We start from the raw sequence: 56683 nt of genomic DNA on the forward strand, positions 1-56683 counted from the left end.
GCATCAGGCGGCGTTGTGCGCCCGTACCGCTTCGAGCTGGGATGCGGCCGCGGGCAGGGCGGCTGGCGCGGCCGTTGCGGTGGCATGCGGGCGCGATTCCACGGGATGCCCATAGCGGCGATGCAGGAAGTCCACCACGGCCGCGCGGCAGGCCAGGTAGCGGGGGTCTTCCGCCAGGGCGACCCGGTCGCGCGGACGCGGCAGCGCCACGTCCTGGATCTGGCCGATGGTGGCCGCCGGTCCGTTGGTCAGCATCACGACCCGATCGGATAGCAGCACGGCTTCGTCGACATCGTGAGTCACCATGATGGTGGTGGTGCGCGTCTTGGCGACGATCTTCAGCAGTTCGTCCTGGAGATGGGCGCGGGTCAATGCGTCCAGCGCGCCGAAGGGCTCGTCCATCAGCAGCACCTTGGGTTCGATGGCCAGGGCGCGGGCAATGCCCACGCGCTGCTTCATGCCGCCGGAAATCTCACGCGGCAGCTTGCCCTGGGCGTGGGCCAGCCCGACCAGTTCGAGCGCCGCATGCGTGCGTTCGGCCAGCCGCGCCTTGCTTTCCTGGCGGCCGTAAACCCTTTCCACCGCCAGGTGGACGTTCTGGAAACAGCTCAGCCATGGCAGCAGGGAATGGTTCTGGAACACGACGGCGCGGTCCGGACCGGGCCCGGCGATTTCTTTTTCCGCGCACAACAGCACGCCGGTGGTGGGGCGGGTCAGGCCGGCCACCAGGTTCAGCAGCGTCGACTTGCCGCAGCCGGAATGGCCGATCAGCGTGATGAACTCGCCCTGCGCGACCGTCAGGTCGATGTCGCGCAGGGCGACGAACGGGCCCTTGCGCGTATCGAAGACCTGCCCCACGTTTTCGACCCGTACGAACTTTTCCATGGCCTTATTCCTCGTAGGTGTAGCGCCGGGCCAGTTGCATCAGCAACACGTCCAGCGTCAGGCCGACGATGCCGATCACGAAGATCGCGATGACGATGTGTTCGACCTTGAGGTTGTTCCATTCATCCCACAGCCAGAAACCGATGCCGGTGCCACCGGTCAGCATCTCGGCCGCGACGATGACCAGCCAGGCCGTGCCGATGGACAGGCGTACGCCCGTTAGTACGTGCGGCAGGGCGGCCGGCAACAGCACGCGCGTCAGGATTTTCCATTCCGACAGGTCCAGCACCCGCGCGACGTTCAGGTAATCCCGCGGCACGCGCTGCACGCCGGCCGCGGTATTGAGGATCATCGGCCAGATGGAACAGATGAAGATGGTCCAGATGGCCGCCGGATTGGCCGCCTTGAACAGGAGCAGTCCCAGCGGCAGCCAGGCGAGCGGGGACACCGGCCTCAGCAGGCTGATGATGGGCGAAGCCAGGGCGTTCAAGGCCTTGAAGCGGCCGATGGCGAAGCCCAGCGGGATGCCCACCAGCGCCGCCAGCCCGAAGCCGCCGGCCACGCGCAGCAGCGACGCCAGCACGTTCCAGCCGATGCCGCGATCGTTGGGACCGTTGTCGTAGAAAGGATGGGCGAACAGCGCGACGGCCGCCTCCCAGGTCTTGGCCGGCGTCGGAATGGCCGGCACCAGCAGGGAGATGGTCTGCCACACCAGCACGAAGAGGGCGAAGCCGGCGACCGGTCCGACGACGGCTCGCAGGACACTCTCGACATGGTCGCGCCACGGCCACGCCGGGCGGGTGTCGGTCAGGGGTAGCGATCGATCCATGGCGCTCGTCCTCAGGTCTTGATCTTGAAGGCGTCCGCATACGCGGCCGGGTTGCTGCCATCCCACACGATCCCGTCGATCAGCGTGGAAGACCGCATCTCCTGCGCGGGCAGCGGAGCGCCCGCGGCCGTGGCGGCCTGTTTGTAGATGTCGATGCGGTTGATCTGCCGGGCGACGGCCAGGTAATCGGGATGGTCCTTCAGCAGGCCCCAGCGCTTGTGCTGGGTCAGGAACCACATGCCATCGCTCAAATACGGGAAGTTGACGGCGCCGTCGCCATAGAAACGCATCGCGTGCTTGTCGTCCCAGGTCTTGCCCAGGCCGTTGTCATAGCGGCCCAGCATGCGGTCGACGATCACGGCCGCGTCGGTGTTCACATAGGATTTGGCGGCGATCGTTTCCGCCGTCTTGCGGCGGTTTTCGGGGGAGGCGTCTATCCACTTGCTGGCCTCCAGGACGGCGGCGGTCACCGCGCGCGCGGTGTTGGGATAGCGGGAGACGAATTCGGCGGAGCCTCCGAGCACTTTTTCAGGATGGTCCTGCCAGATCTCCTGCGTCGTGACGGCGGTGAAGCCGACCTTGTCCAGGATGGCGCGCGCGTTCCAGGGCTCGCCCACGCAAAAGCCGTCCATGTTGCCGATGCGCATATTGGCCACCATCTGGGGCGGCGGCACGGTAATGACCTTGGCGTCGCGCATGGGGTGGATGCCGTTGGCGGCCAGCCAGTAATACAGCCACATGGCGTGCGTGCCGGTGGGGAAGGTCTGCGCGAAGGTGTATTCGCGCTTCTTTTCCGCCATGACGCGCGCCAGCGATGCGCCGTCGGTGACACCGGCGTCCTTCAACTGCTGCGACAAAGAGATGGCCTGGCCGTTCTGGTTGAGGCCCATCAATACCGCCATCTCTTTCTTCGGCCCGCCTATGCCCAGGTGTACGCCGTACACCAGTCCGTACAGGACATGCGCCACGTCCAGTTCGCCATTGATCAGCTTGTCGCGCACGCCGGCCCAGGATGCTTCCTTGGACAGCACGAACTTCACGCCGTGCTTCTGATCCAGGCCCAGCACCGACGCCATGACGACCGACGAACAATCGGTCAGCGGAATGAACCCTATCCTGACTTCGGTCTTCTCCGGCGCATCCGTGCCCGCGGCCCAGGCGCCGGCCCGCACACGGGGGTCGACCACGCCGAGGATGCTTGCACCCGCCAAGGTGCGGGTGGCCCAACCCATCAGGCGCCGGCGCTGGAAACTGGCTGGCGGAGCCGCGAAGGTCGGAGGCTGCGGCGTGGTCTTTAGCTTCATGCGATGTGTCCTTCGAAGGCAAAAAAAAACGTTCCGCGCGCCCAGGGCTATCCCTGGGTGCGCGGAACGTCGTTGTTCCGGTCGCCGCGTTGCGGCATATGACGGCCGCCGTTGGCCGTCGCTTCGTTCAAAGCAATCGCTATGCCAATTTCGCCATGACCGGCGCCGCAGTGGCTTTTTCCTGCGCGATCAATGGCTTGGCGACTTTCGAATGTGCGGGCGGGTTGCGGTGCGGTGTGCGGCGACGTGGCGCATGCCGCGCCATGGTGCGTTGCGATCGATGTCCTGCGCCAATGCGGTGCGGGAATAGTCGTCGATGGTGCGCGCGGCCCATGACCATGGGCGGCGCCAGCGCATCCCCGCCGGCGAAAAACGCGTCGTGATTGCGGGCGACGTCCGGCGGACACGCGCCATCGCCCGGCAAAATGGCATGCAATTTGCATCGCACAAACGCGGAGGAGAGGACAGACACATGCTCAGGGTTATGTTGATCAGGGATGGCGAAGGACGCGTGGCCGAGTTGCGGAACACCCTGGAACAGGGCGGCGTCCGGATCGTGGCCGAAGTCCTGCCGGACGCCGACTTGCCCGCCGCCGTCGCGCGCCATGCGCCGGATGTCGTGCTGATCGACGCCGACGCGCCTTCACGCGATACGCTCGAGGGCGTTTGCGTCGCCAGTGCGCACAGCGACCGCCCGGTCGTCATGTTCACGGAGAGCAATGATCGACAGACCATGCGGGCGGCGCTGCAGGCCGGGGTGGCCGCCTACGTCGTGGGCGAGGTGCCCGCGTCACGCATCCGCAGCCTGCTGGACGTCGCCATCGAGCGCTATGCCGTGGATCGCGCGCGCCGCGAGGAACTGACCGAAGCCAAGCTGCGGCTGGCCGAGCGGCAGGCCGTGGAAAAGGCCAAGGGGCTGCTGATGTCCCTGCGCGGGGTGTCGGAAGAAGAGGCCTATCGCATGCTGCGCGAACACGCCATGAAGAGCCAGAAGCGTATCGGCGAAGTCGCGCAAGCCATGGTGGACGCGGCGGGCTGGCTCAAAAGCTGATCGCCGATCAGAGATACGGCGTCGCCAGCCAGATCACCTTGTTGCGCAGCCGGACCAGGAAGGGCGCCGACGACAGCAGTTCCAGCGTCTGCGGCCTGGCCGTGGCGATGGTCGCATCGATCCGCTTGCCGAGCGCCAGGGCGACCTGGCGGTCGTAGATTTCCGTGTCCAGCTCGAAATTCAGCCGCAGGCTGCGCGGGTCCAGGTTGGACGATCCCGCGTACGACCAGGCGTCGTCGACCGTCATGAGCTTGGAGTGATCGAACATCCCGGTCGTGCGCCATACCCGGCAGCCGCAGCGGATGACCTGGTCCAGCTGTGCCGTCATGGCGTAGTCCACCAGGCGCAGGTTGTTCCTGCCGGGAATGACGATATCCACGCGCACCCCGCGCCGCGCAGCCGTGGCCAGCGCGCCGATCAGCGTCTGGTCCGGCAGGAAGTAGGGCGACTGGATGCGTACGTGGCGCTGGGCCACCGCCAGTGCGCCCAGCAGCATGTTGTGGGTGCTGCCCAGCGAACGGTCGGGACCGGACGGCACGCAGCGCACCGCGGCGCTGCCCGGCGTCGGGTCCGCGGCGTTGGCCGCGTAGTTGAACCACAGGCTGCCCGCCAGGGATTCGCCCGTCGTGAAATCCCAGTCGTGGGCGAATACCGACAGCAGCTGGATCACCAGCGGTCCTTCGACGCGGAAATGCGTATCGCGGTTGGTCTCCTGGCGCGCCAGGGCGCTGACGAAGGCGGCGCGGATGTTCATGCCGCCGGAAAACCCGATACGGCTGTCCACGACCAGGATCTTGCGGTGGCTGCGCAGATTGGCGTACGGCATGCGCAGGAAGCCCAGCGGATTGGTCATGAAACGCGCCGTCGGCACGCCGCCTTTCTTCAGCATCCGGATGATGGGCGGACGCGAATAATGCGCGCCCACGGCGTCGATCAGGACGCGGACCTGTACGCCGCGCGCCTGCGCTTCGATCAAGGCCTGCGCGAATTCGCGGCCGATGGGATCGTTGTCGAAGATATAGCTTTGCAGCGCCACGGTATAGCGGGCCTGGCGGATGGCCTGGATCATGGCCGGATACGCTTCATCGCCGCCGTCCAGCATCCGCACGGAATTGCCACCCACCAGCTGGAAGTGGCTGACCTTGTCCGCCAGGATTTTCAAGGAGGCGAACTGCGGCGCGGACAGCGGGACGACGTCCAGTTCCACCGCCGAGGGCTCGCGCGCATAGGCCACCATGGCGTCGTCGCGCTGCTGCGAAACGCGTGTGATGCGTATGCGGTTGACGCCGGCGACGAAATAGGCGGCCGCGCCGAACAGCGGCGAAAACAGCGTGATGCCGACCCAGCCGATGGCGGCGCGCACGTCGTTCTTGGTCATGGCGGCATGTACCGCGGCGCCGGCGCCGGCGACCAGGCTGACCGTGAAAACGATATGCGGCCAATAGGTTAGAAGGATCTGATGCAGTTCGCGCATATGGTTATTGGGTTTGTTGCCGGGCGAGTTGCAAGCGTGCTGGCCGGCCCCGCGGAGCCGCCTTGGTCGGGAGGATACCAAGCCCGGGCGTGAAACTGGGCCGATGGCGCCATCAACGCCGCGCTTCAGGTGGCGGGGAACAACACTTGAAATGAGGTCGGCAACTCGTGCTAGAATCTCGCTTCTTTGCTGCGGTGGCTGTAGCTCAGTTGGTAGAGTCCCGGATTGTGATTCCGGTTGTCGTGGGTTCGAGTCCCATCAGCCACCCCAATAGCACTTCCGCAGTAGTTCATTGAATCAGGCGCCTACCGTTCTCGGGGCGCCTTTTTCATTTGCGCATTCGGCGGGACGCGGCCTGTCCGAGGCCCATGCGCCTAGGGAATCCACCGATGGCCGCGCGGCACGCGTCTGCCTAGACTTAATATGTATAAACATAAATATAAGTCTGGTCTATTGACCCACGGAGGAGACGATGCCCAAGCTTGCCCGTTCGATCGCGGTGATGGCCGCCATGTTCGCGTACGTCGCGATCGCGATGCAGGTCTCGCGTGCGCAGAGCGTCGATATCAAACAACCGCTGACCATCGCCAGCCAGGGCAGCTTCTTCGTCGGCGGCCGGGAGGTGAAGTCCGAGACCTTGTCCACGCTGCCGCAGGTCGACCCAAAGGGCACGGTGACGGTGGAGCAGATGTATGTGCAATACCAGGTGCCGGTCGACGCCAAGCCGGTCCAGGTGGTGTTCATTCACGGCTGCTGCCTGACGGGCGCCTCCTGGGAGACGACGCCGGACGGCCGCATGGGGTGGTCGGAGTATTTCGTGCGCAAGGGTTATCCGACCTACGTCATCGACCAGGCGGCGCGAGGCCGCTCGGCGATGAACGCGGCGGCGGTCTACGGCGTCAAGACAGGCAAGTTGCAGCCGGATGCGCTGCCCGTCGGTTTCCAGGCAGGGCGCGAGGTCGCCTGGCCGCTGTTCCGCTTCGGCCCGCGCTATCCCGAAGCCTATGCGGGCTCGCAGTACCCGGTCGAGGCCCAGGAGCAACTCTGGAAGCAGATGGTCCCGGACTGGGCCTATTCGATGTCCATGCCGAACCCGACCGTGCCCGCGTTGAACCTGCTGGCCCAGCGGCTCGGACGCACGGTCCTGGTCAGCCACTCGCAATCCGGGATCTATCCGTTCCAGGCCGCCGCGCGCAGCCGCACGGGGATCGCGGCCATCATTTCCATCGAGCCCGCCGCATGTCCGGCGGCCGACGGCGACCTGGCGCCCTATACGGGCATCCCCGTCATGGTCCTGTTCGGCGACTATGTCGCGCAGTCCGCCGTGTGGGCGCCGCGGCTGGCGTCATGCGAGGCATTCGCCCAGGCCGTCAACAAGGCCGGCGGGAAGGCCAGGGTCCTGCAATTGCCGCAGGCAGGCATGCATGGCAACACGCACATGCTGATGCAGGACCGCAATAACCTGCAGGTCGCCGATCTGCTGTCGAAATGGATCGATGACAGCGTGGATCGATGACAGCGCGCCTGGCCCGCGCTAGGCCACGTTCAGCGACATCGAGTACTTCATCTTGTCGTGCGGAAAGGTGGTGATGGTGGCCAGCAATAGCAAGCCGCCGCTGCCGTAATAGCGCCGCGTGATCACGAAGCCCGCCGTCTCCGGTTCCACCTGCAGTTGCCGGGCGATGGGCGCGGCGATGGGCGTGGCCGAGAACTCCTGGTTCACCTCGTGGATGCGGTTGCCGAAGTGATCCTCGATCAGGCGCAGCAGCGAAATGCGCGGCTGGATGTCGGCGCGCAGGTCGGCATGCGCCGGATTGGCGTAGATCACCGTGCACGCCACCGGCGTGTCCTGGTCGTCCAGCGTCTTGACCGAATTGATGTGTAGCCACGGTTGGCCGGGCTCGGCGCCCAGGGCCTCGGCCTGCCGCTTGCCGAGCTTGATCGTGCGCACGTCCCGCACCAGCAGGGCGGCGTTGCGCGCATATTGCAGCAGGTCGGGAAACTGCGAGATGCGCTGCGTGAAACGGGTGCTGGCGTGGGCGGTCTCGACCCGCGTGCCCACGCCCGGGCGGCGCGACACCATCCCGGCCACCGTCAACATGCGGATGGCCTCGCGGATGGTGTGACGGCTGGCGCCGAATTTCTCGCACAGTTCGTGTTCGGTGGGCAGCAGCGTCATGACCGGATAGCGGCCGCTGCCGATGTCGCGCGCAAGCTGCTGGTAAATACTTTTGTAGCGTGGACTGCCAGCCTCGTCGTCCAGCCCCGTGGCCTGGCCGCGTGCCTCGCGCGCGTCGGCGGGAGCGAGCACGCCTTCGGAGGATCGGGTCATGGGTGGTTCCTTTGCTCTTTCCATCGGGGTTTGTCCGGACAATAACCGATTGACAAGGCCATGACGCTGGATCCATTATTTGTCCGGACATTCATGTACGGACAAATTGTACGGCGGACATGGGGTCGCGGGGCAAGCGGGTCCGCTTTTTTTTCGCGGCGAGTTCATCCCCGGATGCAAATGGCACAGGCGGTTCCCGCAGTTCTCTTCCAATAAACGGGGGTTTTCATGGGCAAGGTACTCGCAGTCCTGACGGCGGCCACGGTGGCCATTGGTATGTGCGCCACCGCGCAGGCGCAGCAGAAACTGGTGGTCGCCGGCTACGGCGGTTCGTTCGAAGACATCATGCGCAAGGACATCTTCCCGCCCTTCGCCAAGCAGCATGGCGTCGAGCTGGATTACGTGGCCGGCAACTCCACCAACACGGTGGCGCGCTTGCAGGCACAGAAGAGCAACCAGCAGATCGATGTTGCCATCATCGACGACGGTCCGATGTACCAGGCCATCGCGCTGGGCTTTTGCGAGCCCATCAAGGGCCTGCCGGTCGACGACATCTACGGCACCGCGCGCTACAAGGACGACAAGGCCGTGGCCATCGGTATCGTCGCCACCGGCATCATGTACAACAAGAAGGTCTTCGATGAGCGCAAATGGGCCGCGCCCACCTCATGGAAGGACCTGAAGGATCCCAAGTACAAGAAACAGCTGGTGGTGCCGCCGCTGAACAACACCTACGGCCTGCACGCCCTGGTGGAATACGCCCGCGAAGGCGGCGGGGGCGAGAAGAAGATCGATCCCGGCTTCAAGACCTTCAAGGACGAGATCGGTCCCAACGTACTGGTGTACGAACCTTCGCCCGGCAAGATGACCGAGCTGTTCGCCAGTGGCCAGGCCACCATCGCGGTGTGGGGCAGCGGCCGCGTCAAGGCCTTCGCCGATACCGGCTTCCCGGTGGGCTTCGTCTACCCCCAGGAAGGCGCCTATGCCTTGCTGTCGTCGGTGTGCCCGGTGGCCAAGGCCAACGCCAATCCGCTGGCGCAGGCTTTCGTCAACTACCTGGTCAGCCCCAAGGTGCAGGAGCAACTGGCCACCGCCTATGGCTACGGCCCGGTCAACAAGCAGGCCAAGGTGGTCGACGATCCGCGCGTGCCGCTGCCGATCGGCAAGCGCGCCGCCGAGCTGATCGTGATCGACTGGGACACCGTCAACCAGAACCGGGACGACTGGAACAAGCGCTGGACGCGTGAAATCGAGCGTTGAGGCAACGGCGGCGCGGGCGCGCCGCCAGCGGGAGCATCCATGAGCTATCTCGTATTGAACGGCCTGTCCAAGCGCTACGGCGACCTGACGGCGGTCGAGCACCTGAGCCTGTCGGTCGAACGCGGCGAGTTCATCTCGCTGCTGGGACCGTCGGGCTGCGGCAAGACCACGACCCTGCAGATGATCGCCGGGTTCGTCGAGCCCAGCGGCGGCAGCATCGTGCTGGACGGCAAGGACGTCAGCCGCATCCCGGCCAACAAGCGTGGCCTGGGCATGGTGTTCCAGAACTACGCCCTGTTTCCGCACATGACCGCGGCCGAGAACGTGTCGTTCGGCCTGGAGATGCAGCGCATCGGCAAGGACGAGCGGCAGGCGAGGGTGGCCGAGGCGCTCGAACTGGTGGGCCTGTCGCACCTGGCCGACCGCCATCCGGCGCGCATGTCGGGCGGCCAGCAGCAGCGCGTGGCGCTGGCGCGCGCGCTGGTCATCCGCCCCAGGGTGCTGTTGCTGGACGAACCGCTGTCGAACCTGGACGCCAAGCTGCGTGAGGAAATGCAGCTGGAGCTGCGCAGCATCCAGCGCACTGTCGGCACCACCACCATCCTGGTGACGCACGACCAGTCCGAAGCCCTGGCGCTGTCCGACCGCATCGTGGTGATGAACCATGGCCGGGTCGAGCAGGTGGCCGAGCCCTTCGCGGCCTACGAGGCGCCATCGAACCGCTTCGTCGGCGGGTTCCTCGGCAAGGCCAACGTTTTCACGCCCACGGCGCAGCCCTATGAGGGCGAGACGCGGGCCCGCATCGGCGAGGCCCATATCGCCATGGAGGGCCAGCCGGTGCCGCATGGCGCGGTGATCGTGCGGCCCGAAAAGATCCTGTTCTCCGAGGCCGGGGCATGTTCGCTGCCTGGCCGCATGAAGACGCGCGTGTTCCAGGGCAACCACTGGCTGTGCCAGGTCGACACCTCCGTCGGCGAGGTGCTGGTCATCCGCCAGAACGACGGCGTGCCGGTGCCCGCCGAAGGCGAGACCGTGCATCTGCGCTGGCGCGCGCAGGACATGTGCGCGGTGGCCGGACAGGAGACCGCGCAATGAGCGCGCGCGCCAACCCCTGGCTGCTGAGCGCACCGGCGCTGGTCGTCTATGCCACCTTCCTGGTGGTGCCGATGGCGCTGGTATTCCTGATCAGCTTCTTCGACTTCCAGTTCTACGGTGGCATCCAGGCCACCTTCACCTGGAAGAACTACGTCGACATCCTGAGCGACGGCTACTACTACGAAATCTACGCCCGCACCTTCGGCGTGGCGGCGCTGGTGACGGTGGCCTGCCTGGTGCTTGGCACGGCCGAAGCCTACGTGCTGTCGCGCATGGCCAATCCCTGGAAGAGCCTGTTCTTGATGGTGGTGCTGGGACCGCTGCTGATTTCGGTGGTGGTGCGCACGCTGGGCTGGGCGCTGCTGTTCGGCTCGACCGGCCTGATCAACAAGGCGCTGATGGGCACCGGCCTGGTCTCCACGCCGATCGACCTGATGTACAGCAACCTGGGCGTGGGCATCGCGCTCACGCATGTGCTGGTGCCGTTCATGGTGATCTCCGTCTGGGCGTCGTTGCAGCGGATCAATCCGTCGACGGAGGCCGCCGCGCTGTCGCTGGGCGCGAGCCAGTTCACCGTGATACGGCGCGTGATCGTGCCGCAGGTCATGCCGGGCATCCTGTCCGGTTCGATCATGGTGTTCGCGATGGCCTCCAGTTCGTTCGCCACGCCCGCCATCATCGGCGGCCGGCGCCTGAAGAACGTGGCCACCGCCGCCTATGACGAATTCCTGAATACGCTCAACTGGCCGCTCGGCGCGGCGCTGGCGGTGCTGCTGCTGATGGCGACCGTGGTGGTGCTGCTGTCGGCCAACCGGCTGATCGAACGCCGTTACGGCGCTGTCTTCAATCCGTCGGGAGCCTGACATGAACTTCCGCAACGGTCCCATCGGCCTGCTGTTCCATACGCTGTTCATCCTGTTCATCCTGGCGCCCATCGTGATGGTGTGCGCGGTCGCGTTCACGTCCGAAGGCTTCATCTCGCTGCCCAGCGGCGGGCTGTCGCTGCGCTGGTTCCGCGCCATCCTCGACAACCCGCGCTTCATCGACGCGTTCTGGTTCAGCCTGGGCCTGGGTACGCTGTCGGCGACCCTGGCGATCGGGCTGGCGGTGCCGGGCGCGTTGGCGCTGGCGCGCAACCGCTTCCGTGGCCGCGAAGCCTTGCTGGCCTTCTTCCTGTCGCCGCTGATGATCCCGCACGTGGTGCTGGGACTGGCCTTCCTGAAGTTCTTCACCACCGTGGACCTGGCCGGCACCTATGTCGGGCTGGTGGTGGCGCACGTGATCCTGGTGATGCCTTATGCGCTGCGGCTGGTGCTGGCGTCGGCCACGGGCATCGACCCCGCGCTGGAGCGCGCGGCGCAGTCGCTGGGCGCGTCGAACTGGACCGCGTTCCGCCGCGTGGTGCTGCCGCTGTTGCTGCCGGGCGTGGTGAGCGGCTGGGTGATCGCCTTCATCACCAGCTTCGACGAGCTGACCATGTCGATCTTCATCGCCTCGCCGTCCACCACCACGCTGCCGGTGCGCATCTTCCTGCACATCGAGGACACCATCGATCCGCTGGTGACGGCCGTGTCGGCCGTACTGATCTACGTGACGATCATCGCCATCTTCATCCTGGATCGCGTGGTGGGCCTGGAAAAGCTGTTTGTCGGAAAGGGACGTTAACGATGGACGAAACACAAGAAGGGGCGCCGCGCGCGCCGGCGCATCGCGGCATCCACGATGCCGTGGTGGTCGGCGGCGGCCTGGTCGGCTCGGCCATTGCCTACGGGCTGCGGCGCGAGCTGGACCACGTCGCGGTGCTCGACGAAGGCGACGTGGCCTACCGCGCCTCGCGCGGCAACTTCGGCCTGGTATGGGTGCAGAGCAAGGGCATGGGGCTGCCGCGCTACGGCGTGTGGACCATGGCCTCGGTCACCGCCTGGCCGCAACTCGCGGCCGAGCTGCTGGAGCAGACCGGCGTGGACGTGCGCCTGGAGCAGCGAGGCGGCCTGCATGTGCTGCTGAGCGACGAGGAAATGGAAGCGCGCGCCACCTTCATGCGCACGCTGCTGGGTCAGCCCGGCATGGCGCAGTACGACTGGAAGATGCTGGATCGCCACGAGCTGGCCGACCTGGTGCCCGGCATCGGTCCCGAGGTACGCGGCGCCACCTGGACGCCGGTGGACGGCATCGCCAATCCGCTCAAGCTGCTGCGCGCGCTGCATATGTCGTTCGCGCAACGGGCGGTGGATTACCTGCCGCGCTGTCCGGCCCAGGACATCCGCCAGCGCGACGGCGTATTCGAAGTCGCCACGCCGACCGGCACGGTGCGTGGGCGCAGGCTGGTGCTGGCCAGCGGCCTGTCGAACAAGGCGCTGGGCGAACAGGTCGGCCTGACGGTGCCGGTGCGTCCGCAGCGCGGCCAGATCGTGGTGCTGGAGCGCACCCGCCGCCTGCTGGAAACGCCGCTTTCCACGCTGCGGCAGATGGACGAGGGCACCTGGCTGATCGGCGATTCGCAGGAAGAGGCCGGCTACGTGGACAACCAGGTGGGCCTGCCTATCCTGGGCACGCTGGCCGACCGCGCCGTGCGCACCCTGCCCGCGCTGCGCGAGGTACGGGTGGTGCGCAGCTGGGCGGCGCTGCGCGTGATGTCCAAGGACGGTTTCCCCGTCTACCAACAATCCGAGACGTGCCCCGGCGCCTTCGTCGCCACCTGCCACAGCGGCGTCACGCTGGCCGCCGCGCACGCGCTCAAACTGGCGCCCATGATCGCCGCCGGCCGGCTGGCCGACGACATGGCGCCTTTCTCGACCCGGAGGTTCCATGTTCAAGAGGCTTGACGAAGCACAGCGGCAGGCGCAGGGCACGCCGGTGCGGGTGACGGTCAATGGCGCCGAATTGCTGTGCCGCGCCGGCGACAGCGTGGCCGCGGCATTGTTCGCCGGTGGGGTGCAGGCCTGTCGCGATACGGCGGTGGGCGAGGTGCCGCGTGGACCCTATTGCATGATGGGCGTGTGCTACGACTGCCTGGTCACGATCGATGGCCAGGCCAACCAGCAGGGCTGCATGATGGCCGTGCGCGAAGGCATGAAGATCGAGCGCCAGCTGGGCGCGCGCAAGGTGCAGGCATGATCGAAACGACGCAATGCGATTTGCTGGTGGTGGGCGCCGGTCCCGCCGGGCTGGCCGCGGCCACCACGGCCGCCCGGCTGGGCGTGGACACCGTGCTGCTGGACGAACAGCCCGCGCCGGGTGGGCAGATCTACCGCGCCATCACCACCACGCCGGTCACCGATCGCGCCGTGCTGGGGCCGGACTATTGGCACGGCGCCACGCTGGTCGAGCCGTTCAGGCAATCGGGCGCGCGCTATGTGCCGGGCGCGACCGTGTGGGCGGTGGCCGAGCGGACCGCGCCCGAGCCGGCGCTCGGCTTCGAGGTCGCATATTCGGTGGCGGGCGAGGCGCGCATCGTGTATGCGCGGCGCCTGTTGCTGGCGACCGGTGCGCAGGAACGCCCCTTCCCGATCCCGGGCTGGACGCTGCCGGGCGTCATCACCGCTGGCGCGGCGCAGATCCTGCTGAAGTCGGCCGGCGTGGTGCCGGCCGACCGTACCGTGCTGGCCGGCTGCGGTCCGCTGCTGTACCTGGTGGCCTGGCAGTACCTGAACGCCGGGGTGAAGGTCGACGCGCTGCTCGAAACCACGCCGCCCGGCCGCCTGCGCGAGGCCTTGCCGAAGGTATGGGACTTCCTGCGTTCTCCCTACCTGGGCAAGGGACTGTCGCTGCTGCGCGCGGTGAAGGCGGCGATACCCATCGTCAAGGGCGTGACGGCGCTGGAGGCGCTGGGCCAGGACAAGCTGGAAAGCGTGCGCTACACCACCGCGGCGGGGAAAACCGAGACGCTGCCCGCGCAGCAATTGATGCTGCACCAGGGCGTCGTGCCCAACGTCAACCTGTCGCGCGCCATCGGCGCCGAGCATCGCTGGAACGCCGCGCTGGATTGCTGGGAGCCGGACGTGGACGACTGGGGTTTGACCTCGGTGGACGGCGTCGGCATGGCGGGCGACGGCGCCGGCATCGCCGGTGCGCTGGCGGCCGAGCAGCGCGGCCGGCTGGTGGCATTGCAGGCGGCGCACCTGCTGGGCCGCATCGACACGGCGCGGCGCGATCGCGACGCCGCCGCGCCGCGCGCGGCGCTGGCGCGGGCGGTGCGCGGACGCGAATTCTTCGATGTCTTGTACAAGGCCCCGGAGACCTTCCGCCGTCCCACCGGCGACACCATCGTCTGCCGCTGCGAGGAAGTGACCGCGGCGCAGGTGCGCGAGACCGTCAAGCTCGGCTGCAGCGGCCCGAATCAGATGAAGGCTTTCCTGCGCTGCGGCATGGGACCGTGCCAGGGCCGCTTCTGCGGCCTGACGGTGTCGGAGATCATCGCCGCGGAACGCGGCGTGCCGGTGCCGGAAGTCGGCTACTACCGCCTGCGCTTCCCGACCAAGCCGCTGACGCTGGGCGAGCTGGCGTCGCTGCCGCAAACCGACGAGTCCCGCCAGGCAGTGGTGCGCCTGAAGAAATAGGAGGCCGCCATGACCGACGCCTCCGGTTCGGCCGCCGTCATCATCATCGGTGGCGGCCTGCACGGCAGTTCGGCGGCGCTGCACCTGGCGCGCGCCGGCGTGCCGGCGCTGGTGATCGAGAAGAACTACGTCGGCCGCCATGCCTCGGGCGTGAACGCGGGCGGCGTGCGCACGCTGGCGCGCAACCTGGCCGAAGTGCCGCTGGCGCTGGCCTCGCGCGAGCTCTGGTATCGCATCGGCGAGCTGGTCGATGACGATTGCGGCTTCGAACAGCACGGGCAGGTACGCGTCGCCGAAAACGAAGCCGACGCGGCGACGCTGCGCGAGCGCCTGGCGACGATGCAGGCGCATGGCTACACCCATGAACAATGGATCGCCCGCGATGAATTGCTTGCAATGATTCCCGCCCTGGCGCCCACGGTGCATGGCGGATTGATCGCGCGCGAGGATGCCGCCGCCGATCCCTACCGCACCACCATGGCGTTCCGCCGCAAGGCCGCCAGCCTGGGCGCGCGTTTCCTGGAGGGCGTGCGCGTGCTGCGCAGCTCGCACGAGCGGGGACAGTGGCGGGTCGAGACGGACGCGGGCGTATATACCGCGCCGCAGGTGCTCAACTGCGCCGGCGCCTGGGCCGACCGCATCGCCGCCGAATGGGGCGAGGCGGTGCCGCTGGCCCCGATCAGCCCGATGATGCTGGTGACCCTGCGCATGGACCATTTCCTGGATGCGGTAGTGCTGGGAACCGGCCGTCCGCTGTCGTTCAAGCAGCGCGCCAACGGCACCGTGCTGATCGGCGGTGGCCGCCGCGCCTGGGTCGACCGCGACGCGGAATGGACCGAACTGGATTTCCACTCGCTGGCCGAGGGCGCACGCACGGTGTGCGACCTGTTTCCGCATATGCGCCAGGCGGTCGTGAATCGCGGCTGGGCCGGCATCGAGGCCGCCATGCCCGACGAGATTCCCGTCATCGGCCGCAGCAGCCGTTACGACAGCGCCTTCCACGCCTTCGGTTTTTCGGCGCATGGCTTCGAACTGGGGCCGATCGTCGGCCGCATCATGGCCGACCTGATCACCACCGGCGCGACCGATCTGCCGATCGCGCCGTTCTCCATCGATCGGTTCACTGGGCCCTCCGGTGCACCACTTTCCATTTCCAAGGAGCGTCATCCATGACTGATATCGTGCGCAAGGATTCCAATCAACGCCTGAGCCGTATCGTGATCCACGGCGATACCGTATACCTGGCGGGCATGACTTCTTCCGCCCAGGGCGGCATCGTCGCCCAGACGCGCGACGTGCTGGCCAAGATCGACGACTGTCTGGCGCAGGCCGGTACGGACAAGGCGCGGCTGCTGTCGGTACAGATCTGGCTCAAGGACATCGAGCGCGATTTCGCCGGCATGAATCAGGTATGGGCCGAATGGGCGCCGGCCGATGCGCTGCCGACGCGGGCGACCTGCGAGGCGAAACTGGCCTCGCCCGATCTGCTGGTGGAGATCATCGTCACGGCCGCCAGGCGCTAGCGCCATTAAGCATCCTTGAACGCCCGCTTAGAAAACTTGAACTGGACGCGGGTGCCGTCGCCTTCCTAGACTGCCGTCATTCGAGAATAACGACAGGCTGGAGACGAGGTGCTGAGTAAAGTGCTGGACAATGTCCGGGTGTTGGACCTGTCGCGTATCCTGGCGGGTCCGTGGTGCACCCAGAACCTGGCCGACCTGGGCGCGGAAGTGATCAAGGTCGAGCGGCCCGGGCAGGGCGACGACACGCGCAAGTGGGGGCCGCCGTACCTGCGTTCGACCGACGGCGCCGACACCTTCTCGGCCTACTTCACCTGCTGCAACCGCAACAAGCAATCCATCTGCCTGGATTTCGCCGACGCCGGTGACCGCGATACGCTGCTCGCGCTGGTGCGCGGCACCGACGTCCTGGTGGAGAACTACAAGGCGGGCACCCTGGCCCGCTACGGCCTGGACTATGCCACCCTGAAGTCGATCAAGCCCGACCTGATCTATCTGTCGATCACCGGCTATGGCCAGGATGGCCCCAAGGCCGCGCGGCCGGGCTATGACTATATCTTCCAGGGCATGGGCGGCCTGATGGGCTATACCGGCCGCGCCGACGACGAAGCCGGTGCCGGGCCGCTGCGCGCCGGCATGCCGGTGGTGGACGTGAGCACCGGCATGTACGCGACGTCGGCCGTGCTGGCGGCGCTGCTGCGGCGCGCCCGCACCGGCGAAGGCGGCTACCTGGACATCGCGCTGCTGGATGTCGCGGTGGCCATCAATGCCAACCAGGGCGCCAATTACCTGGTGTCCGGCCGCAATCCCGAGCGTACCGGCAACGCCCATCCCAATCTGGCGCCGTACGAGGTTTTCCGCGCCAGCGACGGTCATTTCATACTCGCGGTCGGCAACGACGAACAATTCGCACGCCTGTGCGCGCTGTGCGGGCGTCCGGAACTGGCGGCCGACCCGCGCTTCCTCCACAACACCGGCCGCGTGGAGAATCTGCCGGCGCTGCGCGCCATCCTGGCCGACATCCTGATCCTGCGCGACCGCAAGCACTGGACCGACGGCCTGGAGGCCGCCGGTATTGCCTGGGGCCCGGTCAACAGCCTGGAAGAAGTGTTCGCGGACGAGCAGGTGCGCCATCGCGGCATGCTGCGCCACGCCGAACATCCGCGCTTCGGCACGATCCCGCTGGTGCGCAATCCCATGCTCGCCGGCGAGCCGGATGCGCCGCTGCGGCCGCCGCCGCTGATGGGCGAGCATACCGACGCCGTACTGGGCCGGCTCGCGGCCCGCGACAAGCCCTAGATCCAACCATAACCTGGAGACAACCATGCATCGTTCCCTGCGCCGCGCCGCCTGCGCGCTGGCCATCACTCTTGCCACGTCCGCGCCGGCGCTCGCGGCCTATCCTGACCACACCGTGCAGCTCATCGTGCCGTATGCGCCGGGCGGAACCACCGATCTGCTGGCGCGCATCGTCGCACCCAAGCTGAGCGAGGTATTGGGCCAGTCCGTGGTGGTGGTGAACAAGCCCGGCGCGGGGGGCGCGCTGGGCAGCGCCTTCGCGGCGCGCGAAGCGGCCGACGGCTATACCCTGGTGATGGCGGTGGAAAGCTCGCACGCCGTGAACCCGAACGTCCACCAGAAGTCCAGCTACGATCCGGTGAAGGACTTCGCGCCCATCAGCAACCTGGCGAACGTGCTGGGCGTGCTGGACGTCAGCGGCAGCTCCGACATCAAGACCTTCCAGCAGCTGCTGGACACGCTGAAGGCCAAGCCCGGCCGGCTGGCCTTCGGCTCTTCCGGCAGCGGCGGCTACAGCCACCTGTTCGGCGAGCTCTTCCTGAGCAGCACGCAGACCAAGATGCTGCACGTACCCTACAAGGGCTTGGGGCCGGCGCTGGTCGACCTGATGGCGGGCCAGGTGCAGGTGGTGTTCGACAACCTGCCGTCGTCCGCCGGCTTCATCGCCTCGGGCAAATTGCGCGCACTGGCGGTGGCGTCGCCGACGCGCGTCAAGAGCCTGCCCGACGTGCCCACCTATGCCGAACTCGGCTACCCGCAATTGAACACGCCCAGCTGGTTCGGCCTGGCGGCGCCCAAGGGCACGCCCGAGCCGGTGCTGGATACGCTGAACGCGGCGATCAAGAAAGTGCTGGCCGAGCCTTCGGTGGTGCAGGCCATCGAACAGCAGGGCGCGGTGCCCGACTACACCACGCGCGCCCAGTTCGCCGCCATCATCGTGCGGTCGAACGAGGTGTGGCGCAAGGTGGTCAGCGATATCGGCTTCGAGAAGATGTGATCATGGCATTCGAACATCCCCATGCCGCGGTCGCGGTGGACGCACGCGGCGTAGCCACGCTGCAGATCCGCGACGCCGGCAAGCTGAACATACTCAGCCGCCGCGTGGTCGACGGCCTGATCCTGGCGCTGGAGCACCTGGCCGGGCGCGACGACGTCCGCATCGTGGTGCTGCGCGCCGAACAGGAAAAGGCCTTCGTCGCCGGCTCCGACATCACGGAGATGGCCGCCTTCGACCAGGCGGGCGCCATCGAATACATCGATCGCCTGCGCCTGCTGTGCGACGGCGTGCGTTTGCTGGCGACGCCGGTGATCGCGCGCATTCCGGGCTGGTGCCTGGGCGGTGGCATGGAGCTGGCCCTGGCCTGCGACCTGCGCATCGCTTCCGACGCCGCCCGCATGGGCATGCCGGAGGTCAAGGTAGGCGTTCCGTCCATCATCCATGCGGCGCTGCTGCCCCGGCTGATAGGCAAGGCCCGCGCCAGCTGGATGCTGTTGACCGGCGAAGTGGCCGATGCGCAGGAAGCCCTGGCCTGGGGACTGCTGGACCGCGTGGTGCCGGCGGCGGACCTGGATCGCGAGGTCGACCGGATTGCGGGTATGCTGGCCGGCCTGGGCCCTCGCGTGCTGGCCCAGCAGAAGCGTTTGCTGCGAGAGTGGGAAGACGAGCCGCTGGAATCGTCCATCCGCAATGGCGTGCTGGAGTTCGGCGTGGCCTTCGGCACAGGCGAACCAGGGCTCTACATGCGCGGCTTCCTCGAAGAAAAAGCGCGCGCCAAGGGCGGTTGACCGGCAGGGCCGGCGCTCGCCTGGCCACGGAATGTCGCCATGTCATACGAGCTGAAGGATCTGCGCCTGTTCAAGGCCATCGTCCAGGCCGGCAACCTGTCCGCCGGCGCCGCCGCCATGCACATGACGGCGCCGGCGGCGAGCTATCGCCTGAAGAATCTGGAATACGCGGCGGGCAGCCCGCTTTTCCTGCGCACCGCCAAGGGCATGACGCTGACGGCGGCCGGCGAAGCGCTGGCGCGCCACGCGGACATCCTGCTGGCCGCGTTGCAGACGATGCAGGAAGAAGTCGGCGCCTACGCACGCAACCTGAAAGGCCGCATCCGGCTGCTGGCCAACAGCAGTTCGCTCAACGGTTTCATCATTCCCAGCCTGGCGCGTTTCCTGGCGGGCAATGCGCATATCGATGTGGACCTGCAGGAGGCCGACAGCGAGACGATCGCGGCCGCGATCCGCCGCAACGAGGCCGATATCGGCATCTTCGCCGGACGCAACACCGAGGCCGACCTGCGCTGCGCGCTATATGCCATCGATCGGCTGGTTTGTGTGGCGCGGCCCGACCACCCGCTGGCCACGCGTGACCGCATCGCCTTCGCCGAAGCGCTGGAGCATGGCTTCGTCTGCATGGACCGCGCGAGCAGCAATTTTCACTTCCTGCAGGCGCAGGCCCAGCAGGCGGGGCGCGCGCTGTCCGTACGCGTGCATGCGCATGACTTCGCATCGACCCTGTACCTGGTGCGTGCCGGGGTGGGACTGGCGCTGGTGCCCACCAGCGTGGCCGAGCCGGGCTTGCGGGACGGCAGCCTGGCGGGAATCGCGCTGACCGATGCCTGGGCGCTGAGGGCGCTCCACTTGGTGACCCGGGCGGACGCGCCGGCCGCCGGCCTGGCGCGGCAATTCGCCGAAGTGCTGCTGCACGATCCGCAAGTGGCGGCCACGCGCACGCGCGAACCCAATGGCGCGTGGCCGGAAGCCGGCGATTGAGCGGCGAACGCGGACAGGATGCCGGTGCCGGACGCCAGCGCTAGGGATGGGCAGCCTGGGGCGCTGAGGGCAATCGCTGCGCCCGCATGGCGTCGAATTCGTGCGGATCGTGGCTGCAGCAAATGGTGACCTCGTTTTCATGGCCCTGCCGCAGCGCACGCAGCCTGGCCTGGTTGCCCAGCCGCGCCTTGCGGTCTTTCTCCATCATCCACTGATAGAAGCGCAGGCCGGGTGTGCAACGCGGCCGGTCAGGATCGAGCTCCTGATGATAGAAGTACGCGTCGCCCGCTTGCAGCAGCCAGCCCTCGTCGCGGCGCACCGCCACGCCGGCGTGGCCCAGTGTATGCCCGTGCAGCGGGACGAGGGCGATGTCCTCCCGGACTCCCTCGATCCCGCGGGTGCCCGAGAAACCGAACCAGGTGTCGCCCGTCGCCGGATACTCCTTCCAGCGCCGCCTGGATGACCATTGGCGCGGCCGGTAGCGCTGGCGGTCCAGCCAGGTCGACTGCCGGGACGCCGCTTCGCGCTCGGGGCGCGAGAGGTGCACGGTCGCCTCGGGGAAGTCGTCCAGGCCGCCCGCGTGATCGAAGTCGAGGTGCGTAAGCGCAATGTGCCTGACGTCGCGCGCCTGATAGCCCAGCCGTTCGATCTGCCGGACCGCCGTCATGGATTCCTTGAAGTCCGGTTTCAGCAAGGCCAGGAAGAACGCGCTCAGGCGCGTGCGCGGCGCATGCACGTCGCGCAGGCCAAAGCCCGTGTCGATGAGCACCAGCCCGTCGCGCGCGGTTTCGACCAGGATGCAGTGGCAGCAGAGCGTGCCGCGGCACAACAGGCAATCGCTGCGCCCATCCATGAGATGGCCGCCCAACGGGCAGGACGAGATGCAGTTCAGATGATGGATTCGCATGATGGCGCCGAGAGGTAGGCAGCCTTCGGCGCTGCAAGCGGTATGCCGTGGGCCATGCTTGGGTGACAGGCATGGTTACACGACATTACGGTGGCAGGCCCCCGTAAATACGCCCGCGAGCGGCGGCGTCTGGCACCATTCGCTCCGTTGGCCGTGGGATCCATGATGCGATTCCAGGAAGGCCGCTTCCAGACTGGAGTTCGCCATGGCGTGGAACACAACGGATGCCGACGTCTATATACGTATCCTGGTCGACGACCTGGTCGTGACCATGGGACAGAGCAGCGGCATCTACTGGGTCGATAGTTCGAAGGCCTACGTGTCGCGAGGTAGCGTCATCTGCTGGAAAGTCGAGATGCTGAACCCCAAGTCGCCCGGCCTGTCCACGATCGTGGAGGTCGGCGACTGCAATGCCTGGGGTACGACAGGGACACCCCAGATCGCCGCCGATATCAACGACGGCACCGCATACGTGGGCACGGTGGAAACCGCGGGAACGTACCAGTACATCGTTTCGCTTGACGTGGTGGCGAGTACGGGCCAGGTCAACACGATAAAGATTACGCCGACGATCAACGTTTCATGATCCAGCTGTCCGTGAATTCCATCATGCAGTGGAGCCTGCCATGACTAACGAAATACAGGTAAAGCCGGAAATACAGGTATTGCCGCCGTCCAGGAACCTGGCGACACGGTCGAAGGCCGCGCTGGTTCCGTCGGAAGACTGGAGTCCCACGAATCCGCAGACCGTGGTCAGGATAATGGTCGACACTGCCAGCGTGGCTGCCAGCGGGGGCGGCGCGATCGGCATCGGCCAGGCATATATGTTCGATAACCGTGCCGACAACGGCAGCGGCGCCGAGGGGACGCTCGAGTTGAAGACCGTGGCCCATCCCAGGGACTACATCGGCTTCTATATCGATGCCATCAATCCCAATCTCGGCGATCAGCTTGCCATCATGGGATTTTCGATTACCAGCGGCGACGTGTTCGGCGGCAGCGCCGGCCATCCGGTGCAGAAGAGCTACAACTATTGGGTGGGCCAGATCATCAACGCGTCGAACTCGGCGTACAGGATCAGTTGCTCCCTGACGACGAATGGGCTCAACCAGCAGCAGTTCTTCTTCTCGTGGGACCCGTTCCTTTACGTGGCCTAGGATACGCTCTCGGAGGTGGCCCGCCATGGCTATCGCATTCGCGACCGCGCCCACCGGCGCGGATGACACCATCCATGCTTTCCTCAACGGCTTCGTCGGAGGCGGCTTCCTGGAGCAGATGCCGGCCAAGGCGCGCTTCGATCCGCACGACGTCTCCATTTCGGAATGCCTGCGCATGTACTACCTGCGGGACGACGATCTTGCCGCGGCGCGACCCTTGGACCAGGCCAGGCCCGGTGGTTGGCGCTATCTGCTGGTCTCCGGCGGATCCGTCATCAACGATATCTGCGTCGATTCGGACGCGACCGGCAAACCCGTCGTGGTGTCGACCAGCATCGACACCCCGTTGACGGCGTCCACGGTCGCCGCCTTGCTGGCGGCCGAAGCCGATCCGAGGACCGCTGCCCAGGATTACGAAGCCCGCGAACTGTATTGCGCCCGAGCCGAATACGTGGCCGTGTTATGGCTGCATGGCGCGGCCGGCGACCTGTTCGTGCCGATGGCGCCCACCGTAGTGGCGGGTCCGATCGCGCACCACCAGGTGTACGACGCGGCGACTTTCCTGGCCTGGCTGAAGCGTTAACGTGGAGCGACCCATGGATCCGAGCACTCAATCGCGCCTGCCCGCCTGCCTGTCATTGAAGCGGCTTTCCCTGGACAGCGGCGTGCAGGGAAAGACGGGCGAACTGGTGGGGACGCCGGGCGGTGGCGCCACGACATCCTATCCCAGCTTTCTTGAAGGGCAGCAGCACACCCAGTGGTGCTGGGCCGCGGTGGCCACGGGCCTGGGCAATTACTATCAAAGCCAATCCGGCCCGACCTACACGCAGTTGCAGATCTACTGCGCGGTATTCGGACTCACGCAGAATCAATGTTCGGGTGCTTCGTACACGGAGGCGCTCTGCAACAGGGCCCACGAACTGGTGAGCCCCTTGCAGTTCGTCGGCGCGCTGAAGAAGCTGGTGCTGGGCATGCCGTCGCGCCAGGTGCTTCGAACCGAACTGGTGAACGATCGCCCGTTCGCCGTGTATCTTTCGCGTGGCGAAGCCACGGCCATGGGCCATTTCGTGGTCATCAGCGCCTACAACCTGCGTTCGGTCGCCGGCAGCTCGGATCCCGTGCCCATGTGGTACATCTGCGATCCCTGGGCCGGCGGCACGCAGCGATGGGTCACCTGTGACACCTTCCCGGAACAATACCCCGGCGATCCCAACACGACCTGGGGCTACACCTATTACACCGCGAAGATGACGCCCGGTTCCCTGTCCGGATGACCGGCGGCGCAGGCTGGCTTCATCTGGCCGGTTCCCGCCGCCACGCCGGCGCGGTTCCTATACGTCAGGCCTCCTTGCGCAGCGTGATGGGCACCGACTTGGCAGCCGGCACCTTGCTTTCCTTGGCGTGATGCCACAGCGGAATCAGCGGATTGCATTCCGGGTAGTACGACCACGCGCAGCCGGCGGGAATGTTGTAGGGCCGCACGCGCAGGCCGCCCACTTCGCGCGTGAACCCGTCATGGGCGACCGTGCTGGCGGTCACGACGTCGTCTTCCCGCAGGCCCAGGCGTTTCATGTCGTCCGGATTCAGCATGATCACCTGACGTGTGCCGTGGACGCCGCGGAAGCGATCGTCCAGGGCATACACCGTGGTGTTGAACTGATTGTCGCCACGCGTGGTCATCAAACGGATGACGTCGGGGCCGTGCTCCGGCATGTCCGGATCGCCATCCAGCGTCTCCGGTACGACGAAGTTCGCCTTGCCGGTTTCGGTTTCCCATTTACGCTCGGCCGCCCCCAGGGGGCGGTGGAAGCCGCCCGGGTTCCACATGCGGAAATTGAAGTCCTTGAAGATCTTCGGGTAGGTCGCCTCGATGGCGTCGCGCACCAGCGAATAATCGTCCACCCACCGGTCCCAGTCGACGTGCGGGTTGGGCGCCAGCGTGGCCTTGGCGATGCCGGCGACGATGGCGGGTTCCGATAGCAGCTTGTCCCCGGGCGGCTCGTGGATGCCGCGCGATCCGTGGAAGCAGCCGGTGCTGTCCTCCATCGACACGGCCTGTTCGCCGGTTGCCTGCTGGTCGATTTCGATGCGGCTCAGGCAGGGCAGCAGGTAGGCCTGCCGGCCATGCAGCAGGTGGCTGCGATTCAGGCGGGTGGTGATGCCCACCGTCAGGTCCAGGCGGCGCCACGCCGGCTCCATGCGGTAATGGTCTGGAATGGCGCGCGCGAAATTTCCGCCCAGCGCGACAAAGGCCGATACCCGGCCGTCGAGGATGCCTTCGCACGCTTCGACGGTATTCATGCCTTTCTTGGTGGGCGGGTCGAAATGGTAGAGCTCGCGCAGCTTGTCGGCGGGAACCTTGGAAGGTTTTTCCGTGATGCCGACCGTACGCTGGCCCTGGACATTGGAATGCCCGCGGATGGGACAGACCCCGGCGCCAGGCTTGCCGATGTTGCCGCGCAACAGCAAGAGGTTAGTCACCATCTGCACGCTCTGCACGCCGTTGCGGTGCTGCGTCAGCCCCATGCCGTACAGCAGCATGCAGGCCTTGGCCCGCGCGTAGGTCGCGGCCGCCTCGGCCAGCGCCGCGCGCGCCAGGCCGGACTCGCGTTCGATGTCTTCCCACGACAGTTGCCGCATGGCGTCCGCGAAGGCCTCGAATCCATGCGTATGTTCGGCGATGAAGGCATGGTCCAGCATCGGCTCGCCGCCTTCGGCGCGTGCCCGGTCGTCGGCTTCTATCAGCCATTTGCACAGCCCGCCGAGCGCCGCGGTGTCGCCGCCCAGTTTCAGCTGCAGATACTGCGTGCTGATCTGCGTTTCCTTGCCCGTCAGCATTTCCACCGGCGACTGCGGGTTGGTGAAGCTGACCAATCCCGGTTCGCGCAGCGGGTTGAAGGTGACGATGGGTACGCCTCGCTGGCGTGCTTCCTGCAGCTGGTGCAGCATGCGCGGCGCATTGGTGCCCGTGTTGTGGCCGAAGAAGAACATGCAGTCCGTATGTTCAAAGTCTTCGAGCGTGACCGTGCCAACCGGCACGCCTATGGTCTTGGGCAGCCCGACGGACGTGCTCTCATGGCACATGTTGGAGCTGTCGGGCAGATTGTTGGTGCCGTACATGCGTGCGAACAAGGCATACATGTATGAGGTTTCCAGCGACGCCCGGCCCGACGTATAGAACACCGTCGCATCCGGTTCGCGCGCGCGCAGCAGCGCGCCGATTTCGTCGAAAGCCTGTTGCCAGCCGATCTCCACGTACTTGTCGGTGGCGGCGTCCCAGCGCATCGGCACGGTGACGCGGCCGATGGCTTCCAATTCATGGTCCGACCAGGATTCCAGCTCCGTGCAGGTATGTTCCGCGAAGAAGCTGGCCGACACGTGCTTGCTGGTGATGTCCCAGGCCGTGGCCTTGGCGCCGTTCTCGCAGAATTCGAAGGGGTGGGGATGGGCCGGCTTGGCCCAGGAGCAGCTGACGCACATGAAGCCGTCGGGCTTGTTCTGCTGCATCAGCACCCGGGTGCCGTGCACCAGGCGGTGTTCCTTGACCAGGATGGACCCGACCGCGCGGGCCGAACCCCAGCCGCCGGCGGGCTCGGTATGCGGCCCGGTTGTAGCGTGCTCTTTTGCCATTTGCTCGTACCCTGTTGCCGGGCGGTCCCAACGCAAGCCGGGAAGGGCGGTCCGGCCAGGCCGGATGAGCATCGGGCACCCGTTCTATGTCTGATGGAGCCGAACTCTCCATGGAAGAGTTCGACCGGGTATGCGCCCTTAGCAGTTTTCGTGCCGGTTATGCATGGCTGCTTGTGCATGAGTACGAGCCGCTCACACATGCCACGTGGGAGCGCCAGTTCGATGCGGCTACCCGCCCAGGTAGCGCTCCAGCAATTGGGCTATGCGTATCGCCAGTGCTCTGCATTCATCGTCGGTCAAGGGAGAAAACCGTTGGGCCCATGTCTTCTTCCGCAAGTAGGCAGGAAACCCGGGAGCCTCGCCCCACTGCCAGTCCGGATCCTTGGCATGCCGGCTACGCCCGAAGATATGGTGATGCACGCGGCGGCACGCCTGCACATCCTTCGGACCCGGCGGCAGGGCGGCGTCGTTCAGGGACCAGTTGCCGGCTTCCCAGTAATTCACGCATCCGCCTTCCAACTGGGGCAGGACGTCGAGCATCGCGCGGCCGGTGGCGGCCACGAGGTAGGACCAGTGCACGAGTTCCTGCGGCGAGAGTTCGCTGCGCTCCCATACAGGGCGGCCGGGATAGACGATAAGGTGCCCGCCGTCCGCGCGATCGCATAGCGTGGTGGTGGGGCTGCTGACGCTGCCCCCATGGAAGGAAAAGACTTCGACTGCCATTGTGGTTCCTGGTCATGGGCCGCGCGCCGCCGGCCGGACTGTGCCGCCGGCGACGCGCGCGGCCTCAGCGCAGATAGGCTGCCTCTATGCCGCGCATATGTTCGTCGCCTTGCAGACGGATGATCTCCTTGACCGTGGGCAATTCCTTGTCCACGCCGCGGATGCCGCCTTCCGCGCGTATTCGCGCGAACACGGCGCGCATGGCGCCCACCGCCGCGCGGATGGCATGGTTGCCATAGATCACGAGGCCGACCTTGCCCAACTGCTGTATGTCGGCTTCCGTCAGTTCCGGGTAGGCGGTCGGCACCAGCACCAGCGGCACTTTGCCGGGCCATGCCTCGATGAAGGCGAGTACCTCGGCCGGGGTGGTTTGCTTGGAATGGATCAGGATCGCGTCGGCGCCGGCTTCCTCATACGCCAGCGCGCGTTGCAGGGCCTCTGCCTGGCCCAGGCCGGCGATCAGCGCTTCCGTCCGGGCGATCACCACGAAATCCTTGTCGCGCCGCGCGGCGGCCGCGGCGGCGATCTTGCCCTGGAATTCCTCTGTGCGGACCAGTTCCTGCCGGCCATCGGCGCGCAGGCTGGTGTCCTTGGGAAAGGTCTTGTCCTCCATGACGACAGCCGAGGCGCCGGCCGCCTCATACTGCGGGACGACATAACTGACATTGACCGCATTGCCGAAGCCGGTGTCGATATCGGCGATCAGCGGGATGGCAACCGCCGACGCGATGGCGCGCATCATGTCGAGGTGTGTGCCGGCCGACAGGATGTTGGCATCCGGAACGGCATGGCTGGCGGAAAGTTCGAAGCCGCTGCCCCATATCGCGCCGAAACCGGCTTCCTCGGCCAGCTTGGCCGACAGGGGGTTGTGCGCCGACATGGCGGTGAAAAGCTTGCCCGACGTGATGGCCTGGCGCAATGCCTGGGTTCTGCTCATGGGTATCTCCGGTCTGATGGTGGGATGGCGAAGGCGGTGGCTCAACGGAGTTTCGCGCAGGCCGCGGCGATGCGCGACATCGCTTGCTCAAGATCCTCGTCGGAAGCCGCATAGGAAACGCGGAAGTGGCCGGGCAATTCGAACGCGGTCCCCGGCACCACGGCCACGCCCGCATGCCGTAGCAGGTACATCGCCAGGTCGACGTCCGAGGCGATGAGAGCGCCCGACGGATCGCGTCGTCCGAGCAGTCCCTGGCAGCCGGGGAATGCATAGAAGGCGCCAGGAGGCAGATCGCAAGTCACACCCTCGATCGCCCGCAGGGCGGCCACGACGCCGTCCCGGCGACGGCGAAAGCTGGCGAGGAACCCGTCAAGGAAGTCCATCGGGCCGTCCAGCGCCGCGATCGAGGCGGCCTGGCTGATGGAGCTGGTGTGCGACGTCGATTGGGATTGGACCAGGTTCATCGCCTTGATCAACTCGACAGGGCCGGCGGCGAACCCGACTCGCCAACCCGTCATTGCGTAGGCCTTGGATACGCCATTGACCGTGAGCGTGCGCTGGGCCAGCTCCGGCGTGACCGCGGCCGGCGTGGCGAAGGGCGCGCCGTCATAGCGGATCTTCTCGTAGATGTCATCGGCCATCAGCCAGACGTGGGGATGGCGCAGCAGCACCTCCGCCAGCGCGGCCAGCTCCTGGCCGCTGTAGACGGCGCCGCTGGGATTGGACGGCGAGTTGAGCATCAGCCATTTGGTCCTGGGCGTGATGGCGGCTTCCAGCTGCGCCGGCGTGATCTTGAATCCGGTGGCGGCGCCGCAGCGTACGATCACCGGCTTGCCGCCGGCCAGCAGCACCATGTCGGGATAGGAGACCCAGGCTGGCGTCGGGATCACGACCTCGTCGCCCGCCTCGACCGTGGCCTGCAGGGCGTTATAGAGCAGTTGCTTGGCTCCGCATCCCACCTGGACCTGATCGGGGGTGTATCGCAGGCCGTTGTCCCGTTCGAATTTTCGGGTGACCGCTACACGCAAGGCCAGCGTGCCGGCGACCTCGGTGTAGCGCGACTCATTGCGGTCGATGGCTGCCTTGGCCGCCGCGCGGATATGCTCCGGCGTCGGGAAGTCCGGCTCGCCCTGGCTCAGGGCGATGATGTCCTGGCCTTCGCGCTTCAGTTCGTTGGCGAGGCGGGTCATCTCCTTGGTGGCGGAGGGCTTGGCGCCCAGCACGCGATGCGCCAGGAAGCTGTTGCCGGCGGCCGTGTCGGTATTCATTCTATTGCTCCTACTTTGAGACCCAGTTTCCATCTGGCAAGGGCCAGCGGGATGAAGATGGTGAGAATCAGCACCACGCTATAAGCGCATGCCAGGGCCAGCCGGTCGCTGTCGACCTGCTGGAAGATCTCGATGGGCATGGTGCTCATGCCACCGAAATAGAGCACCACCGTGGCCGACAGCTCGGACAGCGTGGTCACCCACATCAGCACCGCGGCCGCGGCGGCGGCCGGCCAGATCGTGGGCAGCACGACCTTGAAGAAGCTGCGGATCGGACTGACCCCCAGGCTCATGGAAGCTTCCTCGAGCGAGTCCTTGAGGTTGTGCAGCGGGCCTATCGCCGCTCGTACGTTGGTCGGTACGCGGCGCAGGAAATACGCGAGCGCCATGATGGTCCAACTGCCGGTCAGCACCAACCATCCGCTGCCGAACGTGTTGATCAGGGCGATGCCAAGTACCGTCCCGGCGATGGTCAAGGGCAGGGCGACCAGGATATCCAGGACATGGGTGAGCCCGCTGCGCCGCTTGACGATCAGGTAGGCGGTAACGATGGCGAACAGCGAGCCGGCCAGCGTCGCCGTCGTGGCCAGGAACAAGGAGTGGTACAAGGGATCCGGCGCGCGCAGCGCGGCATGCAGGACATGGTCGAGCGTGAATCCGCCATAGCGCAGCACGGGCCCGCTCGCTGGCGTGAAAGCGGTGATCACGACCACGACCGCGGGCGCCAGCGACAGGGCCACGATGAGCAGCACGCCGGTGGCCGCGGCGCTGGCGCGCCAACCCTTCAAGGTCACCCGCACTGGCGCGCGGCCCGTCTCCATCTGGTATTGCCGGCGTTCCACCACGAGCTTCTGGAACAGCAGCGCGGCGGCGCCCAGCAGTACCAGCATGGATGCCATGGTGGTCTGCATCTGCGCGCTGCCGCCCATTTCGTTCACGAATTCGTGGTACGCCTTGACCGCCAGGACCGGCGTGCGGGCGCCGATGATGGCCGGCACGCCGAAGCTGCCGATGACGTGGGTGAAGACGATCATCGCGCCGCCGAAGATGGAGGGCAGCAGCATGGGCAGGGTGATGCCCAACACGACGCGTTCCGGCGGCCGACCCAGGCTTAGCGCGGCTTCCTCCAGGTTGCGGTCCATCGATCGCAATCCCACGAATACCGCCACGAAGGCGTAGACGTAGTTGTTGAGCGTCATGACCAGGATCAGTCCCCACCATGAGTACAGCGAGGGCAGCTCCATGCCCAGCGGGCGGATCAGCGTGTTGAAGATGCCCTGCTTCCCGAGCAGGACCACCCAGGACGCCGCCACGACGACGTCCGGAATCACCAGGGTGACGAGGGGCAGCACCGCGACCAGGGCGGCCAGCGGAAACCTGCAACGGGCCACCGCCACGGCCAGGCCGCCGCCCACGACCAGGGAACACAGCGTGACGGCCGCGCCCAGAATCAAGGTGTTCACGAAGGCCTGTCGGTACGACCGCTCGCCGAAGAAGCGTGCGTAGCCGCTCAGGTCGATGCCACCATTGCCGTTGACCAGGGATTTTCCAAACATGGTCGCGAGCGGCCACAGCAGGAACATGCCGAGCGTCACGAGCGATATGGCGGCCAGCGCCAGCCATACGGGATCCCTGCGTAGTTTGCCTAGCACGACCATCCCTCCACGATCCGTGCGGTTGCCGGTATCGTCAGCGCGACGGGGAGGCCTGGGCGCATCGGCGTGCAAGCCGGCGCTTCCGAGGTCTGTACCTTGATGGTGCCCGCCGCGGTATGGACCGTGTAGCCCGTGGTGCCGCCGCGATATTCGACGTGGCGGATTTCGCCGCCGAGCTCGCCTTCCCGCGCCGGCCGTCCCGCGGCGATGGCGATCGCAGTGCCGCGTACCGCGAGCAGCGCGCCCGCGGTCAGCGGGCGGTCGCAGCATGTCATCAACGCACCGGCGGGGGTATCGATGCGACGCAGACCCGGTTCGGTCGCCGGAAGTTCGCTCAGGATGGGTATCAGATTGGCGCCGTCGACAAAGTCGGCCACGAAGGCGGTGCGCGGCTCGGCATAGATCTCCTGCGGCGAGCCCGTCTGGATCACCCGGCCACGGTCCATGACCGCGATCAGGTCGGACATGGCCAGGGCTTCTTCCTGGTCGTGGGTCACGAACACCGTGGTGATGCCCGCCTCGCGCTGCAGTGTCCTGACCATTTCACGCAGCTCGACGCGCAGCTTGGCGTCGAGCGCCGAAAGCGGCTCGTCCAGCAGCAGCAGCCTGGGCTCGATCACCAGCGCCCGTGCCATGGCGACACGCTGGCGCTGCCCGCCGGAAAGCGCCGGCGGCGGCCGGTCCAGGAATGCGCCCAGGCCGACGCGTTCCAGCATGGCGGCGGCACGCGCATAGGCGTCCTTCTTCGGCACCTTGCGCGCGAGCAGGCCATACGCGACGTTGGCAATCGTGGAGCGGTCGGGGAATAGCGCATAGTCCTGGAATACGATACCCACGCCGCGACGATGCACCGGTACCGTGGTGACGTCGCTGTCGCCGAAAAGCACGCGCCCCTTGTCCGGCCGAATGAAGCCGGCCAGCATGCGCAGCAGCGTGGTCTTGCCGCAGCCGGACGGCCCCAGCAGGGTGAAAAAACCGCCGGCTGGAATAACGAGGTCGAGACCCTCGAACAGGGTGTGCCCGCCATAGCCCTGGGTGATGCCTTCGAATGCAACCTGCATGTCGGTGTTCCTTGCGTCGGACGCGATCAGTTCGAGGACACCAGTTGCCGCCACTGCACCAGGAACTGCGCGCGGTCGGCTTCCATCCGGTTGTCGTCCAGGTCGATGACCTTGATTCCCGCCAGGGCCGGCAGCCCCGACAGCGCGGCGACGTCGATATCGGCACGCAGCGGACGCCGGAATGCCCGCTCGAAAATCATGGCTTGCGCGGACCGGGAGGCCAGGAAGTCATACAGCCGGCGCGCTTCGGCGGGATGCTTGGCGCCCTTGATCAAGGCCATGCCCTCGGGCGACAGGAAGGTGCCCTCCGCGGGATAGACCACCTTGATTTCCTTCAGGCCCCCCGCGACATATTGGTACGCGGCATATTCCATGGTGACCGCGGCGGCGAACTCGCCATTGGCCACGCCCTGGTAGGCGGCCGAGGTCGTGCCGACGATGACGGCGTTGCGGACGATGCGCGCGTAGACGTCGTCGCCAAGCAGGTTCCTGATTCCGTACAACGCCACGTACGACGCGCTGCTGAACTGCGGATCGGGGATGGCGATCTTGCCTTTCCAGCGGGGATCGGCCAGTTCGGCCCAGCGTGTCGGTGGCGCCCCATCCGGCACCTGCCTGAGATTCGCCATGAGCACGCTGACATGCGTGTTGGTCCCAAGCCAGAGGCCGTCCGGACCGCGATACCTGGGGGCGACGGCGCCTTCTTCCGGCGAGTGATAGGGCTGGAATCCGTCCGCGAACGCGCCCATGGTCGACAGGCCGCCCGACCAGAACACGTCGCCCAGGGGATTGGCGGCCTCGGCCTTGATCCTTTGCATCAGCGCCCCCGTGCCTGCGCGCACAACGGACACCCGGACGTCCGGGTTCTGTCGTTCGAATTGCTCCACGACAGTGCTGACGGTCTGGACGTCGTTGGAGGAATACAGCACAACTTGCCCCGCGATCGCGTTACCTGTTCCCAGCGTCGCAAACGCCGCCTGTATGATTAATACGCATGATGCCAATCCGGCTTTGAACATTGGATTTCCCCTTGGTGGTTTGCCATGGGGAAAATCTACGCGCTGAGGCCGGCCCCGAACAGGGGAGGCCATTCGCCACAATCGGTTTTGCGCCTGCCTTTGATGAGTTTTAATCATGGACGATAAACCCAGCATCCCTCTTGTGGCCATACGCGCGTTTACGGCGGTGGGGCGCTACGGGAGCTTCACGCGCGCGGCAGCGGCCTTGGGCATTACGCAGAGCGCGGTAAGCCGCCATGTCGCGACCCTGGAAGAACTGGCGGGCGGACCGCTGTTCACACGCAGCGGCCCGCACATCTCGCCGACCCCTGCCGGCTCGCAGTTTTACGATGCGGTGCGAGACGCGATGTCGACGATCGAGCTGGCGACGATTCAGCTGTCGCAAGGCCGGCACTCGCATGATCGCCTGGTGGTGCGTACCTCGATGCCCAGTTTTGCGATGACCGTGGTGATCCCCGCGCTGGGCAACTTCACCGCACGGCATGCCGTGGCGGTGGACTTGGTCACCTCTTTATCCTCGCCGCAGCCGCGCGACGAATTCGATGTGCTGATCACGCGCGACCTCAGCCTTCCAGGGGCGGAAAGCTGGGAGCTTTTTCGCGAAGAGCTGGTATGCGTGGCGGCGCCCGCGGTGGCGAAACGCCATGCGGCCCGATCGCCGTCGTCATGGCCGCTGATCGCGTCGCGCTCCCGGCCGGACGCCATTCCCATATGGGCCGTGGCGAAGGGGCTGTCCGCGGACGCGCTGCATGTGTGCGCGGTCTACGATCATCTATTCCTGGCGGTCGCGGCCGCGATAGGCGGGACCGGTTTGCTGGTCATTCCGCGCATCGTCGTCCAGGATCAGCTCGACAACGCCACGCTGGTGCTCGTCGACGAGGAGCCGGTGGCCTCCGGTGCGACCTATGCCGCCTACGTCAGCGCCTACAGTCGCCATGTACAGGCGGCGCGGGAGTTCTGCCGTTGGCTGAAGCGGATGCTGCGGGACCGCGGGCGTTCGCCGACCGGCCGAATGCCTGGCGTTTAGGCGGAGCGGCTGTCCCACTGCCGAAGTCGGCCGATCTGGCGCATTGTTGGATGCGGCCGTAGTTACATTTTCTCTACAGATGAGGATTTTCGTCCCGCAGGTGCGGAAATAGAATTCACACTTTCGTCTTTCGCGAAACGACTCCATGATCCGCCGCACCCTGTTTGCCTGTTCCGCCACCCTGGGTTTCGTCCTGCTAGGCGGTTGCGTCTATCACCCGCCCGCCAACCAGATGGATCGCTACGCGAAAAGTATGGTCGGCCATAACCTGAACGAGGTCACCTCGCGGTTCGGGCCCGAAGATTACCAGGGCGGTTCGGCCACCTATCCCAACATCGGCACCCCACAGAACCCCCGCTACTCGCACGCCTGGACCCGATACGGCTCTACCCAGCACCAGCGATTCGTCCAGACCGGAACGGCGTCGACAGGCCGTACGCTGGTCGGGGTACTTCCCGCCGGTGGCGGCCAAGCCCAGACCCCGATCTTCCAGGAAAACACCGCGCCAACGGGTTATTACACCCAAGAAGGCGAGACGTGCATCATGACCTTCATCACTAACGCCCAAAAGACCATCGTGTCCTCCTACCTGCAGGGCGGCTACTGCGACAAGCTGTTCCTGGGTGGCGAGGGCTAGCGACTGTCACGCTGCCGCAGGCGACCCAGGAATCACCATGTCGCCACCGCAGAGACGTCCCGTGTGGCCGTAGCGAAGGCGCCATGCCGCTGCGGCTATACTGTATAAAAATACAGTATATGCTCACCCATGGCCACATCCGCCCGCGTGTCTTCTCAGCCCGGCGCCGGCTCAGCCGCCGCGTCACCTGACGCCTACGTCGTCGCGGTGCGCGCGCTGTGCGACTTCACCGCGCGGCGCGGCGATCTCGACCTGCGATTCACGCCGGCTCCCTCGGCGCAGGAAGGCCAGGCGGGACACCTGTTCGTGACCCAGCGCCGCGGCGCGGACTACGAGACCGAGGTGTCCCTGACCGGCACGCACGGCGCCCTGCGGGTGCGTGGACGCGCGGATGGCTACGACACCGCGCGCAATCGGCTGGAGGAAATCAAGACCCATCGCGGCAGCGTCGAGCGCATTCCTCCCAATCATCGCGCCCTGCATTGGGCGCAAGCCAAGGTCTACGCCCATCTGCTCTGCCAGCAACGCGGCTTGAAGGAAATGGAAGTCGCGCTGGTGTATTTCGACATCGGCAGCCAGAAGGAAACGGTGCTGGTGGAAACCCATGACGCGAATGCGCTGCGCGACTTCTTCACTGACCAGTGCGAGCGCTTTCTCGCCTGGGCGCGCCAGGAGATCGCTCACCGCCAGTCGCGCGATGCGGCGCTGGCCGGCCTGGCCTTTCCCCATGGCGGGTTCCGCGCCGGCCAGCGCGATCTGGCCAAGGCGGTCTTTCGCGCCGCGCGAGACGCGCAATGCGTGCTGGCCCAGGCGCCGACGGGCATCGGCAAGACCATGGCGACGATCTTTCCCATGCTCAAGGCCTGCGTCGGTACGCTGGACAAGGTGTTTTTTCTTTGCGCCAAGACGGCGGGACGGCAGGCGGCGCTGGCGGCCTTGCAACGTCTTCGGCAAGGCGTTACCCCGGTGCCCTTGCGCGTGTTGGAAATGGTGGCCCGCGAGCAGGCCTGCGAGCATCCCGGCAAAGCCTGCAACGGCGATTCGTGCCCCCTGGCGCGCGGCTTCCACGATCGCCTTCCGGCGGCGCGCGCCACGGCATTGCAGGGCTTCGTCATGGACCGCGCCGCGGTGCGTACGGCCGCGCTGGCGCATGACGTCTGCCCGTATTTCCTGAGCCAGGAATTGGCGCGCTGGAGCGACGTGGTGGTGGGCGACTACAACTATTACTTCGACGCCAGCGCGATGCTCCATGCGATGACGGTGGCAAACCAGTGGCGGGTGGGGCTGCTGGTGGACGAAGCCCACAACATGGTCGAGCGCGCGCGGCGCATGTACACCGCCGAGCTGCGTGTGGACGATATCGCCGCGGCGCGCAGAGTGGCGCCGGCGGCGCTGCGCAAGCCTCTGGACGCCCTGCGGCGCGTCTGCCAGCAACTGTTGAAGGCGCAGGCGCAACGCTATTCGGTCCACGACGCCATGCCGCCGGCGCTGCTGGCGCAATTGCAGCAGGCCGGTTCCGCGCTGTCGGCGCATTTCGCCGACCAGGGCGGGGAAGCGCCTGAACCGCTGTTGCAGCTGTATTTCACCATCCTGTCGTTCACCAGGCTGGCCGAAGACCTGGGGGACCACGCGCTGTTCGACATTACCCGGACGCAGCCCGGCGCTGCGGGCGCGGTGCGCGGGCAAGGTCGCGACCAGGGTGGCACGCTGTGCGTGCGCAACGTGGTGCCGGGTCCTTATCTGTCGCCGCGCTTCAAGGCGGCCCACGGCGCGGTGCTGTTCTCGGCGACCCTGAACCCCATGGCGTTCTATCGCGATACCCTGGGCCTGCCGGGCGACTGCCGGACGATCGATGTGCCGGGGCCCTTTCGCGCGGAGCAACTCACCGTGAATCTGGTCGGCAACGTTTCGACGCGCTATCGCGATCGCGATGCATCGATATCCGCGATCGTGGAGATCATGGTGCGGGCGTATCGGGAGAATCCAGGCAATTACATCTGCTTCGCCAGCAGCTTCGAATACATGGATCGGCTGGCGTGCCAGCTGCGAGCGCGCTTGCCGGAACTGCCCTCGTGGCAGCAGGCCGCCGGCATGGACGCGGCCGGACGCGAGGCCTTTCTCGACCGGTTCGCGCCAGGCGGCGCCGGCCTGGGCTTTGCCGTCCTGGGCGGCGTGTTCGGAGAAGGCGTGGATCTGCCGGGAGACCGCCTGATCGGCGCCTTCATCATCACCTTGGGCATGCCGCAGGTGAATCCCGTCAATGAACAGATGATGCGGTGCATGGACGCCCGCTTCGGTTGCGGCTTCGAATACACCTATCTCTATCCGGGCCTGCAGAAGGTCGTGCAGGCGGCGGGCCGGGTGATCCGTACCGAGACGGACCGGGGCAGCGTCTACCTGATCGATGACCGCTTCCGGCGCGCGAGCGTGCGGGCCTTGCTGCCGGCGTGGTGGCGCCCGCGGCGACTGGACCATCCCGCGCCAGAGCACCTTGCAACGCAGCATGCGTAGTGCGCTTCGACGACGCCTGGGCGGACGGCGGGCCGCTCTGGTTCGCGCTCTGGTTCGTGCTCCGGTTCGTAAAGTCAGCTCATCCGTTTTGCTTTTGCTGAAGCAGGGCGGATTCAAGCCCGGTGCGAGTTCCATGGAACGGTTCAGGTACGACTGTTGCGCAAGCAAGGTGCGGCGCATCGCTGCATTCAACTCATCCACCGGAGAGACACCATGAGCCAGCAGAACCAACAAAACGACCAGAATCGCCAGCAGAGCCAACAAAACGACCAGAACCGGCAACAGAACCAACAGAACGACCAGAATCGGCAACAGAGCCAACAGAACGATCAGAACCGGCAGCAGAACCAACAGAACGACCAGAATCGCCAGCAGAACCAACAAGGCGACCAGAATCGCCAGCAGGAACAACAGAACAACCAGAACCGCCAGCAGAACCAGCAGGGCCAGCAGGACCGCAATCGCGGATAATCGCTGCATCGAAAGAAACAAGGCCGCCCTCGGGCGGCCCTGTTTCTTTCGGAGCGCTACCGAATCGCTCCGAGGCCGGTTCGTTGGCGGAACGCGGCCCGTGGACGCTATATCTTGGCCTTCGCGTCCGGTATCTGCGCCAGTTGTAGGAAGCGCCGCGTCGTGCCCGCCATGTTGTGCTGCAGCCAATCCGCCATGGCCTGTTCCTCGGGCAGGATGCGCTCGCATATCGCCATGGTTTCCCGGTCGCCCACCATGCGCGCCGCTTCGATCAGATTGCGGTACGAGGCGATCTCGAAGTGTTCGAACGCGTAGCTCATCATGCCGCCCTTGACGATCTCGTCGCTGGCGAACATGCTCGTCGCGCCGTGCATGCCCGCCACCGCCTTGCCCGCCAAGTCCTTCAGCGTAGACGTATCGCCACCGCGGCGCTCGATGCACTGCGCAATGAGCCGCGCCTGGTTGCGCGTTTCGTCGATGTGCTGCTCGATGCGGCGTTTCAGGTCGGGATAGTTTTCGATGCGCTTGGCCATGGCGGTCAACATGCTTTCGGCTTGCTCTTCCATGGCGTGAGCGTCGCGCAGCCAATCCATATAGTGCGATTCCAGGACGTCCCTGTCCATGGTGATGCCTTCGTTTTCCATTGTCATCTCCTGTGGGATTACCGCGGGCGCCAGCGCCGGATCATGCTGGCGGACGCGGGTAGTCCGCAGGCGCCATACCCACGGGCACATGGCAGGATGTCGGCCGATCAATCCTTGGGGTCGAAGTCCAGCGCCTTCATGGCTGGGGAGACCGCCTGGGGCTGATAGTCGTCCCACGGCGCGTTGCCGGCGTCCAGGCGGGTGTGCGCGGTGCTGATGGTCCAATGCGCGCCGCCCTTGATGTCAGGAAGCTCATCCCACGCGATCGGCACGGAAATACCGAGGCCGGGCCGGGCGCGCGCCGACCACGCCGCGACGGTGGTGGCGCCGTAGCCGTTGCGCAGATAGTCCGCGAAGATCTTGCCCACGCGGTTCTTCGGCCCGCTCTTGGCCACGAACAACTGCGGCAGGGTGCTGGCCAGGTGCCGCACGATCGCCTGCGAGAAATCCTTGACGGTGTCCCAGCCGTACTGCTTGCGCAGCGGCACTACCACATGCAGGCCCTTGCCCCCGCTGGTCTTCAGCCAGCAGTCCAGTCCCAGTTCACGCAGCAGGACCCGCACCAGTCCGGCGGCCTGTTGCAGCGTCGCCCACTTCACGCCTTCCCCCGGATCCAGGTCGAACAACATGCGGTCGGGCTTGCCGATCGCCGTCTTGACGGCGTTCCAGGTGTGGAATTCCACCACGTTCATCTGCGCGGCCGAAACGATGGCGACGTCGCTGGGCACTTCCAGCAGCGACGGGTGGCCGGGGTCGAGCCGCTGCGGCAGCGGCTTGACGCCCGGGATGGCGGCTTCCAGGTGCTTCTGGAAGAACAGCGGTTCCTGGATGCCGCCTGGCGCGCGCACCAGCGATACCGGACGATTCTTCAGGTGTTCCAGCAGCAGCGGCGCCACCAGGCCGTAATAGCGCGCCAGGTCCAGCTTGGTCAGGCCGGTCGACGGGTCGATGATGCGATCCGGGTTGGACAGGCGACCCAGCTTGCCCTTGCCTGCGGGTGCGCCTTTCAGCGAGGCGGGCCGGGCCACGGTTTCCTGTGTCCCGGCCGGCGCTTTCGCCGCGGTTTTCGTGGCGGCCTTCTTCGCAGCCTTGGCTTTTCCGGCGCGGGAAGGCGCGCCGTCTCCGACGTCCGCCGCGGCATCCTTGCCTACCGCCTGCGCGGCCAGCGGCTTCTCCCGCGTGATGGCGCGCGCCGGCTTGTCGCCGCGCAAGCCGCGGAAAACGGAATGGCGGATGTGGCCGGACTGCGTCCATTCGCCGAACGAAACTTCGGCGACGAGTTCCGGCTTGACCCAATGCGCCTTGCGCGGCAGCTCGGGTTGCTGGGGCAGGGGCCGCTCCGGGATCTCGATCGCCTGCAGCCGCTTCGCCATTTCCTGCAGGCCGCGCGTATCGAAGCCGGTGCCGACCTTGCCGGCGTAGCGCAGCTCGCCCTTGTCGTCATGCACGGCCACCAATAGCGCGCCCAGCCCCTTGCGGCTGCCGGCGGGGTCGGTATAGCCGACGATGATGAATTCCTGCCGCTGCGCGCACTTCAGCTTGAGCCAGGCGTCCGAGCGCCGTGAAACGTAGATGGAGTCCCTGCGCTTGGCGATGATGCCTTCCAACCCCATCTTGCAGGCCGAGGCCACCAGTTCGCCCGGTGGGGCGTCGAAGGCGGCGCTGAAGCGCATCGGACCGTCGGAGGCGCCGCCCAGCAGTTGCTCCAGCAAGGCGCGGCGCACGGTGACGGGTTCTTCGCGCAGGTCGCGACCCGCGACGAAAGGCAGGTCGAATGCGTAGTAGACGATGTCGCCGGTGCGATCGCTGTCGAAGGCATTCTGCAAGGCCTGGAAGCTGGGGGCGCCATGGTCGGCCAGCACGACGATTTCGCCATCGATCCAGGTGTCCTGTACCTTCAGCGCGGACAGTGCCTTGACCAGGTGCGGCATCTTCGCGCTCCAGTCGTGGCCGTTGCGGGTGTAGAGCCGCGCGCCGCCTTCGTCCAGCCGCGCGACGATGCGGTAGCCATCGAACTTGACTTCGTAGATCCAGTCGGCGGGATTGGGCGGCACGCCGTCCACCAGCGTGGCAAGCTGCGGCTTGAGGGTGGCGGGCAGGGCGCGCGCCACGCCGGGCAGGCGATGCTGGGCCGCGTCCGTTGTCGCTGCGTCCGCGCCATCGGCGGCGGCGCCGGTTTTGGCGGCACGCTTCCGCGGCGCGGTCTTCGCGGTGGCGGTCTTCGCGGTGGCCTTCCTGGCGGTGGCTTTCTCGGTGGTGGCTTGCTTGGCGGCGGCTTTCTTGGCAGTGGTTTTCTTGGCAGCGGTTTTCTTGGCGGTGGCTTGGTCCGTGGCGGCTTCGTTCGCGGCGGGGCGCGCGGCGCGCGCCAGCGCCTTCTTGCGCTGCGCGCGCAGCGGCACGACGCTGTCGGGCATTTCATCCACCACGCTGAATTCCGCGTCGGCGCGCGCGAATTCGTCGCGGTCCTTGATCAACAGCCACGGCGGCTGGCGTTCGTTCTCCTTGCCGTGCAGGCGCACCAGCGCCCAACGCCCCTGCATCTTGGCACCCATCAGGTCGAATTTCAGGTGGCCTTCCCGATAACCCTTGCGCGGATCGCCCACCGGCTGCCAGGTTCCTTCATCCCAGATGATGACCTTGCCCGCGCCATACTGTCCCTTGGGGATCTCGCCTTCGAACTGGTTGTAGGCGATGGGATGGTCTTCCACCTGGACCGCCATGCGCTTGATCGACGGATCGTAGCTGGGGCCCTTGGGCACGGCCCAACTCTTCATGGCGCCGTCCAGCTCCAGGCGGAAATCGTAGTGCAGGCGCGTGGCCCAATGCTTCTGGATGACGAAGGCGCGCGCCGTGGCGTTCGGCTTGCCGCCGCCCGCCGGTTCGGACGTGACGTCGAAGTTCCGCTTCTGGCGGTACTTGGCAAGGCTGTCCACCATGGTCAGGCCGCCTTGCGCGTACGTCCGCCGGATTTCGATGCCGACTTGGCCGTCTTCGATGCGCTCTTGGCGGCGGTCTTCTTCGCTGCCTTCCTGGCGGGCGTCTTGGCCGGCGCGTCGGCCTTGGGCGCGGACCGGCCTTTCAGGCTGCGTTGCAGCAGTTCGGTCAGGTCGATCACGTTATCGCCGCCGACACTGGGCGCTTCTTCCTGCGGCTCGATCACGGTTTCGGTCTTGCCGGCCTGCACCTTCTGTTCGACCAAGGCCATGATGGCGTGGCGGAACTCGTCCTGGAAGTCGTCCGGATTCCAATCGCCGGACATGTCGTCGACCAGCATCTTGGCCATCTTCTGTTCCTGCGGGCTGGCGGCCATCGCCTTGGCGCCGACGGTGGGCAGGTCGAGATCTTCCATGGACTTGATCTCGTCGCCCCAGCGCATGAGGTTCAGGATCATCGCATCGCCCGACGGCACCAGCGCTGCCAGGTGCTGCTTGGTCTGGATCACCACCTTGGCGATACCGATCTTGCCGGTCTTGGCCAATGTGTCGCGCAGCAGCGCGTAGACCTTGTGCCCCTTGTTGATGGGGGCGATGTAGTAGGGCCGCTCCAGGTAGACGAAGGAAAGCTGGTCCGCCGGCACGAAGCGCTGGATTTCGATGGTCTGCGTGGTGCGCGGGTAGGCTTCGGCGATCTCTTCCGGCGAAATGATGACGTACTTGCCGTCTTCGTATTCGACGCCCTTGACGATGTTGTCGCGGTCGATTTCGCGGCCGGTGCGCTTGTTGATGCGCTTGTAGCCCACCGGGTCCATGCTGCGCTTGTCCAGCCAGTCGAAGTCGACGCCCGACTCGACGGCGGCGGTATGCAGGCCCACCGGGATGTTCACCAGCCCGAATGAAATGGCGCCTTTCCAGATCGTTCTTGACGAGGCCATGGCAGTTCCTTTTTCGGCGAGCGCGCGTACCCGCCGCGCGCTGTTTTTTGGCGCGTAGCAACTGTCATGCCAGGAACTCGGACGGCTTCCCGGGAGGCGCGGCGTTTCAGAACGCCACGGCGTGGCTGCCTTTCAGGCCCAGCATGGCGCGCGCCTCGTCGGGACTGGCGATCTCCAGGGACAGCGCTTCCAGGATGCCGCGGATCTTCAGGACCTGCTCCGCGCAGGATGTGGCCAACTGGCCCTTGGACAGGTAAAGGCTGTCCTCCAGGCCCACGCGCACATTGCCGCCGAGGATGGCGCCCATGGTGACCAGGGGCATCTGGTGCCGGCCTGCGCCGAGCACCGAAAACCGATAGCCGTCGCGCCCGAACAGGCGGTCCGCGGTGGTGCGCATGGTGGCGACGTTTTCCGGATCCGGACCCAGGCCGCCCAGGATGCCGAAGATGGCCTGGATGAACAGCGGCCCCCGCACCAGGCCCTCGTCGACGAAGTGCGCCAGGTTGTACAGATGGCCCATGTCGTAGCACTCGAACTCGAAGCGGGTGCCGCAGTCGTCTCCCAGCACCTTCAGGATGTGCCGGATATCGCGGAAGGTGTTGCGGAAGATCAGGTCCTCCATGCCTTCGATATAGGGTTTTTCCCAGTCGTGGCGCCACGCCGCGATGCGCCGCGCGGCTGGATGGATGGAAAAGTTCATCGATCCCATGTTCAGGGAGCACATCTCAGGCTTGGCGCGCAAGGGATAGGCCAGGCGCTCTTCCAGCGTCATGCGCGTGCTGCCGCCGGTGGTGATGTTGATCACCGCGTCGGTGGCGTCGCGGATGCGGGGCACGAACGCGTCGAACACCGCCGGATCGGATGTGGGCCGGCCGTCGCGCGGATCGCGCGCATGCAGGTGCAGGATCGCCGCGCCGGCTTCCGCCGCTTCGATGGCCTGCGCGGCGATCTGGTCGGGCGTCAGGGGCAGGTGCGGCGACATTGTCGGCGTGTGCACGGAGCCGGTAACCGCGCAGGAGATGATGACCTTGTCTTGGCGGGTTTTCATGGGAAGGATCTTCGATGTGGGTGGGCGTTATGTGCGATGGGTGGATGTATGGGTGCGTTCATGGGTTGAACCCAGGCGCCGGCGCGGCGGGCTACACCGCCAGCCATTGCGAGACGATTTCGTCGTTAGCGCTCAGCGCGTCTGGCGTGCCTTCGAATACCACGCGGCCGTGTCCCATCACGCAGACGCGCGTGGACACCTTCAGCGCGATGGTCAGCTTCTGTTCGACCAGCAGCACCGACACGCCCTTGCGATGCATGTCGCGTATACATTCGCCCACTTGCGCGACGATCTTCGGCGCAAGGCCTTCCGTGGGCTCGTCGATCAGGATGACCAGCGGGTTGCCCAGCAGCGACCGGCAGATGGTCAGCATCTGCTGCTCGCCGCCCGACATGCTGCCCGCCTTGGCGTTGCGCCGTTCCTTCAACCGCGGGAAATAGTCGAACATCTGTTCGACCGTCCAGCGATGGGCCCCGGCCGCCGGCGGCTGCTCGCCCATGCGCAGGTTTTCGTCCACCGTCAGGTTGGCGAAGACCTCGCGTTCTTCCGGCACGTAGGCGATGCCGGCCCGGCAGATGGCATACGGGCGCGCGCCCGCCAGTTCGCGTCCGCGCAGGCGGACATGGCCGGAGGTCGGCGCCACGAGGCCCATGATGGTTTTCATGGTGGTCGAACGCCCGGAACCGTTGCGGCCCACCAGGCTGACCACTTCGTCCTGTCCGACCCGCAGGTCGACGCCTTGCAGGACATGGCTTTTGCCGTAGTGCGCGTGCAGGTCGCGCACGTCCAGCAGTGGCGTGGCGGTGTCGTTCATGCGATGGCCTCGTCGCCCAGGTAAGCTTCGCGCACGGCGGCGTGCGCCCGGATTTCGTCAGGTGTGCCGGTGGCGATGATCTGGCCGTACACCAGCACGCTGATGCGGTCGCTCAGCGAAAACACCACGTCCATGTCGTGTTCGACGATCACCAGCGTGCGGCCGGCGGCGGCTACGCGGATCAACTGCGCGGTGTAGGCGGTCTCTTCGTTGGACATGCCGGCCATCGGTTCATCCAGCAGGATCAGGCGCGGATCGGACGCCAGCGTCATGGCGATTTCCAGCGAACGTTGTTCGGAATAGGCCATCTCGCCAGCCAAGGTATAGGCGCGCGGCGTCAGGCGCACCAGTTCCAGCAGGCGCTCGGTTTCCTGGCGGACGCGGCGGTCGCGGTCGATGAAGCGCCAGAAGGCGTATTGCGTGCCGTGGGCGCGCATCACCGCCAGCCGCACGTTCTCGAAGGTGCTCAGCCTGGGAAAGATGTTGGTGATCTGGAATGATCGCGACAGGCCTCGCCGGTTGATGGCCTGCGGCGTCTGGCCGCCGATCTCGCGGCCCTGGAACAGGATGCTGCCGGATGTGGGCGCAAGCTGCCCGGATACCAGATGGAATAACGTCGATTTGCCGGCGCCGTTCGGACCGATCAGCGCGTGCCGTTCGCCCGGTTCGATGTCCAGGTCCACGCCGCGGATGATTTCCGTGACGCCGAAGGATTTGCGCAGGTCGCGGATGCGAAGTATAGGATCGCTCATGCCAGCTCCTTGCGGCCCTGCCCGCGCGCTGCGGCGGACTCGGCTGGAATGGCCGGAGTGGGCGGGGTGGGTGGGGTCGCGGAGGTGGCCGCCTGCGTTGGCGGTGCCTCCGGTGCCGGCCGCGCACGCCGGACGAACAGCCCGGCGAGGCCGCGTGGCAGGAACATCATCACGATGACGAAAAGAATGCCCTGGTAGAGCAGCCAGGAACGGGTCAGGTCCGACACCGCGTAGCCGAAGAAGGTCATCAGCGAGGCGCCGAACGCGGGCCCCAGGAACACGCCGACGCCGCCGATATAGGTATTGAGAACGGCCGCCGCCGACAAGGCGGGATCGAACACCACGTAGTTGGCGGACTCGTTGGACAGCACCTGCAGGCCGCCCGCCATGCCGGCGAACATCGCCGATATGGCGAATACCAGGGTGCGCAGCCCGTGCACGTTGTAGCCCAGGAATTTCAGCCGATGGTTGTTTTCCCGCAGGCCCAACGTCAGGCGCCCCAGCGGCGTGCGTGTGTACAGGTACAGCAGCAGCATGGCCAGCAGCACCCACGCCAGGGTCAGGTAGTACACCTGCGTGGTCGAGCCGAAGTCCAGGCCCCAGGCGGGCATGCGCATCGTCGAAATGCCGGCTTCGCCGCCGAACGTCCCCTTCAGGTGCGGCGCCAGGGAATGCACCAGCTCGGCGATGGCCAGCGTGATCATGGCGAAGTAGGTGCCGCTGCGCTGGGTGGCGAACCAGCCGGCGATGCCGCCGAACACCAGCCCGCCGAAGGCGCCGGCCAGCGGCATCAGGGGCGTGGGCAGCAGGCCGTTGCCACCCAGTGCGTTCATCGCATGCACGGTGGCGAAGGCGCCGACGCCGAAGTAAGCCGCGTGGCCGAAGGACAGCATGCCCGCCTGCCCGCACAGCAGGTTGTAGGCGGTGGCGAACAGCGCGGCTATCAGCATCTGGATGGCGGCATTCAGCAGCCCCTGCGAAAGCAGGTAAGGCAGCGCGGCCAGCACGGCCGTGCCCGCCAGGCAGGCCAGGACGGTTTTCTTCATCGCGTCATTCCTTGTCGCCCGTCATTCTTTATCCCCCATCAGCCCGCCGGGCCGCACCAGCAGGATCAGCAGCATCAGCGCGAAGGGCAGGGTCGCCGCCAGGCTGGACAGGCTCAGTGTCATCAGGCCGCCTACGCCGCGTGCCCAGTCGCCCAGGCCCACCAGCCCCAGCAGGTCGGCCAGGCTGCCATCCACCGCCACGGCCAGCGAGGTGATGACGCCGATCAGCAAGGACGCCAGCATCGCCCCGACCAGGGACCCCAGGCCGCCCACGACGACCACCACGAAGACCATCACGCCCAGTTCCAGCGCCATGTTCGGATTGGTGGTGTAGAAGGCGCCGGCCACCGCGCCGGCCAGGCCTGCCAGCGCCGCGCCCGCGCCGAACACGCCCATGAAGACCAGCGGAACGTTGTGTCCCAGGGCCTCCGCCATGCGCGGCTTGTGGATGGCCGAACGCACCACGATGCCCACCCGCGTGCGCGTCAGCACCAGGTAGATGGCGGCGAACATCGCCAGCGCGATGCCGCCCATCAATATCCGGTACGCCGGATATTGCGTGCCGCCGATACTGAAGGCGGAAAAGTCCAGCGAAGGCGGAACCCGATAGTCCACCGGGAAGTTGCCGTAGATCAGCTTGATCACCTCGGCGATGATGAAGGACAGGCCGAAGGTCAGCAGAAGCTCATGCGCGTGGCCGTGATGATGGACGCGACGCAGGAACCAGCGCTCGACCACCACGCCCACCAGCCCGACCAGCAGCGGCGAAACGATCACTGCCGGCCAGAAGCCGATCGCGCCCTGCAGGGTATAGGCGAAGTAGGCCCCCAGCATGTAGAAGGACGCATGGGCGAAGTTCAGCACGCCCATCATGCCGAAGATCAGCGTCAGCCCGGCCGACACCATGAACAGCAGCAATCCGTAAATGATGCCGTTCAGAAGGGAAAAGACGATCTGCTCCATGGGATGGACGCGCCGCGGTCAGCCGGGCCGTTTCATCTTGCAGCTGGCCTGCGCGGGCGTGGATGCTTCCTGCGCCGTCAGCAGCAGCACCGGCTTGAAGCCCATGTCGGTGTTGTCGACCTTGTACCTGGCGTCGCGCGCGACGGTGGAGACCACCATCGGCAATTGCGCCTGGTGGTCCGCGGCGCGCATGCTCATCTCGCCCATGGGCGTGGCGATGCGCGCGTTTTCCAGGTTCGTGGCGAAGGCGTTGACGTTCAGCGCGCCCTTGCTGGCCGGTGTGCGCTTGAGCGCATCGGCCACCATCATCATGCCGTAGTAGGTCTGCGGCTCGACGAAGACCGGCACATGGCCGGTCTTGGCCTTGTAGTCGTCGACGAATTTCACGGCGTCGGCGCCGCCGGCTTCGGCGTTGAAGGTGTGCGCCACGAAATTGCCCAGCGCCAGGTCGCCCGCGTTGGCCAGGTTGCCGGGCTGGTCCAGATAGACGGTGCCATAGCGCGCCTTCAGGCCGGCCGCCTTCGACGCCTTCATGAGCAGCAGCAGGTCATTGGACCAGTTGCCCGTGATGACGGTATCGGCGCCAGACGCGGAAATCTTTGCGACGTAGGGCGCGAAGTCCTGGATCTTGTTGACGTCGTGCAGGGTTTTTTCCACCACCGTGTAGCCGCCCAGCTTCTGGTCGTCGACGATGGCCTGCTCCATGTCCTGGCCCCAGGAATAGTTCTGGTTGATGGCGTAGACCTTGGTGCCCAGCGCATTGGCCTTCTTCATGCCTTCGATCAGCGACTTGGTGCGGACCTGCGCATTGCCGGCGAAGCGGAAATGGTAGAAGTTGCATTTCTCGCCGGTCAGGTCCAGCGCTTCGGCGCCCATGTTGACGTAGACCATCTCCTTGCCGGGGTTGCGCATGTTGTACTTGCGCACGTCCTCGGTGATCTGTCCGCCGATTGCCGAGGACGCTCCCTGCACGACGATCTGCACGCCGTCGGCCGCCGCGGCCTTCAGCTTGTCCGCCGCGCCGGCCGGGCCGCCCTGGTTGTCGTATTCCAGCAGCTGCACCGGTTCGCCGTTCCAGCCGCCTGCCGCATTAATCTGGTCGATGGCGTAGCGCACCGCCGAGCGGTAGGTCTGGCCGGTGGAAGCCTGCGGTCCGGACAGCGTTTCCACCAGGCCTATTTTCACCGGCGCGGCCAGCGCCGGCGTGGCGCCGCACAGGGCCAGGATCGCAGCCACCGTGGCGGCGGGAAACTGGAAGTGGTTCATGGTTTGTCTCCTCGTTTTTCGATTGGGTGGGGCCGCGGACGTGCCGCGCGGCGTGCTAGAGATACTCCATGTTGCCGTCCACGCTGATGGCCTGGCCGCTGATGTTGCGCGCGGCCGGTGAACACAGGAAAAGCGCCATGGCCGCGACGTCGTCGGTCGTCACCATGCGGCGCAGCGAAATCTTGCCCAGGTATTCCTGCCGCATGTCCTCCAGCGACACGCCGGCCGCGGCGGCCCGGGCGCCCATCACGGCCGTCATGCGTTCGCCTTCCACCGTGCCGGGCAGGATCGCGTTGACCCGGACGCCGTGCGGCCCCAGTTCGATGGCCAGGGATTTCATCATTCCCACGATGGCCCATTTGGTGGACGCGTAGGGCGTGCGCAGGGCATAGCCCAGGCGGCCCGCCACCGAGCTCATGGCGATCAGGCAGGGGTCGTGGGGGGATTCCTTCAGCAGTGGAACGGCGCGCGATGCGAAGTAGAAGTGGCTGTTCAGGTTGACGCCGATCGTCCGTTCCCAATCCGCGGCCCGCAGCTGTTCCACCGGGCCGGTCGGGCCGGCGATGCCGACGTTGTTCACCAGCACGTCCAGTCCGCCCAGCGCATTCCTGACGTCGTCGAAGACGGTGTCCACGTCCCTGGCCAGGGACGCGTCGGCCGTGCTGGTGGTGACCCCCGGCGCTTCGGCGGCCAGCCTGTCCAGGGCGTTCCGGTCGATGTCGCAGACGTGGACGCGGGCCCCGGCTTCGCGGAAGGCGCGGACCACCGCCGCGCCGATGCCGGACGCGCCCGCGCTGATCAATACCCGCAGTCCCGCGACCGGGCGCAAGGAATCCAGGACGCTCGTAGTCACTGTTTGTCTCCTGCCATTCTTGGAATGGAGCCAGTTTCCAGGAAAGCGTCCGAGGAAACCATGTGCGATTCCGCTATAAGAAGCGGGATGTTGATATGATGTTTGCACATTATTCGGGGTGCGATGCCATGGGCCATGGATCAGTGGAAAGCGGACAGGCAGGGCAGGCGCCCACCCTGGGCGTGGATGCCGTGGCCACCGAACTGGTCGGCCTGCTGCACGCCAACGCCCCGGGGACCGAGTTCGCCGCACGCCTGGCGGCCCTGGAGGCCCTGCCCGATGCCATGCACCAGAAAACCGGCCTGATCGAGCTGGTCCGCATGGCGATGGCGCTGCGCAACCGGCTCGACCTGCACGAGCAGCGCGAGCGCGGGATGCTTGCCGTGACGGAGTCGGCCCAGGACCTGGCCAGCCGGCTGCACCTTTCCGAGCTGCTCAAGGCCGTTGCGGCGCGTGCCCGCGATCTCTTGCGGGCGCACCTGTGCTGGCTGTCCGTCTACGACGCCGAAAGCGGGGAATTCAAGGCCCTGGTGGCCGACGGCGCGATCACGCAGCGCACTGGCAGGATGACCGCCAGGCGCGAGCTCGGCGTCGCCGGTGTGGTCATGTCCACGCGGCTGCCTTTTTCCACGCCGGATTATCTGAACGACGACCGTTTCATCCATGACGCCGAGCTGGACGACATTTTCCGGGGCGAGGGCGTGGGGGCCGTGGTCGGCGCGCCGCTGATCTGGGACGACGAGGTGATCGGCCTGCTGTTCGTGGCGGATCGCTACCATCGCACCCATACCGCGCTGAACGTCTCCATCCTGTGCACCCTGGCCACACACGCGGCGGTCGCCATCAACAACGCCAAGGCCTTCGCCGACGCCCAGGCCGCCCTGGAGAAGGCCCGCCAGGCGCGCGCGGAGCTGGAGGAACACGCGCGCGACGTGCAGGACGCGGTGGAAGCGCACGAGCGGCTGACCTCGCTGCTGGCGCGTGGCGCGTCGCTGGGCGAACTCTGCCGGGACGTCGCCCAGCTGCTGCAAGGCAGCGTCCTGGTGCTGGACGAGGCCCAGCACGTGATCGTCCGCGCCACGGCGCCTGGCTACCAGGGCAGGGCGGCCGATGCCTACGATCCCTACGGACCTTACGGCGCGGCGATCGCTCAGGCCTTGCGGGACAGTCGCCGCGCCGGCCGTTCGGCCATCGCCTATGAAAGCGACGGCGAACTCTGCCGTGCCATCGCCGTGATCGGTGGCGATGGCATCGTCGGCGCCATGCTGCTGTTCCGGCGAGAGGACATGCGCGATATCTCCATCCGCACCTTCGAGAGAAGCTCCAGCGTCATCGGCATCGTGCTGTTGTCGCAGGATCGCCTGGAAGCCACCAAGAGCCGCGATGTGTCGCAGCTGCTGCAATCGCTGATATCGCCCCGCCAGGGCGAACCCGCGCTGACGCGCGACCGCGCCGAGCGCTTCGGCCTGGATCTGGCGCGGCCCCTGTCGCTGTTGCTGGTGCAGTCGCTGGTCGAGCCGGATGGGCGCGATGCCATCTTCCTGGCACGGCGGGCGCGCCAGGGACTCGATATGCCGGGCGTCGTCATGGACGATGTCGATGGCGTTCTGGTGCTGGTGTGCGGGGCGGAAGATGTGGCGCCGGTGCGGCGCGCGTTCGCCGATTTCGCCCGCCGCGAACTGGGCGACGCCTACCTGGGCGTGCTGTCGCGGCCGGTGGCCAGCGCCGCCGATATGCCGGCCGTCCATGCCGCATTGCGGCGCGCGCTTGCCGTGGCCGGACGCCTGGGCATGCGCGGCCGCGTCCTTGCCCAGCACGAATTGGCGCTCTATTCCGCCTTGTTCGAAAGCCAGGATCGCGCCGGCCTGCGGGCTTTCCTGGACGCCGCCATCGGTCCCGTCATCGACCACGACCGCAAGCGCGGCACGGAGCTGGCGGCCACGCTGCTGGCGTTCTTCGATCACCATCAGAACGCGACGGCCACGGCCAGTGCCCTGGACCTGCATGTGAACACCGTGCGCCAGCGCCTGGCCAGCGTGGAAGCCCTGATGGCGGATTGGCGCGACCCCGCCCGCGCACTGGAGATCCACGTCGCGCTGCGGCTGTGGCGCGTCGGGATGGCCGACGATCGGACGCTATCGCCAGCCCCTTAGCGCGGCAACCGCGGTCATGCGCGCAACGAGCGCTCGGGCGCCATCGCCGCCGACCGCTATCGCAGCATTTCCAGCGTCCGCGCCAGGTCTTCCACCGTGTAGGGCTTGAGCAGATGCACGGCATCTTCCAGCTGGCCGCTGCCGGCTTCCGCGCCCGCGTCGTGGCCGGAGGCAAAGACCACGCGCAGGTCGGGCTGGCGCTGCCGCGCCTGCGCCGCCAGTTCGACGCCCGACACGCCCGGCAGGCCGATGTCGGTCATCAGCACATCGATACTGTCGCTGTTGAGAGCCGCCAGGGCGGCCGATGCATGCTCGGTGGGCACGACGGTATGGCCCAATGCTTCCAGCATTTCGGCCGTGCTGGAGCGGATCAGGCCGTCGTCTTCCACCAGCAGCACGCGCAGCGGGATGGCCGCCGCGCCATCGCGCCGGGCCGCCGGCAGCGGCAGGCTGCGCTGCCGCGCTTCGTTGACCACGTTGCGCTGCTGCTGGTTGCGCAGCACGTGGCGCAGCTTGCGCGCTAGTGCCTCGCGTGTATAGGGCTTGCTGAGCAGGTCTATGCCCTCATGCAGGCGGCCGCCGTGCACGATGGCGTTTTCGGTATACCCGGACGTGAACAGCACCGCCACATTGGGCAGGCGTTCGCGCGTTTTGCGGGCCAGCTCGGGGCTGCGCAGCGGGCCGGGCATGACCACATCGGTGAACAGCAGATCGATGGGCACGCCGCTCTCGACGATCGCCAGCGCGCTCTGCGCGTCCTTGGCCTTGAGCACGCTATAGCCCAGTTCCGACAACATATCGACGACCGTGGTGCGGACTTCCTCGTCGTCTTCCACGGCCAGGATCGTCTCGGTACCGCCGGCGATGGGACCGGTGTCCAACTCGGTCGCCAGGTCCTCTGGCTGCTTTTCGCGCGGCAGGTACAGGCGCACCGTCGTGCCCTGGCGCGGTTCGCTGTAGATCTTGATGTGGCCGTTGGACTGCTTGATGAAGCCGTACACCATGCTCAATCCCAGGCCGGTGCCGCGGCCTTCGGGCTTGGTGGTGAAGAAGGGCTCGAAGACGTGTTCGAGCACTTCGGGCGGCATGCCTTCGCCGGTGTCGGTCACGGCCACCATGACGTACTGGCCCGGCGTCACGTCGGCATGGCGCATGGCATAGTCGTCGTCCAGCAGCGCGTTGCCGGCCTCGATGGTCAGCTTGCCGTGCCCCTGCATCGCGTCGCGCGCATTGATCGCCAGGTTCAGCAGCGCGTTTTCCACCTGCGAAGGATCGACCAGCGTATTCCACAGGCCACCCGAAATAATGGTTTCGATCTCGATGCCGTCGCCCAGCGCGCGGCGCAACATGTCGTCCATGCCGCGTACGAAGCGGCCCAGGTTCACCACCTTGGGCGCCAGCGGCTGCCTGCGTCCGAAGGCCAGCAGCTGCGACGCCAGCTTGGCGCCGCGCGACACGCTGGTCAGCGCGTTGCGCACGCGCTTTTCGGCGCGTTCGTTGCCGACGGTGTCGATGGCCAGCAATTGCAGATTCCCGCCGATGACCTGCAGCAGGTTGTTGAAGTCGTGCGCCACGCCACCGGTCAATTTGCCCACGGCTTCCATCTTCTGGGCCATGCGCAGCGCTTCCTCGGTCTGGCGCAGGGTTTCGGCGGCTTCCTTGTCCGCCGTGACGTCGCGGCCGACCCCATGCACCGTGCCGTGCTCCGGATCCGGGGAAAGCGTCCAGGCGATCCAGCGCCATAGTCCGGCTTCGGTGCGCATGCGGCATTCGAAAGTGACCGACCTGCCATCGGCGCGCAAGGCCTTCAACGCGCCGGCAGCCACCGGATAGTCGTCGGGATGCACCAGGTCGCGGTAAGGCCTGGACGCCAACGTTTCGCGGCGGTGTCCCAGCACGCGGGTCCAGGAAGGACTGGCGCGCAGCAGATTCCCGTCATAGTCGCCGATGGCCAGCAGGTCTTCGCTCAGCTCCCACAGGCGCTCCTGCTCGGCGACGGCCTCGGCAACGCGCAGTTCGAGGGTTTCGTTCAGCTGCCGCAGCGCCTGTTCGGCGCGGCTGCGCTGGGCGATCTCGTTCTGCGCCGCCTGGTACAGGCCGGCATTGTCGATGGCGATCGCGGCCTGGGCCGCGATGCCGACGGCCAGCCGTTCGGCGGCGGCATCGAACATGCCAGGCTCGGGATGGCCGAAGAACAGGCCGCCCAGGACTTCGCCATTGCGCGAATGCACGGGCACGGCCATATAGCTGCGCACGGGCAGATGTCCCGCCGGCATGCCATGGTGGGGGGCGTTGTGGCCGTAGCGCGGATCCTGTGTGATGTCGTCGGACCGGACGATGCCTTCGCCGCGGAAGGTCGGGCCGAATACCGCGGTGTTGCGCGGCATCTGGAAGCCTTCGAACAGGTCCCTGGACGCACCGGACAAGGTGTACAGCGTGTAGCGTTCGCCGGCTTCGTCCAGCAGGTTATAGAAGAACGCGCCGAAAGCAGCGCCCGTCAATTCCGTCGCGGCGTCGGTCACGACCTGCACCGCGCGGCCCAGGTCCAGTTCGGCGGCGATCGTGGTGCCGACGCGGTTCAGGACTTCGAGGATGCGCGCGTCTTCCTTGATCTGGCGCGCCGTGTCCTGGCGCAGCCGGTACATCTGGACGTTGCTGGCCACGCGCGCCAGCAGCTCGCGCGCGGAGAACGGCTTGGTCAGGTAATCGTCGGCGCCCGCGCTCAGGCCTTCCACGCGCGCTTCTTCGCCGGCGCGCGCCGACATCAGCAGCACCGGGATATCGCGCAGCTGAGGGTCGCCACGCACGGCCGCCAGCAGGCCGAAGCCGTCCAGTCCCGGCATCATGATGTCGGAAAGAATCAGGCTGGGTGGCTGGCGGCGCGCCGCCGCCAGTGCGTCGTTGCCGTCCACCGAGACCTCGACCCGATAGCCGGCGGAGCTCAGCATGCGTCGCACGTAATCGCGCAGGTCGGCGTTGTCGTCGACCACCAGCACCCGCTCGCCGTCGCTGGTCTTGGCAATATCGGCATCGAGCACGGTGGATAGCGTCGGTCCGGCCTCGCCTTCCGGCACCCAACGCAGGGCATCGGCGACGTAGGCCTGAGCATTGACGCTGGTGCCGCGGCCGGCGTCGCCGTGGCCGGCCGCATCCGGCTGGACACCGTCCGCGGCGCGCGCCGCGCCCAGCGGCACGCGGACCGTGAACTGCGTGCCTTCGCCCAGCTGGCTTTGCACGTCTATCGTGCCGCCATGCATCCGTACCAGTTCCTGCACCAGCGCCAGGCCGATGCCGCTGCCTTCGATACTGCGGCCCACCGCGCCGCTGACGCGGTGGAAACGGTCGAAGATGTGCGGCAGCTCATGCGTGGGAATGCCGATGCCGCTATCGCGCACGCGCATTTCCGCGGCGGTGCCATCGACGGTCGGGCGCAGCTCGATGCGGATTTCGCCATCGAACGTGAACTTGAACGCGTTGGAGAGCAGGTTCAGGACGATCTTTTCCCACATCTCGCGATCGACGTACACCGCCGCCGGCAGCGGCGGGCAGTCGACCACCAGCTTCAGTCCCGCGCGGTCGGTCGCGGAGCGGAACAGCGACGCCAGCTCGGCGGTCAGCGCCGCCAGGTCGGTGGGCTGGTACTTGGCCTGCACGCGCCCCGCTTCGATACGGGAGAAGTCCAGCAGGCTGTTGACCAGCTTGAGCAGGCGCAGGCCGTTGCGATAGGTCAGGTCCAGCAGCGGACGCTGGCCGTCGTCCTCATGGGCCCTTTGCAGCAATTCCTCCAGCGGGCCCAGCATCAGGGTCAGCGGCGTGCGGAACTCGTGGCTGATATTGGAAAAGAAGGTGGTCTTGGCCAGGTCGATCTGTTCCAGCGCCCGCGCGCGGCGGCGTTCTTCCTGGTAGGCATGCGCATAGGCGATGGCCGCGCTGACCTGTCCGGCCACCAGGTTCAGGAAGCCTCGATAGTCATCGTCGAACAGGCGGTAGGGATTCAACCCCACGATGAGTACGCCCGCCCGGCCGCCATCGCCGGTGGGTGAAACCGGCAGCAGCGCCGCCCTGGACGGCGTGTGCCGCCACGGGCCGGAAGGCAAGCTGTCGCCGAAGCGCTCGGCAAGGTCGTTCAGGACCACCAGGCCCTCGCGCCGGAGGGAGTCGTCGATCGGCCATGGCGCGTCCGGATCGGCCTGCATCGAGGCCGGCGCGGCGGGATGGCCGTCCTCGATGCCGCTGCTGCCGACCAGCGTGACCATGTCGCTGCCGGCCTCGGCGATGTAAAGCATGGCAAAGGGGATATCGTAGGGATCCAGCCCCAAGGCGCGCGTGGCCAGCCGGCAGGCCTCGTCCCAGCTGTGCGCCTGGGTGGTCGACGCGGCCAGTTCGCGCAGCAGGCGGATCTGGCGCGCCGTGATGACGCGGGCCGTATCGTCGCTGTTGGCGCAGATGATGCCGCCCGCGGTGCCGTCGTCGAGCGGGATGGGGCTGTACGAAAAGGTGTAATAGGTTTCTTCCGGGTAGCCGTTACGCTCCATCAGGAGAAACTTTTCCTCGACGTAGGTGCCCTCCATGCCGCCCATGGCGGTGCGCAGCAGCGGCTCGATGTCGCCCCAGATCTCCTTCCAGACCTCGATGGTGGGGAGGCCCAGGGCGGCCGGATGCTTGCCGCCGATGATGCTCTTGTAGGGGTCGTTGTAGAAGAAGATCAGTTCTTCGCCCCAGCCTATCCAGATAGGCTGGCGAGAGGCCAGCATGATCCGTATGGCCGTCCGCAGGCTTTGCGGCCACTGCGCGGGCTCGCCCAGCGATGTGGCGGCCCAATCGTGAGCGCGAATCAAGGCGCCCATTTCGCCGCCACCGGCCAGGAACGACGGCGCCGGATCATCGTGCGGGGAACTGGGGTCCAGAGGCTGCTGCTCCATCTTGCTTTCCACTCCTGGCCGCTTTGGGAAATTGTTATGGCAGAGCAAGAGCCGACGCGCCTCTGCCGACAGCCAGTGAATATACCAGGAGCCACAGCCGCGCATATGGTCATGCCGACGAAGTATTTCCTGCCGCGATGCCTCGCTGGCACCATCCATGGCCTATGAGCATGTTGATGATGGTCGGCAGCCCGTCCGGCAAGTCCCGTTCCTCGGCGTTGTCGCGCCACGTCGCCAGCCGCCTGGCGGAGCGCGGCATTGCCGTGGGCGAAGCGGGCTTGGACGACATCCCGGCCGAGGCGCTGATCGGCGGACACTACGACAGTCCCGCGGCGCACGCCTTGCGCGGACGCGTGGACTCGGCGCAGGCCGTGCTGATTTCCACCCCCGTGTACAAGGCGTCGTTCGCCGGAGGCCTGAAAGCGGTGCTCGATCTGCTGGACGAGAAAGCACTCGCCGACAAACTGGTGCTGCCGATCGCGACCGGCGGTAGCCCGGCCCATCTGCTCGCCCTGGAGTACAGCCTCAAGCCGGTGCTGTCCGCGCTTGGCGCGCGCCATATCCTGGCTGGCGTTTTTGCGACCGACAAGCAGGTCAGCTTCGACGAGCAGGGCAGGGTCTTGATTGATGCCGATGTTCGGCGGCGGCTGGACGAAGCGGCGGAGAAGCTGCTGAAGTATCTGGCGCCCGCGCGGCCGTGGCCGGGGCCGGAGGCCGTGTCCCTGGGGCCGTTGGCCTGCTCTGGCCGACTGGGGATATAGGCGCCGCGACATGCTCCGCCATGGTGTCCATCATTTCGTATTCGTAGGGATGTATGAACATGGCGATACGCTCCCAACCAGGTCATGTTGGATGACGCCATTCTTCCACCGGAGCGCGCGCGCCGCCACCGCTGATACGGCATACCGATATGCGCGATATGTCGTTGCCGTCCGCGAGCCGATCAATAGAATCGAATCATCACGACCCGA

49 protein-coding genes and 1 tRNA gene are annotated in these 56683 nt (G+C 66.5%); 26 read left to right on the top strand and 24 right to left on the bottom strand.

The genetic code is table 11. The annotated features are described in order from the left end of the window. Nucleotides 1–3: 3 nt before the first annotated feature. From CAL12_RS07035 to CAL12_RS07045, 3 genes are read right to left on the bottom strand one after another with little or no spacing between them, the layout of a single operon-like run. Nucleotides 4–885: an ABC transporter ATP-binding protein gene (locus CAL12_RS07035; protein WP_086063836.1), complete on the bottom strand. Its 882-nt coding sequence runs from the start codon at nucleotides 883–885 to the stop codon at nucleotides 4–6. A gap of 4 nt (nucleotides 886–889) precedes the next feature. Next, the gene (ntrB, locus tag CAL12_RS07040; protein ID WP_086063837.1) at nucleotides 890–1714 is read right to left on the bottom strand and encodes a nitrate ABC transporter permease; all 825 of its coding nucleotides are present in this window, start codon (nucleotides 1712–1714) and stop codon (nucleotides 890–892) included. 11 nt (nucleotides 1715–1725) lie between these two features. Beyond that, the gene (locus CAL12_RS07045) at nucleotides 1726–2946 is read right to left on the bottom strand and encodes a CmpA/NrtA family ABC transporter substrate-binding protein (protein WP_232464838.1); all 1221 of its coding nucleotides are present in this window, start codon (nucleotides 2944–2946) and stop codon (nucleotides 1726–1728) included. A 544-nt stretch (nucleotides 2947–3490) separates the two neighbouring features. Between CAL12_RS07045 and CAL12_RS07055 the strand changes: the two genes are divergently transcribed. Further along, nucleotides 3491–4069 (top strand): ANTAR domain-containing response regulator, encoded by a 579-nt coding sequence (locus CAL12_RS07055; protein ID WP_086063840.1) that lies wholly within the window; start codon nucleotides 3491–3493, stop codon nucleotides 4067–4069. 7 nt (nucleotides 4070–4076) lie between these two features. On the opposite strand, the gene CAL12_RS07060 is transcribed toward CAL12_RS07055, so the two are convergent. Continuing rightward, nucleotides 4077–5543, bottom strand: a complete 1467-nt coding sequence (locus tag CAL12_RS07060) for a phospholipase D-like domain-containing protein (RefSeq protein WP_086063841.1) — start codon at nucleotides 5541–5543, stop codon at nucleotides 4077–4079. A 194-nt stretch (nucleotides 5544–5737) separates the two neighbouring features. Between CAL12_RS07060 and CAL12_RS07065 the strand changes: the two genes are divergently transcribed. Both CAL12_RS07065 and CAL12_RS07070 read left to right on the top strand, forming a co-directional pair. Then, nucleotides 5738–5813 (top strand) — tRNA-His (locus tag CAL12_RS07065). A gap of 202 nt (nucleotides 5814–6015) precedes the next feature. Then, entirely contained in the window at nucleotides 6016–7059 is a 1044-nt protein-coding gene (locus CAL12_RS07070) for an esterase (protein WP_086063842.1), read from the top strand. Between the two features lie 18 nt (nucleotides 7060–7077). On the opposite strand, the gene CAL12_RS07075 is transcribed toward CAL12_RS07070, so the two are convergent. Beyond that, a complete protein-coding gene (locus CAL12_RS07075) occupies nucleotides 7078–7875 on the bottom strand; it encodes a GntR family transcriptional regulator (protein WP_086063843.1) in 798 nt (265 codons plus the stop codon). 228 nt (nucleotides 7876–8103) lie between these two features. Here CAL12_RS07075 and CAL12_RS07080 point away from each other — a divergent pair, with 228 nt between their 5' ends. The 13 genes from CAL12_RS07080 to CAL12_RS07140 all read left to right on the top strand — a co-directional run bounded on the left by CAL12_RS07080 (nucleotide 8104) and on the right by CAL12_RS07140 (nucleotide 20377). Then, nucleotides 8104–9135, top strand: a complete 1032-nt coding sequence (locus tag CAL12_RS07080; RefSeq protein WP_086063844.1) for an ABC transporter substrate-binding protein — start codon at nucleotides 8104–8106, stop codon at nucleotides 9133–9135. Nucleotides 9136–9174: 39 nt separating this feature from the next. Continuing rightward, on the top strand, nucleotides 9175–10230 hold the full coding sequence (locus tag CAL12_RS07085; protein ID WP_086063845.1) for an ABC transporter ATP-binding protein: 1056 nt from the start codon (nucleotides 9175–9177) through the stop codon (nucleotides 10228–10230). Next, on the top strand, nucleotides 10227–11093 hold the full coding sequence (locus tag CAL12_RS07090; RefSeq protein WP_086063846.1) for an ABC transporter permease: 867 nt from the start codon (nucleotides 10227–10229) through the stop codon (nucleotides 11091–11093). Before CAL12_RS07085 ends, CAL12_RS07090 begins: the two co-directional genes overlap by 4 nt. Nucleotide 11094: 1 nt before the next feature. After that, nucleotides 11095–11895 carry an ABC transporter permease gene (locus CAL12_RS07095; RefSeq protein ID WP_086063847.1) on the top strand — a complete coding sequence of 267 codons (801 nt, stop codon included), beginning with the start codon at nucleotides 11095–11097 and terminating at the stop codon, nucleotides 11893–11895. Nucleotides 11896–11897: 2 nt separating this feature from the next. Next, nucleotides 11898–13055 carry an NAD(P)/FAD-dependent oxidoreductase gene (locus CAL12_RS07100; RefSeq protein ID WP_086063848.1) on the top strand — a complete coding sequence of 386 codons (1158 nt, stop codon included), beginning with the start codon at nucleotides 11898–11900 and terminating at the stop codon, nucleotides 13053–13055. Further along, entirely contained in the window at nucleotides 13039–13347 is a 309-nt protein-coding gene (locus CAL12_RS07105) for a (2Fe-2S)-binding protein (RefSeq protein WP_086063849.1), read from the top strand. The genes CAL12_RS07100 and CAL12_RS07105 overlap by 17 nt, the downstream gene beginning before the upstream one ends. Continuing rightward, nucleotides 13344–14789, top strand: a complete 1446-nt coding sequence (locus CAL12_RS07110; RefSeq protein WP_086063850.1) for an FAD/NAD(P)-dependent oxidoreductase — start codon at nucleotides 13344–13346, stop codon at nucleotides 14787–14789. Before CAL12_RS07105 ends, CAL12_RS07110 begins: the two co-directional genes overlap by 4 nt. A 9-nt stretch (nucleotides 14790–14798) precedes the next feature. After that, the gene (locus CAL12_RS07115; protein WP_086063851.1) at nucleotides 14799–15962 is read left to right on the top strand and encodes an NAD(P)/FAD-dependent oxidoreductase; all 1164 of its coding nucleotides are present in this window, start codon (nucleotides 14799–14801) and stop codon (nucleotides 15960–15962) included. Further along, the gene (locus CAL12_RS07120; protein WP_086063852.1) at nucleotides 15959–16312 is read left to right on the top strand and encodes a RidA family protein; all 354 of its coding nucleotides are present in this window, start codon (nucleotides 15959–15961) and stop codon (nucleotides 16310–16312) included. The genes CAL12_RS07115 and CAL12_RS07120 overlap by 4 nt, the downstream gene beginning before the upstream one ends. 108 nt (nucleotides 16313–16420) lie before the next feature. Further along, the gene (locus CAL12_RS07125; RefSeq protein ID WP_086063853.1) at nucleotides 16421–17608 is read left to right on the top strand and encodes a CaiB/BaiF CoA transferase family protein; all 1188 of its coding nucleotides are present in this window, start codon (nucleotides 16421–16423) and stop codon (nucleotides 17606–17608) included. Between the two features lie 25 nt (nucleotides 17609–17633). Further along, nucleotides 17634–18605: a Bug family tripartite tricarboxylate transporter substrate binding protein gene (locus CAL12_RS07130; protein WP_086063854.1), complete on the top strand. Its 972-nt coding sequence runs from the start codon at nucleotides 17634–17636 to the stop codon at nucleotides 18603–18605. A 2-nt stretch (nucleotides 18606–18607) separates the two neighbouring features. Continuing rightward, the gene (locus CAL12_RS07135; protein WP_086063855.1) at nucleotides 18608–19393 is read left to right on the top strand and encodes an enoyl-CoA hydratase; all 786 of its coding nucleotides are present in this window, start codon (nucleotides 18608–18610) and stop codon (nucleotides 19391–19393) included. A 39-nt stretch (nucleotides 19394–19432) separates the two neighbouring features. Then, nucleotides 19433–20377, top strand: coding sequence for a LysR family transcriptional regulator (locus tag CAL12_RS07140; RefSeq protein ID WP_086063856.1), 945 nt, complete (start codon nucleotides 19433–19435; stop codon nucleotides 20375–20377). Nucleotides 20378–20417: 40 nt separating this feature from the next. Here CAL12_RS07140 and CAL12_RS07145 read toward each other — a convergent pair whose 3' ends face one another. Continuing rightward, a complete protein-coding gene (locus CAL12_RS07145) occupies nucleotides 20418–21284 on the bottom strand; it encodes an MBL fold metallo-hydrolase (protein WP_086063857.1) in 867 nt (288 codons plus the stop codon). Nucleotides 21285–21489: 205 nt separating this feature from the next. On the opposite strand from CAL12_RS07145, the gene CAL12_RS07150 reads away from it, so the two are divergent. The 4 genes from CAL12_RS07150 to CAL12_RS07165 are packed head-to-tail and all read left to right on the top strand — an operon-like array spanning nucleotide 21490 to nucleotide 23715. Beyond that, nucleotides 21490–21870, top strand: a complete 381-nt coding sequence (locus CAL12_RS07150; RefSeq protein ID WP_086063858.1) for a hypothetical protein — start codon at nucleotides 21490–21492, stop codon at nucleotides 21868–21870. Nucleotides 21871–21910: 40 nt separating this feature from the next. Next, a complete protein-coding gene (locus CAL12_RS07155) occupies nucleotides 21911–22441 on the top strand; it encodes a hypothetical protein (RefSeq protein ID WP_086063859.1) in 531 nt (176 codons plus the stop codon). A 25-nt stretch (nucleotides 22442–22466) separates the two neighbouring features. Then, nucleotides 22467–23024 (top strand): hypothetical protein, encoded by a 558-nt coding sequence (locus CAL12_RS07160; protein ID WP_086063860.1) that lies wholly within the window; start codon nucleotides 22467–22469, stop codon nucleotides 23022–23024. 13 nt (nucleotides 23025–23037) lie between these two features. Continuing rightward, nucleotides 23038–23715: a papain-like cysteine protease family protein gene (locus tag CAL12_RS07165; RefSeq protein WP_086063861.1), complete on the top strand. Its 678-nt coding sequence runs from the start codon at nucleotides 23038–23040 to the stop codon at nucleotides 23713–23715. A gap of 64 nt (nucleotides 23716–23779) precedes the next feature. Here the strand turns inward: CAL12_RS07165 and CAL12_RS07170 are convergent, their stop codons facing one another. The 7 genes from CAL12_RS07170 to CAL12_RS07200 all read right to left on the bottom strand — a co-directional run bounded on the left by CAL12_RS07170 (nucleotide 23780) and on the right by CAL12_RS07200 (nucleotide 32644). After that, the gene (locus tag CAL12_RS07170) at nucleotides 23780–26071 is read right to left on the bottom strand and encodes an FdhF/YdeP family oxidoreductase (protein WP_086063862.1); all 2292 of its coding nucleotides are present in this window, start codon (nucleotides 26069–26071) and stop codon (nucleotides 23780–23782) included. Nucleotides 26072–26299: 228 nt separating this feature from the next. Continuing rightward, nucleotides 26300–26794, bottom strand: a complete 495-nt coding sequence (locus CAL12_RS07175) for a hypothetical protein (protein ID WP_086063863.1) — start codon at nucleotides 26792–26794, stop codon at nucleotides 26300–26302. A 64-nt stretch (nucleotides 26795–26858) separates the two neighbouring features. After that, entirely contained in the window at nucleotides 26859–27731 is an 873-nt protein-coding gene (locus CAL12_RS07180) for a phosphonopyruvate hydrolase (RefSeq protein WP_086063864.1), read from the bottom strand. Nucleotides 27732–27772: 41 nt separating this feature from the next. Further along, nucleotides 27773–28999: a pyridoxal phosphate-dependent aminotransferase gene (locus tag CAL12_RS07185; RefSeq protein ID WP_086063865.1), complete on the bottom strand. Its 1227-nt coding sequence runs from the start codon at nucleotides 28997–28999 to the stop codon at nucleotides 27773–27775. After that, nucleotides 28996–30657, bottom strand: coding sequence for an ABC transporter permease (locus tag CAL12_RS07190; protein WP_086063866.1), 1662 nt, complete (start codon nucleotides 30655–30657; stop codon nucleotides 28996–28998). The genes CAL12_RS07185 and CAL12_RS07190 overlap by 4 nt, the downstream gene beginning before the upstream one ends. Further along, entirely contained in the window at nucleotides 30645–31715 is a 1071-nt protein-coding gene (locus CAL12_RS07195) for an ABC transporter ATP-binding protein (RefSeq protein WP_086063867.1), read from the bottom strand. The genes CAL12_RS07190 and CAL12_RS07195 overlap by 13 nt, the downstream gene beginning before the upstream one ends. Nucleotides 31716–31741: 26 nt before the next feature. Further along, nucleotides 31742–32644 (bottom strand): ABC transporter substrate-binding protein, encoded by a 903-nt coding sequence (locus CAL12_RS07200; RefSeq protein WP_232464727.1) that lies wholly within the window; start codon nucleotides 32642–32644, stop codon nucleotides 31742–31744. Between the two features lie 205 nt (nucleotides 32645–32849). On the opposite strand from CAL12_RS07200, the gene CAL12_RS07205 reads away from it, so the two are divergent. The 4 genes from CAL12_RS07205 (at nucleotide 32850) to CAL12_RS07220 (ending at nucleotide 37380) form a co-directional block, all read left to right on the top strand. Next, nucleotides 32850–33761 (top strand): LysR family transcriptional regulator, encoded by a 912-nt coding sequence (locus CAL12_RS07205; protein WP_086063869.1) that lies wholly within the window; start codon nucleotides 32850–32852, stop codon nucleotides 33759–33761. A 145-nt stretch (nucleotides 33762–33906) separates the two neighbouring features. Further along, nucleotides 33907–34398, top strand: coding sequence for a hypothetical protein (locus CAL12_RS07210; RefSeq protein ID WP_086063870.1), 492 nt, complete (start codon nucleotides 33907–33909; stop codon nucleotides 34396–34398). A gap of 129 nt (nucleotides 34399–34527) precedes the next feature. Then, nucleotides 34528–36909 (top strand): ATP-dependent DNA helicase, encoded by a 2382-nt coding sequence (locus tag CAL12_RS07215; RefSeq protein WP_086063871.1) that lies wholly within the window; start codon nucleotides 34528–34530, stop codon nucleotides 36907–36909. 213 nt (nucleotides 36910–37122) lie between these two features. Beyond that, entirely contained in the window at nucleotides 37123–37380 is a 258-nt protein-coding gene (locus CAL12_RS07220) for a hypothetical protein (protein WP_086063872.1), read from the top strand. A gap of 107 nt (nucleotides 37381–37487) precedes the next feature. On the opposite strand, the gene CAL12_RS07225 is transcribed toward CAL12_RS07220, so the two are convergent. The 10 genes from CAL12_RS07225 to CAL12_RS07270 all read right to left on the bottom strand — a co-directional run bounded on the left by CAL12_RS07225 (nucleotide 37488) and on the right by CAL12_RS07270 (nucleotide 48637). After that, nucleotides 37488–38024 carry a ferritin-like domain-containing protein gene (locus tag CAL12_RS07225; protein WP_232464728.1) on the bottom strand — a complete coding sequence of 179 codons (537 nt, stop codon included), beginning with the start codon at nucleotides 38022–38024 and terminating at the stop codon, nucleotides 37488–37490. Nucleotides 38025–38131: 107 nt separating this feature from the next. Then, nucleotides 38132–40960 carry a DNA ligase D gene (gene ligD, locus CAL12_RS07230; RefSeq protein ID WP_086063873.1) on the bottom strand — a complete coding sequence of 943 codons (2829 nt, stop codon included), beginning with the start codon at nucleotides 40958–40960 and terminating at the stop codon, nucleotides 38132–38134. Nucleotides 40961–40962: 2 nt separating this feature from the next. Next, nucleotides 40963–41895, bottom strand: coding sequence for a non-homologous end joining protein Ku (ku, locus tag CAL12_RS07235; protein WP_086063874.1), 933 nt, complete (start codon nucleotides 41893–41895; stop codon nucleotides 40963–40965). Between the two features lie 106 nt (nucleotides 41896–42001). Next, nucleotides 42002–42943, bottom strand: coding sequence for a 3-keto-5-aminohexanoate cleavage protein (locus CAL12_RS07240; protein ID WP_086063875.1), 942 nt, complete (start codon nucleotides 42941–42943; stop codon nucleotides 42002–42004). A gap of 91 nt (nucleotides 42944–43034) precedes the next feature. Then, entirely contained in the window at nucleotides 43035–43757 is a 723-nt protein-coding gene (locus CAL12_RS07245; RefSeq protein WP_086063876.1) for an ABC transporter ATP-binding protein, read from the bottom strand. Continuing rightward, on the bottom strand, nucleotides 43754–44509 hold the full coding sequence (locus tag CAL12_RS07250) for an ABC transporter ATP-binding protein (protein WP_086063877.1): 756 nt from the start codon (nucleotides 44507–44509) through the stop codon (nucleotides 43754–43756). The genes CAL12_RS07245 and CAL12_RS07250 overlap by 4 nt, the downstream gene beginning before the upstream one ends. After that, a complete protein-coding gene (locus tag CAL12_RS07255) occupies nucleotides 44506–45555 on the bottom strand; it encodes a branched-chain amino acid ABC transporter permease (RefSeq protein WP_232464729.1) in 1050 nt (349 codons plus the stop codon). The genes CAL12_RS07250 and CAL12_RS07255 overlap by 4 nt, the downstream gene beginning before the upstream one ends. Nucleotides 45556–45576: 21 nt before the next feature. Continuing rightward, nucleotides 45577–46518 (bottom strand): branched-chain amino acid ABC transporter permease, encoded by a 942-nt coding sequence (locus tag CAL12_RS07260; protein WP_086063878.1) that lies wholly within the window; start codon nucleotides 46516–46518, stop codon nucleotides 45577–45579. An 18-nt stretch (nucleotides 46519–46536) separates the two neighbouring features. Next, nucleotides 46537–47784, bottom strand: coding sequence for a branched-chain amino acid ABC transporter substrate-binding protein (locus CAL12_RS07265; protein ID WP_086063879.1), 1248 nt, complete (start codon nucleotides 47782–47784; stop codon nucleotides 46537–46539). A gap of 55 nt (nucleotides 47785–47839) precedes the next feature. After that, nucleotides 47840–48637 (bottom strand): SDR family oxidoreductase, encoded by a 798-nt coding sequence (locus tag CAL12_RS07270; protein ID WP_086063880.1) that lies wholly within the window; start codon nucleotides 48635–48637, stop codon nucleotides 47840–47842. A gap of 95 nt (nucleotides 48638–48732) precedes the next feature. On the opposite strand from CAL12_RS07270, the gene CAL12_RS07275 reads away from it, so the two are divergent. Beyond that, complete coding sequence (locus tag CAL12_RS07275; protein WP_232464730.1) at nucleotides 48733–50790, top strand: helix-turn-helix domain-containing protein; 2058 nt, start codon at nucleotides 48733–48735, stop codon at nucleotides 50788–50790. Nucleotides 50791–50846: 56 nt separating this feature from the next. On the opposite strand, the gene CAL12_RS07280 is transcribed toward CAL12_RS07275, so the two are convergent. Next, entirely contained in the window at nucleotides 50847–55712 is a 4866-nt protein-coding gene (locus CAL12_RS07280; RefSeq protein WP_086063882.1) for a response regulator, read from the bottom strand. A 176-nt stretch (nucleotides 55713–55888) separates the two neighbouring features. On the opposite strand from CAL12_RS07280, the gene ssuE reads away from it, so the two are divergent. Then, the gene (ssuE, locus tag CAL12_RS07285; RefSeq protein ID WP_232464731.1) at nucleotides 55889–56473 is read left to right on the top strand and encodes an NADPH-dependent FMN reductase; all 585 of its coding nucleotides are present in this window, start codon (nucleotides 55889–55891) and stop codon (nucleotides 56471–56473) included. Nucleotides 56474–56683: the final 210 nt, after the last annotated feature.

The organism is Bordetella genomosp. 8, from assembly GCF_002119685.1.
Classification (GTDB): domain Bacteria; phylum Pseudomonadota; class Gammaproteobacteria; order Burkholderiales; family Burkholderiaceae_B; genus Bordetella_C.

Bases quoted from the DNA above. Each gene is read 5' to 3' on its own strand.
- CAL12_RS07195 (WP_086063867.1), bottom strand. From the start codon at position 31,715: ATGCAGGTTGCATTCGAAGGCATCACCCAGGGCTATGGCGGGCACACC.
- CAL12_RS07150 (WP_086063858.1), top strand. From the start codon at position 21,490: ATGGCGTGGAACACAACGGATGCCGACGTCTATATACGTATCCTGGTC.
- CAL12_RS07255 (WP_232464729.1), bottom strand. From the start codon at position 45,555: ATGAAGAAAACCGTCCTGGCCTGCCTGGCGGGCACGGCCGTGCTGGCC.
- CAL12_RS07075 (WP_086063843.1), bottom strand. From the start codon at position 7,875: ATGACCCGATCCTCCGAAGGCGTGCTCGCTCCCGCCGACGCGCGCGAG.
- CAL12_RS07280 (WP_086063882.1), bottom strand. From the start codon at position 55,712: ATGGAGCAGCAGCCTCTGGACCCCAGTTCCCCGCACGATGATCCGGCG.
- CAL12_RS07120 (WP_086063852.1), top strand. From the start codon at position 15,959: ATGACTGATATCGTGCGCAAGGATTCCAATCAACGCCTGAGCCGTATC.
- CAL12_RS07115 (WP_086063851.1), top strand. From the start codon at position 14,799: ATGACCGACGCCTCCGGTTCGGCCGCCGTCATCATCATCGGTGGCGGC.
- CAL12_RS07155 (WP_086063859.1), top strand. From the start codon at position 21,911: ATGACTAACGAAATACAGGTAAAGCCGGAAATACAGGTATTGCCGCCG.
- CAL12_RS07245 (WP_086063876.1), bottom strand. From the start codon at position 43,757: ATGAACGACACCGCCACGCCACTGCTGGACGTGCGCGACCTGCACGCG.
- ku (WP_086063874.1), bottom strand. From the start codon at position 41,895: ATGGCCTCGTCAAGAACGATCTGGAAAGGCGCCATTTCATTCGGGCTG.
- CAL12_RS07175 (WP_086063863.1), bottom strand. From the start codon at position 26,794: ATGGCAGTCGAAGTCTTTTCCTTCCATGGGGGCAGCGTCAGCAGCCCC.
- CAL12_RS07165 (WP_086063861.1), top strand. From the start codon at position 23,038: ATGGATCCGAGCACTCAATCGCGCCTGCCCGCCTGCCTGTCATTGAAG.
- CAL12_RS07105 (WP_086063849.1), top strand. From the start codon at position 13,039: ATGTTCAAGAGGCTTGACGAAGCACAGCGGCAGGCGCAGGGCACGCCG.
- CAL12_RS07160 (WP_086063860.1), top strand. From the start codon at position 22,467: ATGGCTATCGCATTCGCGACCGCGCCCACCGGCGCGGATGACACCATC.
- CAL12_RS07265 (WP_086063879.1), bottom strand. From the start codon at position 47,784: ATGAACCACTTCCAGTTTCCCGCCGCCACGGTGGCTGCGATCCTGGCC.
- CAL12_RS07250 (WP_086063877.1), bottom strand. From the start codon at position 44,509: ATGAGCGATCCTATACTTCGCATCCGCGACCTGCGCAAATCCTTCGGC.
- CAL12_RS07205 (WP_086063869.1), top strand. From the start codon at position 32,850: ATGGACGATAAACCCAGCATCCCTCTTGTGGCCATACGCGCGTTTACG.
- CAL12_RS07100 (WP_086063848.1), top strand. From the start codon at position 11,898: ATGGACGAAACACAAGAAGGGGCGCCGCGCGCGCCGGCGCATCGCGGC.
- CAL12_RS07140 (WP_086063856.1), top strand. From the start codon at position 19,433: ATGTCATACGAGCTGAAGGATCTGCGCCTGTTCAAGGCCATCGTCCAG.
- CAL12_RS07135 (WP_086063855.1), top strand. From the start codon at position 18,608: ATGGCATTCGAACATCCCCATGCCGCGGTCGCGGTGGACGCACGCGGC.
- CAL12_RS07070 (WP_086063842.1), top strand. From the start codon at position 6,016: ATGCCCAAGCTTGCCCGTTCGATCGCGGTGATGGCCGCCATGTTCGCG.
- CAL12_RS07180 (WP_086063864.1), bottom strand. From the start codon at position 27,731: ATGAGCAGAACCCAGGCATTGCGCCAGGCCATCACGTCGGGCAAGCTT.
- CAL12_RS07220 (WP_086063872.1), top strand. From the start codon at position 37,123: ATGAGCCAGCAGAACCAACAAAACGACCAGAATCGCCAGCAGAGCCAA.
- CAL12_RS07095 (WP_086063847.1), top strand. From the start codon at position 11,095: ATGAACTTCCGCAACGGTCCCATCGGCCTGCTGTTCCATACGCTGTTC.
- CAL12_RS07035 (WP_086063836.1), bottom strand. From the start codon at position 885: ATGGAAAAGTTCGTACGGGTCGAAAACGTGGGGCAGGTCTTCGATACG.
- CAL12_RS07130 (WP_086063854.1), top strand. From the start codon at position 17,634: ATGCATCGTTCCCTGCGCCGCGCCGCCTGCGCGCTGGCCATCACTCTT.
- ligD (WP_086063873.1), bottom strand. From the start codon at position 40,960: ATGGTGGACAGCCTTGCCAAGTACCGCCAGAAGCGGAACTTCGACGTC.
- CAL12_RS07055 (WP_086063840.1), top strand. From the start codon at position 3,491: ATGCTCAGGGTTATGTTGATCAGGGATGGCGAAGGACGCGTGGCCGAG.
- CAL12_RS07225 (WP_232464728.1), bottom strand. From the start codon at position 38,024: ATGGAAAACGAAGGCATCACCATGGACAGGGACGTCCTGGAATCGCAC.
- CAL12_RS07045 (WP_232464838.1), bottom strand. From the start codon at position 2,946: ATGGGTTGGGCCACCCGCACCTTGGCGGGTGCAAGCATCCTCGGCGTG.
- CAL12_RS07085 (WP_086063845.1), top strand. From the start codon at position 9,175: ATGAGCTATCTCGTATTGAACGGCCTGTCCAAGCGCTACGGCGACCTG.
- CAL12_RS07185 (WP_086063865.1), bottom strand. From the start codon at position 28,999: ATGAATACCGACACGGCCGCCGGCAACAGCTTCCTGGCGCATCGCGTG.
- CAL12_RS07145 (WP_086063857.1), bottom strand. From the start codon at position 21,284: ATGCGAATCCATCATCTGAACTGCATCTCGTCCTGCCCGTTGGGCGGC.
- CAL12_RS07240 (WP_086063875.1), bottom strand. From the start codon at position 42,943: ATGAAAACCCGCCAAGACAAGGTCATCATCTCCTGCGCGGTTACCGGC.
- CAL12_RS07215 (WP_086063871.1), top strand. From the start codon at position 34,528: ATGGCCACATCCGCCCGCGTGTCTTCTCAGCCCGGCGCCGGCTCAGCC.
- CAL12_RS07260 (WP_086063878.1), bottom strand. From the start codon at position 46,518: ATGGAGCAGATCGTCTTTTCCCTTCTGAACGGCATCATTTACGGATTG.
- ntrB (WP_086063837.1), bottom strand. From the start codon at position 1,714: ATGGATCGATCGCTACCCCTGACCGACACCCGCCCGGCGTGGCCGTGG.
- CAL12_RS07170 (WP_086063862.1), bottom strand. From the start codon at position 26,071: ATGGCAAAAGAGCACGCTACAACCGGGCCGCATACCGAGCCCGCCGGC.
- CAL12_RS07110 (WP_086063850.1), top strand. From the start codon at position 13,344: ATGATCGAAACGACGCAATGCGATTTGCTGGTGGTGGGCGCCGGTCCC.
- CAL12_RS07210 (WP_086063870.1), top strand. From the start codon at position 33,907: ATGATCCGCCGCACCCTGTTTGCCTGTTCCGCCACCCTGGGTTTCGTC.
- CAL12_RS07090 (WP_086063846.1), top strand. From the start codon at position 10,227: ATGAGCGCGCGCGCCAACCCCTGGCTGCTGAGCGCACCGGCGCTGGTC.
- CAL12_RS07275 (WP_232464730.1), top strand. From the start codon at position 48,733: ATGATGTTTGCACATTATTCGGGGTGCGATGCCATGGGCCATGGATCA.
- ssuE (WP_232464731.1), top strand. From the start codon at position 55,889: ATGATGGTCGGCAGCCCGTCCGGCAAGTCCCGTTCCTCGGCGTTGTCG.
- CAL12_RS07080 (WP_086063844.1), top strand. From the start codon at position 8,104: ATGGGCAAGGTACTCGCAGTCCTGACGGCGGCCACGGTGGCCATTGGT.
- CAL12_RS07060 (WP_086063841.1), bottom strand. From the start codon at position 5,543: ATGCGCGAACTGCATCAGATCCTTCTAACCTATTGGCCGCATATCGTT.
- CAL12_RS07190 (WP_086063866.1), bottom strand. From the start codon at position 30,657: ATGGTCGTGCTAGGCAAACTACGCAGGGATCCCGTATGGCTGGCGCTG.